Below are 57,154 nucleotides of genomic sequence, written 5' to 3'. Positions count from 1 at the left end.
GAGATCGGCACGCCCAAGGACGGCAAGCTATCTCTGCGCGTAAAAGGTGGCTTGCTGTTCACGTCCGGCTCATCCACGTTCAACTACGCCATGCTGCCGATGCTTGATGCCCTATTGGAAACCCTGGCGCAGAACCCTCATTACAAGCTTGAGATTCAGGGTCACACCGACGACATTCCGATCAGCACCCCTCAGTTCCCGTCCAACTGGGAGCTGTCTGCCGTTCGGGCAACTACGGTGCTACGCTATATGGTAGATGCCGGGATCAATCCCAAGCGCCTGACGGCAACCGGTTATGGCTCGTCGCTGCCCCTGGTACCCAATACATCGGCCGAGAACCGTGCCATCAACCGCCGCATCGAATTTGTGCTGGAAAAGCGGGCATTAGAATAATGAAACCCAAGATCCACATTCCGGATATCGCCGACAGCGGACGGCGTGCCTACCGCCTACAGATTGACACTGATGCTCCCTTGCGGGCCCAGGTCAATGGCGAGCCGGTCAACATTGCTAACCTGTCCGCAACAGGCATCGCCTTCACCACCGAATCCCTGCTGACCCTGCAGTACTACCCGGCCCGACTCAAATTCAGAACCGGCAAGCAAATTCACCGCGTAGACTGCACCCTGAGGCTGATCCGCAAAAGCGGAACCCTTTGGTGTGGCGACTTTTCCGGCCTATTGCCACGCGACCAACGCCTGCTGTCGGAGTTCATCACCTGGTACCAGGCTGAACAGATCCGCAACCGGAATAAAAAAATGTAATAAAGACTTGACCTTATAATCTTCGAACCGTAATATACGCGTCATCAAGTTGATGCGGGGTGGAGCAGTCTGGTAGCTCGTCGGGCTCATAACCCGAAGGTCGTTGGTTCAAATCCAGCCCCCGCTACCAAATTCAGAGAAAGCCGGTAACCGAAAGGTGCCGGCTTTTTCGTTTGTGCAATACATGGAAAAACGGGAAGAACGAGCGGGCTCGTCGGGCTCAACTCTTCATAACCCCGGGCGAAGGCCGCTGGTTCAAATCCAGCCCCCGCTACCAAATTCAGAGAAAGCCGGTAACCGAAAGGTGCCGGCTTTTTCGTTTGTGTCTCATTTGGAAAAGCGGGGAATACGGAAAAGCGAGAAACAGGCGAGCAGGCTCGTCGGGCTCAGTTCTTCATAACCCCGGGCGAAGGTCGTTGGCTCAAACCAAGCCCTTGTTACCAGATATTAAAAAGCAGATCAGGCACTTACCTATCTGCTTTTTGCATTACAAACCGCCCCGGGTTCACCGAAGACGCCATATCCTGATCAGTTCGATGAGCGGATGAACCCCTCATCCTCTTCATCTGTACTCAGGGTTGGCCAGGCCTCGTGGCGCGCCGCATCCGGCATGCCCTTTTTGCCTGCATGCGGGTACCGAGCGTGCCCTTGCCAAAGCGGGCCAATCGGCATCACTTGTACATTTTTCATGGGAGTCGCCCCTTTTCCGGCTGATCATCAGCCGTTGTCATGAAAAAACGCCTTGTAGAGCCCGCCCGTCTCAACTCGATGAGACGGGCATGGGCTCAGGTGCGCTGATTACTCGGAAGACGCGATCAGGCTTGCGTTGCCGCCTGCAGCCGTGGTGTCCACACACAGGTGGCGTTCGATCACGAAACGCTCCGGCAGTGTGTACTCGGTGATCAGCGGCAGCAGCGCGCCATCACGGGCCGCCAGTGCCAGACGGTAGCGGCGCAGCAGCTCCTGAGAAGCTGCGCTGGCGACCGCTTCAAAACCAGCCACGTCCGTCAGTGCTGCTGCATCCAGCAGACCATCAATACCGACAACCGGCAGGCCGGCTTCGGTCGCACGCGCCACGTCCACCTTGATGCCTGGTGCCACGACGACAACCTTGTTGCCCTGTGACAGAGCGACCCTGGCCTGTGCCAGTGCGGACGCCTTGTCCGGCCCCAGGCAGAGCACCAGCCCACGCGGGCAGTTGGACAGACGGTTCAGCTCACCGGTCGGCCCCGGCATGAACTCGGGCTCAATATCCAGCGGTGCCGGCGTATCCGCGAAGAACGGCTGCAGGGCACTCAGGCGTGCCAGCGGTGCCTGAGTCTCCACCGATTGCAGCTGCTGGATCGCAGCCTTCAGCGCCTCGGCACCGACGACAGCAGCTGCGTCATCGGCCTGACCCTGAGCGGCATCCGCTTTCATGAAGCGACGCACGTAGTGCGGGCCACCGGCCTTGGGACCGGTACCGGACAGACCTTCGCCACCAAACGGCTGGGAGCCGACGATGGCACCGATCTGGTTACGGTTGACGTAGGTGTTGCCCACCTTGATCCGCTTGACGATACGCTCAACACGGCTGTCTACACGGGTGTGCAGACCGAAGGTGAGGCCGAAGCCCTTGGCGTTGATATCGTCCACCACCTTGTCGAGATCGCTGGCTTCGAAGGTTGCCACGTGCAGTACCGGACCGAAGATCTCCTCTTCCAGCTCTTCGATACCGTTCAGGCGGATCACCGTCGGTGCGACGAACAGGCCCTTGGCCGGTACGCCCAGCTTTTTCAGCACGCGCCCCATCTGCTCGAACTTGTCGCAATGCGCCTCGATACCGGCCTTGGCCGCCTGATCGATCACCGGGCCCACATCGGTGGACAGCAGCCAGGGGTTGCCCACGCGCAGCTCATCCATGGCACCGAACAGCATCTCCAGCAGGTGGTCGGCAATATCCTTCTGTACATAGAGCATGCGCAGCGCGGAACAACGCTGACCGGCACTCTGGAACGAAGACGCCAGTACATCACGGACTACCTGCTCCGGCAGCGCCGTGGAGTCGACAATCATCGCGTTCAGACCACCGGTCTCGGCCACCAGCGGCGCGTCCGGCGCCATGGTGTCGGCCATTACGTGGTTGATGCGCTGAGCGGTCGCGGTGGAGCCGGTGAAGCAGACGCCGGCGATACGCGGATCGGAGGTCAGCGCCGTCCCCACGGTGGCACCACTGCCCGGCAGCAACTGGATCGCCTCTTTCGGGATGCCCGCTTCATGCATCAGCTCGACAGCACGGGTGGCGATCAGCGCGGTCTGACCGGCCGGCTTGGCCAGTACGGCGTTACCGGCGGCCAGACCGGCCAGTACCTGACCGGTGAAAATCGCCAGCGGGAAGTTCCACGGCGAGATACAGGAGATCACGCCGCGGGCCTCGCCTGCTTCAGCGTTACGAATACCTTCGTTGGCATAGAAGCGGGCAAAGTCCACCGCTTCACGAATCTCGGCAATACCGTCCAGCAGCGTCTTGCCCGCTTCGCGGGTGGCCAGCGCAAACAGTTCGTGGGTGTGCTCCTCAAAGAGATCCCCTACGCGTGCGATGCGTGCGGCACGCTCCTCGACGGACAGCGCAGACCAGAGCGCAAAGCCCTGCTGAGACGCGGCAATCGCCGCTTCGATATCCTCGGCTGACGCCTGAGTCAGGTGACCGACCAGGTCATCCGGATCGGCCGGGTTGCGCACTTCCTGCACGTCCGCACCCACGACTTCAGCGGCCAGTACCGGACCACCGGTCCAGGTCTGGTTACGGAAGGCACCACGTGCCTGCTCCATGAACTCGACATTGACCGGATCGGTGATATCCCAGCCCTTGGAGTTGAGGCGGTTCGCACCAAAGATGTTCTCCGGACGCACAATCGCCTGGCTGGAGACCTCTTTACCCAGTACTTCCACCAGGCTGATCGGGTCACGGGCGATCTCTTCCGGTGTGATGCGGGTATCGACGATCTGGTTCACGAAGGAGCTGTTGGCGCCGTTTTCCAGCAGACGACGTACCAGATAGGCCAGCAGGTCCTGATGCGCTCCGACCGGCGCGTAGATACGGCAGCGGCTGTTGCCTTCGCTCATCACCGCCTCATGCAGGGACTCGCCCATGCCGTGCAGACGCTGAAACTCGAAGCAGTCGCGGCCCTGCGCCAACTCCTTGATGGCGGAGACGGAATGGGCATTATGGGTGGCGAACTGCGGGTAGATACGGTCGGTCATGGCCAGCAGCTTTTTCGCACAGGCCATATAGGACACGTCACTGCAGGCCTTGCGAGTGAACACCGGGAAATCATCCAGGCCCATCACCTGGGCACGCTTGATCTCGGCATCCCAGTAGGCGCCCTTGACCAGACGCACCATGATGCGGCGATCCAGTTTGGTTGCCAGCGCGTAGAGCCAGTCCAGCACCTGAGAGGCACGCTTGCCGAATGCCTGCACCACGATGCCGAAACCGTCCCAGCCGGCCAGTTCAGGATCAGACAGTACCGCTTCGATCACGTCCAGCGACAGGTCAAGACGATCCGCCTCTTCCGCATCGATGTTGAAGCCCATGTTGGCGGCCTTGGCCTGCTTGGCCAGGTCCAGTGCGCGGGGCACCAGTTCGCCCATCACGCGCTCGCGCTGACCGAATTCGTAACGCGCGTGCAGCGCCGACAGCTTGACCGAGATACCGGGGTTCTGACGGATATCCGCGTGCACGCAATGCTCTTTCAGCTCGCTGATGGCACGGGCGTAGTCCTGATGATAACGCTGCGCATCGGCATCGGTACGAGCCGCTTCACCCAGCATGTCGTAGGAATAGGTGTAGCCCTTGGACTCGTACTTGCCAGCACGCTTGAGCGCCTCCTGAATAGTACGGCCCAGGACGAACTGACGGCCCATCTCCTTCATCGCCTGATGGGCAACGGTACGCACCATCGGATCGCCCAGACGCTTGACCAGGCCACGCAGGGTTTCCATCAGGCTCTTCTGGTCGGACGGGCTGATCAGCTTGCCGGCGACCATCAGGCCCCAGGTAGTGGTGTTGATCAGTGATGACTTGGCCTTGCCGCGGTGCTCGGACCATTGGCCGGAGGCGATCTTGTCTTCGATCAGCTCATGGATGGTGACGTTGTCCGGCACACGCAGCAGCGCTTCGGCCAGACACATCAGCGCAACGCCTTCCTTGGTGGTCAGGCCGTACTGCGCCAGAAACTTTTCCATCATGGTCGGCTTGGAGTTACTGCGCACATTGCGCACCAGCTCGGCCGCCCGCTCGGAAATTTTGGTACGGACCGATGGCGCCAAATCAGCACCCGCAATCAACTCATTGATCACTGTAAATTCATCAGCCAAATAGTGAGCACGCACCGCCTCACGGCAAGTGTTCAGTGTCAGGTGTGCGGGTTGCTGGGCCATATCGATCTCCTGTGCTTAAAACTTTTTCGCCATTCTACACAGCCAGCAAAAACCACTTTTCCTATAATCAGCAATAAAACATTAATCTTGTTTTTTAATTTGAACTAAAAAACCAAAAATCGACCATGAGAAATAGACAAAAAAGTCATTTCAACCATAAAAAAACCCCGGCACCAGGCCGGGGACAAGGTCGGCACGGCAGGTCCTGCCGCAACCAGGCAAAAGAAATGGCGCCAGCCCTTTCAGGCGAGCAGGAATGTCGGCGTTAATCCAGGATGTCAGCTGGCCAGTTCACGCAATACCCCCTGAGCAACCAGCAGAACGGCACAATCGATGACAGTACTGCCCTGCATATCGGACAGAGTGCGCTGCCAGCGAGCCACCCTCCCGGCCTGCTGATCACGCCAGTGCTGAATGCGTATCTCGGGTTTCAGGCAGGTCACTTCGCGATCCAATTCGAACACCGCCGACGTCAGCACACGCAGTTGATGGTCCAGCTCATTGCGGAAGCCGATGACCGCCATCTGTTGCCAGTGACTGTCTGCGCGGAATGCCCGCATCTGCCGATCCAGCCAGGTCAGACTCAGGCCTTCACCCAGGCTGAAATAGACCTCGGCCACCGCCACCAGCGACTGCTCAAGCTGCACGCTGAGATCGATGATATCCATCAGCCAGTACCGGCTTTCAGCCGAAGCACAGTACAACGCCAGCGGCTCGGGAACGCCCTGGTCAACAAAGCCGCTATAGCGCGCATGCCAGCGCTCCTCGGGAATAACGCTTCCCAGCGCTTCCGGCGAAGCCATCACCTGCTCCAGCGCTGCACGGTATCGCTGGCTGATCGCCATCGGGTCCAGCTCCTGACGACAATGCTGCAGCAACCAGTGGCTGCCACGGGTCAGCTGCTCGGTCAGTTCGCCCATCAGTTCGATCTGAACCGCCGTTGTCACTTGGCCGTCCAAAGCTTCAATCGCCGTCCAGCGGCGGTCTACATCAAACACCTGACAGGCAATGAGATAGGCCGCGGCTATATCGGCCGGTTCTGCGCCGGTCAGGTTGCTCATCCGGTCCATCCAGGTGATGCCCATCCGGTTGACCAGATCATTGGCGATCTGGGTGGAACTGATCTCTGCCCGCAGTCGGTGCTGATCGATCGCTTCCGGGAAGGCCTCTCTCAGGGATGGCGGGAAGGCGTCATGCAGGGCACGGGAGTAGCGCACATCCTGCGCAATCCAGGCGTGAACCAGCGCCTGCTTCAGTTCGATCTTGGCATAGGAGATCAGCACCGACAGCTCAGGGCGGGTCAGCCCGATCCCGTTGCCACGGCGCTGCTGCAGCTCATCGTCGCCAGGCAGGCATTCCAGCGCCCGGTCCAGCTTGCCTGCGTCCTCCAGACGCTTGATGAAACGCAGCTGGTCATCCAGTGAACCTGCAGCCGCCGCCGTGGCAACGCTCAAGGCAAACGCCTGACGATAGTTGTTTCTGAGCACCAGCTCGGCCACTTCCGGCGTCATCTCGCGCAGCATTCGGTTACGCTCGGCCAGGCTCATCTTGCCCTGCTGGACGCGTTCGTTAAGCAGAATCTTGATGTTTACCTCATGGTCCGAGCAGTCGACGCCGCCCGCGTTGTCGATGAAATCGGTATTCACGGCGCCGCCCGCACGGGCAAATTCGATGCGGCCACGCTGGGTCGCTCCCAGATTGCCGCCCTCGCCCAGTACCTTACAGCGCAGCAGCTCAGCATTGATCCTGAGGCTATCGTTCGACTTGTCGCCGACCGTCTCATGCGACTCATCTCGCGCCTTGATATAGGTGCCGATACCACCGTTCCAGAGCAGATCCACCGGTGCGGTCAGCAGCGCCTGGATCAGCTCGTTCGGGGTCAGCCGTACGGCATCGACCTGCAGCAGAGCACGCATTTCGTCGGACAGCGGAATCCACTTGGCCGCACGAGAGAAAACACCGCCACCCTTGCTGATCAGGCGGGTATCGTAGTCGGCCCAGGAGGAACGCGGCAGTGCGAACAGGCGCTGGCGTTCCTGGAAAGACAGTGCCTCATCCGGCGCGGGATCGACAAAGATATGCTGGTGGTTGAAGGCACCGACCAGGCGAATACGGTCGGACAGCAGCATGCCGTTGCCGAACACATCGCCGCCCATATCACCGATACCCACCACCGTGAATGTCTGTGTTTGAGTATCGAGTCCACGCTCACGAAAGTGCCGTTTGACCGATTCCCAGGCGCCCCGGGCGGTGATACCCATTTTCTTGTGGTCATAGCCGTCACTGCCACCGGAGGCAAAGGCATCACCCAGCCAGAAGCCGTACTCCGCCGAAATCCGGTTGGCAATGTCGGAGAAGGTCGCCGTGCCCTTGTCAGCTGCAACGACCAGGTAGGGGTCATCCTCGTCATGGCGCACCACAGCGACCGGCGCTACCACCTGTCCGTCCACAAGATTGTCCGCCAGATCCAGCAGGCCACGAATGAAGGTCTGGTAGCAGGCGATCCCCTCCGCCTGCAGCGCTTCGCGGCCACCTTCCTGTGGCGGCTGCTTGACAATGAAGCAGCCCTTGGCGCCAGCGGGAACAATCACCGAGTTTTTCACCTGCTGCGCCTTGACCAGGCCCAGCACTTCGGTGCGGTAGTCTTCGATACGGTCAGACCAGCGCAAGCCGCCGCGGGCAATGCGCCCGGCGCGCAGGTGTACCCCTTCAATCCGGGGCGAATAAACGAATATCTCGAAGCGGGGACGAGGCTGAGGAATATCGGGAATGACCGAAGGTTCAAGCTTGAAAGAGAAATAGCCCTTGGGTTCTCCCTGCTCATCACGCTGATAGTAGTTGGTCCTCAACGTGGCTTTCATCAGCACCAGGAAGCGGCGCAGAATACGATCGTCATCCAGCGTCTCGACCTGATCCAGCGCTTCCAGAAGCTCCCGTTCAAGACGCTCCAGCACAGCCTGACGGCGCTCGTGGGCAGGTATTTCCGGCTCGAACCGGGCACGGAAGTATGACAGCAGCAGTTGCGCAATATTCAAATGACGGGCGAGCGTATCGGCGATGAAGTGCTGACTGATACCAAAACGAAGTTGCTTCATGTAACGGGCATAGGCTCGCAGCAGGGCCACTTCGCGCCAGTCCATGCCGGCACGTACGATCAGCTGGTTAAAGAGGTCATTCTCGACCCGGCCCAGCCAGATCGGCTCAATCGCCCGCTGCAACATGTGTTTGCCCGTCTCCAGCGTTTCGCCACTGGCTGGACAGCTGACCCGAAAATCACTGATGCCAAAGGTGCTGCCATCAGGGCATTCCAGGGTATAGGGATGTTCGCTCAGAACGCGCATGCCCAGATTTTCCAGCATGGGGATCACATCGGACAGCACCAGGGGCTCCCCCGGGCAGACCAGTTTGAAACGCAGCTCATCCGCCGGCAGTTCATCGGCCTGGTAAAAACCAAGACTGACCCCGGCCCCATCGGCCAGACTCAGCACCTGTTGAATATCGGCCAGCGCCTGACGGGGTGAAAAGCGGGCGCGGTAGGCAATTGGAAAAGCACCCCTGAACTGACAGGCAAGGCTGCCGCCTTCCTCGCTGCCAAGACTTCCGGTCAGCCGGGTCTGGAGTTCGTCATCCCAGGAGCGAGAAACTTCGAGGACACGTGCTTCGATCGCCACCAGATCCTGGAGCGAAGGCGCAGCATCGGAATCGGTGGAAAAAACAATAGCAGACTCGGCTTCAGCCTCATCGAGCTGATCTCGGATGAGGTTAACAAGCTGCTCCAGGACTGTTGTTTTTGTTGATGAGCAGATATAGGCCATGGCTCCCCCGGGGTGCTGTACTTCGGTGTGTGGGTATATTCAACACACCCGGCCGAGACGGCACCCAGGCCCATGCCATCACCTCGATACCCAGTCCCGCCCCGAGCCGGAATGCTGGCATTAGTATATTGAGAGTCACGAAGACATTTTCCCTATATACTCGACAAGCAGAGGGATATGACCTTTATTTAAATGGCATAAAAGATAATTTGAGACACAAGAGACGAGATTATGGTCGATTTGGATAGACTGGATCATGCCATCATTGCCGAGCTGCAGCAGAACGCCCGTATCACGGTGACCGAGCTGGCATCGCGGGTAGGCCTATCCAAAACCCCCTGCCAGATTCGCATGAAGCGTCTGGAGGAGCAGGGTTACCTGATGGGTTATACCGCCCTGGTCGATCATACAAAACTGGGGCTGAACCATATCGCATTCGCCCAGGTAACCCTCAACGACACCAGCAGCGCGGCGCTGGCCGCGTTCAATACGGCTGTGCGCAAGATTTCAGCCGTCGAGCAGTGCCATATGATCGCAGGCAATTTCGACTATCTGCTCAAGGTCCGCACCCGCAACATGGAAGAGTACCGCTCGGTGCTGGGCGAGCAGATATCGGCTTTGCCCCATGTACTGCAGACCAGTACTTTCGTGGTGATGGAAAACGTGCGCGACGCAGGCATTTAAAGAAGGGCACCCGCGCTCATGCCATCGACCCAGGCTCATGGATATAAAGAAAGGGTAACAACTTTTGCCAGCGCTCCGCTTTCTGCTCCAGTGACAAAGCCGCATGGGCCGGGCTGGTCGATGGCATCAGCAGTCGTTGCACAGCGTGCTGCGACTTGAAATGGCGCTTGTAGAGCCGTTCGGCCGTGCCCCCATTAAAGACGATCAGCTGAAGATCCGGCAGCTGCCGCACCAGCCAGTCGATATCATTGGGCTCCACCGAGTGCTGGCGAATATTGGCATCGAGACTGCCGGGGCGCTCACACAGGTGGGCGACATCCCAGAGCGCCACGCCAGCGGACTTCAGACATTCGAGCCGTTGATCGTATTCAAGGCAGGGATCAAAGCCAAACAGACGCCCCATGATGGGCCAGAAGGCATTACGCGGGTGCGCGTAGTACCGTTGCGCCTGCAACGACGCCACGCCCGGGCTCGACCCCAGTACCAGCACACGACATTCCGGCTGCCATACCGGCTCGAAACTCTGCGCCAGATTCATCTTCACCTCTTTTGATTCAGCCTGCGCTTCCTGATGGGGCTCCACGCCCCGTGATGGTGCACAGCTCTACAGCCCGCCAGCCCAAAAAACACCATAACACACTGTAATTAAAGTGGTTTATAAATCATGGCACAGCTCTGGCTATATGCACAGCAACAAACTGCACTTGCTGTTTGCTGAGCATAAAATAGAAAGGGGATGATGATGAAAAAAATCACTAAAAGTCTGATCGCTGCCGGCCTGCTGACCGCGTCTGCTGCTGCCAGCGCCGAACTGTCGGTCAATGTCGGCGCCATGAGCGACTACTGGTTCCGCGGCATTGACCAGACCGCCAATAATGCCAGCCTGATGGCCGGGGCCGATTACGACTTCGGCAACGGCTTCTACGTGGGTACCTGGGGTGCTCAGCTGGATGATGCCGAGATCGAATATGACCTCTATGGCGGGTACGCCGGCGAGTATGAAGACTTCACCTACGGTATTGGCTATACCGGCTACTTCTATACCACCAATGACGCCTCCGACTACCACGAGCTTATCCTGAGCGGGGGTTACAAGTTCCTCAGTGCCGATTTCGTACTGGGTCGTGAAAACGTTGACGGCGCCGGTGAAGATGCCGACTACACCTTTTTTAGCCTGACCGGCGAGTATGAAGGCGCCTACCTGACCTACGGCGTATTCGGCGAAGACTACGACGGTGACTATGTTGAAGCCGGCTATGGCACCACCCTTCAGGGCCTGGACATGAGCCTGGCCTTCATCAAGCAGCTTGATGAAGAGATCGACGGCGACGGTGAAAAAGACTCCGAGTTCGTGTTCACCATCAGCAAGACGTTCGATATCTGAAGCGTTCATCGGCCCCTCCCTTAATGGATACGGGGAGGGCTCCGGTTCTCTCAACATACGTCTTTATCTTGGGGCCCTTCGGGGCCTCTTTTTTTTGCACCCTCACGGCGGTGCCCCATCTGTCGCAAAGGTTCACTCCCTCTACCCTGCTGAGCTATCATCGCCCCATTTCTAACGCAGGGAACTCCATGGCGACATATGCGATCGGCGACATTCAGGGCTGTTATGACGAGCTGATGCGACTGCTGGAACAGATCGACTTCGGCAGCGATGACCGGCTCTGGCTGACCGGTGATCTGGTCAACCGCGGCCCCCGTTCGCTGGAGACCCTGCGTTACGTCCGGCAGCTGGGTGACCGCGCCGTCACGGTGCTCGGCAACCACGACCTGCACCTGCTCGCCCTGCACCATGGCAACAGCCGCAAGCTGGACCCGACGCTGGCGCCCATTATGGCAGCCTCCGATCGGGACGAACTGTTGCACTGGCTGCAGTCGCGACCGCTGCTGCATGACGACAAAACGCTGGGCTACGTCATGACCCACGCCGGCATTCCGCATGTCTGGACGCTGAAACAGGCCCGCCAGTATGCGCTGGAGCTGGAGCAGGCCCTGCAGCACGCCGATGCCCCCGAGTTCTTCCAGCAGATGTACGGCAACCAGCCGGACTGCTGGCATGACGAGCTGACCGGCATCGACCGCCTCAGAGCAATCACCAACTATTTCACCCGCATGCGCTTCATCAAGGCCGACGGCACCCTGGAGTTCAAGGCCAACGGTGGCCTGGATACGGCGCCCAAGGGCTTTCTGCCCTGGTTCGAGCAGCCGCGCAGCAAGCCGCTGAAACGCCACCAGCTGTTTGGCCACTGGGCCGCGCTCGGCTTCAACCAACTGCCGGGCATCACCGCACTGGACAGCGGCTGCGTTTGGGGAAATGCCCTGACAGCCGTTAGACTGGAGGACGGCCGCTGGTTCAGCCAGCCCTGCCCCGGCAACCGCACACCTGGAGAATGAGTTTTGACCGATTACCGCTGTATCAACACCGAACAGGCCTGTGAGCTGATCGACCAGGGCGCCCAGATCGTCGATATCCGTGACGAGGGCAGCTACGCCGAACTGCACATCAGCAACGCCTACAACCTGAACAACCACAACCTGCCCGAGTACATCGGCCAGGCCGATTTCGACAAGCCACTGATCGTTTGCTGCTACCACGGCATCAGTAGCCAGTCTGCGGCCGCCTACCTGGCCCACCAGGGGTTCGATGAGGTCTATAGCCTGGATGGCGGCTTCGAAGCCTGGCGCACCCAGTGCCCGGACCGCTGCGAACGCTGATGGAGATCTATCTGGTCGGCGGTGCGGTCCGTGATCGCCTGCTGGGGCTTGAGGTCAAGGACCACGACTGGGTCGTGGTCGGCGCAACGCCTGACGAGATGCTGGCGCGCGGCTTCAGGCCGGTGGGTCAGGATTTCCCGGTTTTCCTGCACCCGGACAGCGGCGAGGAATACGCCCTCGCCCGCACCGAGCGCAAGAGCGGCAAGGGCTATACCGGCTTCACCTTCCATGCCAGCCCCGAGGTCACACTCGAGGATGATCTGGTCCGCCGCGACCTGACCATCAACGCCATCGCCCAGAGCGAGGACGGTGAGCTGCACGACCCCTGGGGCGGCCGCCGGGATCTGGAGCAGCGCCTGCTGCGCCATGTGTCACCGGCCTTTGTCGAAGACCCCCTGCGCGTACTGCGCGTAGCCCGCTTCTACGCCCGCTTCGCCCACCTGGGATTCGAGGTCGCCGACGAAACCCTGACGCTGATGCGCGAACTGAGCGCAGGCGACGAACTGGACCACCTGACCCCGGAGCGGGTCTGGCAGGAGTGCCAACGCGCGCTGGCAACGCAGTCACCGGCCCGGTTCTTCCGCCTGCTGCAACAGGTTGCTGCCCTGCCCAAACTGATCCCCGACAGCCAAGCTCTCGACTGCGACCGACTGCAGCAGCTGATCGATCAGTTGCCCGGCGACGCTCCCCATGCGGCCGAGCGGGTGTTCGCGCTGTTGATCTGGGCCCTGACCGAGCAACAGGATGACACCAGCGCACAAACCGCGATCAGCGAACTCTGTGAGCAGCTGCGCATCCCCAACCGCTTCCGCGATCTGGCGCTGAAAGCCCGTCTGCATGCCGTTGCACTGAGCCGCTTCGACCAGCTGGATGCCGAGCAACGTCTGGCACTGCTCAAGGGGCTCGACCTGCTGCGCCGCCCGGAGCAGCTGGCGGACCTGATCGCGATCGCGCAGGCGATCAATCCGGCGCAAGCCGCCGGGCGCCTGGCCGGTCTGACCCAGCTGCTTGACGCCTTCAAGGCGATCGACAGCCGCGCCCTGATGGCCGAAGGCTTCAAGGGCAAGGCGCTGGGCGAAGCACTGGCCAGGCGACAGCAACAGCTCTGTGCCGACTACCAGGAGCCCGATGCATGAGCCAGGCACCGCGAGCCCTGATCACCGGCGCCGCCCGCCGTATCGGTGCCTGCATCGCCCGCCAGCTGCATGCGGCGGGCTATGAGCTGCTGCTGCACTACCGCCACTCGGCCACTGAAGCGGAGCAACTGCGTGACGAGCTGAACAGCCTCCGGCCGAACAGCTGCCGCTGCCTGCAGGCGGATCTGGAGCAGATGGAGCAGGTGACAAGACTTGCGGACGAGGTAAAGGCTTCAGGCGGGCTGAAGCTGCTGGTCAACAATGCGTCCAGCTTCTACCCGACGCCGATCGACTCCGTCAGCCAGCAGGACTGGGATACACTGATCAACAGCAACCTGCGTGCGCCCTTCTTTCTGACCCAGGCGCTCTACCCGCTGCTGCAGGACTCGGAAGGCAATGTGATCAATCTGATCGATGTGCATGCAGAACGGGGACTGACCGGCTACCCGGTCTATTCGATCGCCAAGGCGGGACTGAAGATGATGACGCTGTCGCTGGCACGGGAACTCGCCCCCAAGGTGCGCGTCAACGGCATCGCCCCGGGACCGATCCTGTGGCCGGAAGCTGAGGCCGCCTTGAGCGAAGACGCACGTCAGGCTGTGGTGGATAAAACACTGCTGGCGCGCACCGGTCGACCGGAAGATATCGCCGACGCGGTGCTGTATCTCGCCCAGGCGGGGTATGTCACCGGCCAGGTTTTGGCCGTGGATGGCGGACGCTCGCTCTACAGCTAGCCTCTGTGGCTCTCTGTTACTACTTTCTATTACTGGAGCCGGCCCGCGAAATACGCTGCCCCTGCCAGTCGAAATCGATCGGCCAGAGCTTCTGCTGGCGATCGTACTGCTGCCAGAGCTGAGCGTAGGATTCTCCCAGCACCGGATGGCAAACATCCGGGGCGACCTCTGCCAACGGCTGCAGTACAAAGGCGTTATGCAGGATCTCCTCTCGCGGTAGCTGAACCCCGGCCACCGGCTGCTTGAGCCCACCATAGGTCAGGATATCGATATCCAGCGTACGGCCACTGAAACGGGGGCCACTGCGGTCACGGCCGTTGTCGTCCTCGATGCCTTTCAGGCACGCCGACAGCGGCGCCACATCCAGGTCGGTATCGATACCGACCACCAGGTTGTAGAAGTTATCCCCATCGAACCCCACGGCCTCGCTTTCATAGACCGACGAGATCAGCAGCTCACCGAAACGCTCTGACAGCGCATCAAGCGCGGCGCCGATATGGCGCTCACGCTCGCTGTTGCTGCCCAGGCTCAGATAAACACGGACCATCAGTCACGGGTCCCGCGCTCGATGATCACGCCCACGTCACGGGCACCGCGCACGGCACCGGGCTTGCTCAGCCGCAGGCGCAGCCAGGGCACATTGAACTCCGTCTGCACGATCTGGGCGATCTCTTCCGCCATGGTTTCCACCAACAGAAATTCGCTCTCACCGATGAACGCGATCAATCGCTTGGCCACCGTCTTGTAGTTCAGGGTGTTGTCGATATCTTCGGTGGCTGCCGCGGCACGAATGTCGGTACCCATCTCCAGATCCAGGCTGACAGTCTGGCGCACCTCTCGCTCCCAATCGTAGATGCCGATCACGGTTTCGACCTGCAGCTCACGTATATAAACGATATCCATCCTGTCTCCTGTCTATGTGCTTGCGATCGGGCTGTTTGAGCCTCGCTGCGCGCTTGTATATGCTTGTTGAAGGTGCCTGTCAATTTATCATGCCATCGGCGAACAGCGCATCGTCACGGCTGGCATGTGTAACGGACCTTTTATAACGGACTCTATGTAACGGACGCCTGCATGCCCGATTACCTGTTGCTGTTGTGTGCCTACCTGATGGGATCCATTCCCAGCGCCGTGCTGATCTGCCGCGCCATGGGACTGGAAGACCCGCGCAACCAGGGCTCCGGCAATCCCGGCGCAACCAATGTGCTGCGCATGGGAGGCCCCCAGGCTGCCGGACTGACCCTGCTGGCCGATCTGGGCAAGGGGGCTGCCGCCGTGTTGCTGGCAATCAACATCGGCGCTTCTGCACTGCTGCAGGGCTGGGTCATGCTGGCCGCCGTCTGCGGCCACCTGTTTCCCTTTTTCAGTAGCCTCAGAGGCGGTAAGGGCGTCGCCACCACGCTGGGCTGCTCGCTGTTGTTATCCTGGCCGCTGGCACTGTGCCAACTGCTGTTCTGGGGGCTGGTGTTCCTGTTCGGCCGGATGTCGTCACTGGCGTCCATCGCCACCGCGTCGGTCACGCCGCTGTTCTGCTACCTGCTCACACCGACACTGCTCTGGCCCTTCATCATCACGTCGCTGCTGCTGATCCTCAGACACAGCAGCAACATTCGCAAGCTGATCGCGGGCCGCGAGCACCACTTCTGAACAACGGTTAAATCGCGTCCAGCGTATCCAGCGGCCAGCGTGGCCGTGCCAGAATGGTCAGGTCGGCACTCTGACCGGCCACCAGGCGCTGACAACCGGCATAGGCGATCATGGCACCATTGTCGGTACAGAATTCGGGGCGTGCATAGAACAGACCCGCACGTTCCTTCTTGACCACCTCGGCCAGACGCTCACGCAAACGCTGGTTGGCGCTGACGCCACCGGCGATCACCAGCTGCTTCATGCCGGTCTGCTGCAGCGCACGACGGCACTTGATCGCCAGAGTATCGACTACCGCATCCTCAAAGGCGCAGGCGATATCGGCCATGGTCTGGGGGTCGATGTTGCCGTCGGCATCACGGGCATCATTGGCGGTGTTCAGAGTGAAGGTTTTCAGCCCCGAAAAACTGAAGTCGAGCCCGGGCCGGTCGGTCATCGGGCGCGGAAAACGATAACGCCCCCGGTTACCCTGCTGTGCCAGCTTGGCGATCAGCGGACCTCCCGGATAATCCAGTCCCAGCATCTTGGCAGCCTTGTCGAACGCCTCACCGGCCGCATCATCCAGGGATTCACCCAGCAACTCATACTGACCGATGCCTTTAACGCTCACCAGCTGGGTATGACCGCCGGACACCAGCAGAGCCACGAAGGGGAAAGCTGGAGGGTTTTCCTCCAGCATCGGCGCCAGCAGGTGGCCTTCCATATGGTGGACGCCGACCGCCGGCACGCCGAGCCCCAGCGCCAGTGCCCGCCCGGTGGATGCACCGACCATCAGCGCACCGATCAGGCCAGGGCCTGCGGTATAGGCGACGGCATCCACATCCGACAGCTGCAGACCGGCCTTGGCCATCACTTCGCGGATCAGCGGCAGCAGTTTGCGCACATGGTCGCGGGACGCCAGCTCAGGCACCACACCACCATACTCGGCGTGCATCTTGACCTGGCTATACAGTGCATCGGACAGCAAGCCCTGCTCACTGTCGTACAGCGCCACACCGGTTTCGTCACAGGATGTTTCTATGCCCAGCACTCGCATATCGGCCCCTCGGTACAATCGTTCCCAAATACGCATTCCCAAATGCGCGTTTCAACAGCCGTCATTATCCTTCAGTTAGCCGTAAAATTCACGGGATTCTGTCTTTACACACCGTTGCCGCCTGACTAAAATATGCGGCCTTCTTTCTGTATCTGCGCCTTGCGCCTATGCTGAAAGAGGACAATCCAAATCAACCAAACCGGGAGAATATTAATGCCTCAGGTTAAAGTTAAAGATAACGAGCCGTTCGACGTAGCTCTGCGTCGTTTCAAGCGTTCTTGCGAAAAAGCTGGCATCCTGGCTGAAGTTCGTCGTCGCGAATGCTACGAAAAGCCGACTGCCGTACGTAAGCGTAAAGCCGCTGCTGCCGTTAAGCGTCACGCCAAGAAGATCCAGCGCGAAAACGCTCGCCGCGTACGCCTGTACTGATCTGATTACTCTGTAACCTGACCCACAGCACACTCGAAGGAGCATCCCATGTCTGATCTGAAAGCCACTATTACAGAGCAGATGAAAGATGCCATGCGCGCCAAAGACAAAATTCGTCTTGGCACTATTCGCCTGATGTTGGCGGAGCTGAAGCGCATCGAGGTGGATGAGCGCATCGAACTCGATGATAACCGCGTCCTTACCGTGCTGGACAAGATGGTCAAACAGAGACGAGACTCCATTACCCAGTACGAGGCGGCTGAGCGACCCGAACTGGCAGAGAAGGAGCAGCAGGAGCTGGAGGTGATTAAAACTTTCCTGCCGCAGCCACTCAGCGATGCTGAGATTACTCAGATTATTGATGACGCCATCGCCGAATCCGGCGCCAGCTCCATGCAGGACATGGGCAAAGTGATGGCAATCGTCAAACCCCAGGTTCAGGGTCGTGCCGATATGGGCAAGATATCCGGCCTGGTGAAGCAGAAATTCTAAGGGTCCGCATACGCTGACCTGTCCGCGGAGCGAACATGGCAGGTCGAATACCCCAGCACTTCATTGATGACCTTCTGGCCCGCATCAACATCGTTGATGTCATAGACGGCCGCGTCAAACTCAAACGCGCCGGCAAGAACTATTCTGGCCTCTGCCCGTTCCACAAGGAAAAGAGCCCGTCCTTTTCGGTCAGCCCCGACAAGCAGTTCTATTACTGTTTCGGCTGTGGCGCTGGCGGCAATGCGCTCGGTTTCCTGATGGAATATGACCGCCTCAACTTCCCCGAAGCCGTTGAAGAGCTGGCCAAGCTCGCCGGCATGGAAGTCCCACGCGAAGAAGGCCGCCAGGTCGACCACCAGCGCGAACAGCAGCTCAAGCGCCAGTTCGAAGCCCTCGAACAGGCCAACAACTTTTTCCAGCAACAGCTGCGCCACTCCCCCGAACGCAAGCGAGCCGTCGACTACCTGAAACAGCGTGGCCTGAGCGGCCAGATCGCGGCTGCCTTCGGCATCGGCTATGCCCCGCCCGGCTGGGACAATCTGCTGCGCCACTTCGACAGTGTCGATAACGCCACCGCATTGCTTGAGCAGTCCGGCATGGTGATCCACAACGAAGACAAGCAGAGCCATTACGACCGCTTCCGCGATCGCATCATGTTTCCGATTCGCGATGTGCGCGGCCGGGTACTCGGTTTCGGCGGACGCGTGCTGGGCGACGACAAACCCAAATACCTCAACTCGCCGGAAACCCCGACGTTCCACAAGGGCCGCGAACTCTACGGGCTTTATGAAGCGCGCAAGCACAGCAATCATCTCGACCGCCTGCTGATCGTCGAAGGCTATATGGACGTGGTCAGTCTGGCACAGCACGGCATTCACTGGTCGGTCGCCACTCTGGGTACCGCCACCACGGCACAACACCTGGAGCGCCTGTTCAAGCTGGTACCCGAAGTGATCTTCTGTTTCGATGGCGACCAGGCCGGCCGCACCGCGGCTTTGCGCGCCCTGAACACTACTCTGCCGGTGATCAAGGACGGCCAGCAGGCCCGCTTCCTGTTCCTGCCCGACGGCGAAGACCCGGACACCCTGGTCCGCCAGGAAGGCGAAGCCGCCTTCAGCGAACGCGTTACCCAGGCTCTGTCGCTGAGCGAATTCTTCTTCAAATCCCTCAGCGACGATGCTGACCTGACCAGCATGGATGGTCGCGCCCGCTTCAGTAACACCGCCCTGCCACTGATCAACTCAATGCACCCCAGCCTGCTCAAGCAGATGATGCTGGACCGGATCTGCGAGATCACAGGCCTCAGTCTGGAGCAGCTCAGCAGCGTCATCGACCTGCACCAGGCCACCCATGAAGCACCGGCAAACCCCGCCAGAAGCAGCCAGCCTTCCGATCGAGTCAGCTATGATCAAGGGGATGACCCATACGACAATGCCGGCTACGAGGACTATGCCAGTGTTCAGGGGCCGCGGGACTACCCAACCTCGCCTGCCGCCCCCCAGCGGTCCAAGACTGGCAAGATCGGCAAGAGCGGCTCGCGCGATCTGGTCAACCAGGCGATCTCGATTCTGCTGCACCACCCCGAACTGGCCCGCAGCGCCCCGGCAGCCGACAGCTTCCGCCCCCTGCTCGAGCCCAACATCGACGTCCTGATCAACCTGCTGGATTACCTGCAGAAAGATCCCGCCAGCTCGCTGGGCACCCTGCTGGTGGACTGGCAGGACCTGGAAGAACGCCGCTCCGACCTGATGCTGCTCAACGAAATCTCCCATCTGGACCCCATTCTCGGCGATGTGGACGTAACGACTCTGCTCAATGATACGCTCAAACGCCTGCTGGCCCGCCGCCAGGAAGCCCAGCTGGACCAGCTGTTGAAAAAATCGCGCCAGGCCCCATTAACAGAACAAGAGAAGCGCGACCTGCAGCAACTACTGCTTGAGCGACAACACTGAAATGACGGCCGTTTGCAGGCAATCGCCTGATTTCTGATCTATTCTCTTAACGACGTGGTCAATATTGGCGGCGTAGCAATCAGCTGCCTGTAGCCGCAAACGGCCCGATCAGGTATAATATCGCGTTCATTTTTCCGCCATCTGTCACATCAGCATTCATTCGTTGCAGGGGTTCTATGTCAGACACATCCCAACAGCAGTCTCGTCTTAAGGAACTGATCGCCCGGGGTAAAGAACAGGGCTATCTTACCTATGCCGAGGTTAACGATCATCTGCCGGAAGACATCGCCGACCCGGATCAGGTCGAAGATATCATCCGCATGATCAACGACATGGGTATTCGTGTTGCTGAAGAAGCACCGGATGCCGAAGATCTCCTGCTGAGCGGCGGTGATTCCGCCGAAGAAGCCGACGACGAAGCCGTAGCCGCTCTGGCTGCCGTGGAGTCCGATGCCGGCCGCACCACCGACCCGGTGCGCATGTACATGCGCGAAATGGGTACCGTTGAACTGCTGACCCGTGAGGGCGAGATCGACATCGCCAAGCGGATCGAAGAAGGCATCCGCGAAGTGATGATGGCCCTGTCCCGCTTCCCGGGCAGTGTCGAAATCATTCTCGATGCCTACAACCAGGTACTGCAGGAAGAAGGCCGCCTGAGCGACATCTTCAGCGGCTACATCGACCCCGACTCTGACGTCCCCGAAAACGAAACTGAAGCACCGGTCGACATGGATGATGACGACCAGGACGACAGCGATGACGACGACGATGATGATGACGATGACAACAAGGACAGCGACTCCAGCGATGACAAGGAGCGCGGCCCCGATCCCGAGGAAGCACGTCAGCGCTTCGGCCTGATCCAGGAGTGCCTGGACAACCTGTACGCGACCGTACAGCGTGGCGGCTCTGTCGACGAGATCGAATTCGCTGCCATGGCCCTGGCCAACGCTTTCGCGCCGATCAAGCTGTCACCGCGCTACTACGACCTGCTGGTCGACCGTGTACGCACCTGCATCGACAGCATCCGCAAACAGGAGCGCACCATCATGCGCATCTGTACCCAGCGTGCCAAGATGCCACGCCCGGTCTTCATCAAGAGCTTCCCGGGCAACGAAGTCAGCCAGGAATGGCTCGACTCACTGGCCAACAGCGGCAAGCCCTTTGCTGCCGCCATCAGCCGCCAGATGCCCGATCTTCAGCGCGCCCAGCGCCGCCTGCTGCAGATCGAAGAGAACTCCGGCCTGACCCTGGCCGAAATCAAGGAGGTTAACCGTAACCTCTCCATCGGTGAGGCTCGCGCCCGCCGTGCCAAAAAGGAAATGGTTGAGGCCAACCTGCGTCTGGTAATCTCCATCGCCAAGAAGTACACCAACCGTGGTCTGCAGTTCCTCGACCTGATTCAGGAAGGCAACATCGGCCTGATGAAGGCTGTGGACAAGTTCGAGTACCGTCGTGGCTACAAGTTCTCCACGTACGCTACCTGGTGGATCCGTCAGGCGATCACCCGCTCCATCGCTGACCAGGCACGCACCATCCGTATTCCGGTGCACATGATCGAAACGATCAACAAGCTCAACCGTATCTCCCGCCAGATGCTGCAGGAGATGGGCCGCGAAGCGACCCCGGAAGAGCTGGCCGAGCGCATGGAGATGCCGGAAGACAAGATCCGCAAGGTGCTGAAGATCGCCAAGGAACCGATCTCCATGGAAACACCGATCGGCGACGACGAAGACTCCAGCCTGGGCGACTTCATCGAGGACACCACCCTGTCCTCACCGGTGGATACTGCGACCGGCGAAGGCCTGCGTGAAGCGACCCGCGAGATCCTCTCCGGCCTGACTGCACGTGAAGCCAAAGTCCTGCGCATGCGCTTCGGTATCGACATGAACACCGACCACACCCTCGAGGAAGTGGGCAAGCAGTTCGACGTAACCCGTGAGCGTATCCGTCAGATCGAAGCCAAGGCGCTGCGCAAGCTGCGTCACCCGAGCCGCTCCGATCACCTGCGCACCTTCATCGACGAATAATCGTTTATTTTCATCATATTGCGCCAATGACAGGACATGCTATCATTGGCGCACCTTCCCCGGGCCTATAGCTCAGTTGGTCAGAGCAGTGGACTCATAATCCATTGGTCGCAGGTTCAAGTCCTGCTGGGCCCACCATTTACATCAAGGGGTTACAAACTTTCGGATCATGGAGTAGTACCGAAAGTGTCCATGAAGTGTCCATATAAATCTGGGCCGGACAAAAACAAGGAGGTACCATGCGACTCGATCCCGATGAACGCATCATCCCTGAACCTGTCACCTTCAGGTCTCCCCCTCCGGCTACCTCTGACGTTCCCTTGTGGGCACAAGTCGCCCTTGGTATTGTGTTAGGCGGCATCGTTTTGTTCCTCTGCTGGTTCGGCTATCAGAAGTACCAGGAATATCGTCTCGCCAAAGCCATTGAAGCGGCTGCTCAGGGATTTCAGCAGAGCATGCAGCGTATCAGCGAACAGTCTCGCCAAGCCTCCATAGAAGCCCGTCAGCGCCTTGAAGCCGAGAACCGCGCCCGTCAGCAACGTTTGGAAGAAAGACGCCTCAGATTGGAAGAGGAGCGCATTGCAAGGGAAGCACAACTTGAGGCTGGTCGAGATCGTGCCGAGTACATGAAAAAGCTTTCCGACCCTAAGTGCCAATTCTGGATGGATAACTTACGCTCAACTGGCAGTGACAAAGCAAAAGTCATGGTTGAGTATTACTGCCCCGATTAACTACTCAAGGAATTTAAATATCTAGTTCAGATAAATTTCCTCATGTTGAAAAAACAGCTTTTAATTGTCCTCACTGCGAAGCCTTTTCTACTCAACATTGGTATACCTCCTATGGCCGGATAATGTAGGGCCGTACAAGAACCCCAATATTAATAGATGATTTTTCTCTTAATAGAATTTTAATGGACGGATCAAGTAAAAACCCTGAAAATGAAAAAATCAGCCAAAATAGGGAAAAATAGATTCCAAAATGCCATTTGTTTTCAGTGAAACTGATGGCATTACTACAAGATCAAGATTTGATAACATTCACTTCTCTGTATGCCAAAACTGTGAAAACATAGCAATTTGGATTCATGACAAGATCATATATCCAGATTCCGAAATCGTCATAACTAGAAACCCTGATATGCCTCCACATATAATGAAGATTTATGACGAGGCTTTATCGATAGTTTCAAAATCTCCAAAGGGATCAGCAGCTTTGCTAAGACTTTTCATACAACATTTATGCAAGGAGCTTGGTGAACCTGGGAAAGACATCAATAGCGATATTGCTTCCCTTGTTAAAAAATGACTTAATCCTATGGTCCAAAAACCCCTTGATATAGTTCGAGTTATAGGTAATGACTCAGTTCATCCTGGGAAAATTTATTTAGATGATAATAAAGAGGCAGCTTTAAGCTTATTCACGCTAGTTAATCTAATTTGCGAGCAAATGATTACACTTCCAAAACATATTGATGATCTCTATAGCAGCTTACCCGCAGGTAAGCTTGAAGGTATAGAAAAACGTGACAAAAACCAGGAATAGCCTATTAAAGGATTCTTTTTTAAACCTCGTCTAGGTGTTCTGGTTCCAAATGTGCATACCGCATCGCCATCTGAATGGATGCGTGCCCCAGCACCTTTTGAAGCGTCAGCAAGTTCCCGCCATTCATCATGAAGTGACTGGCGAATGTATGCCGGAGGACGTGGGTTCTCTGCCCCTTCGGCAACTCTATACCCGACTCCTCCAGGGCGTTGGTAAATGACTGGTAACAGTCACCAAACAGCCGCCCTTTCTCTTTCGTTTTGATCTCTTGGCAAAGTCACTCTGCGATCGGGACGCTTCGACTCTTCCCGCTTTTGGTATGGTGGTACGTGATCTGATTATTTCGGACCTGAGAAGCGGTCGAACTTTCTGCCTCTGACCATCGTGCTCCAGTCGCCAGGCAGACCTTTGCCACCTTGATGGTGTCGGGGTTTCGTCTCGCAGCCAAATGATCCAGCAGCGATTGAATCCTCCCCTCCTGATACACACTTTTTTGACCTCCCTGCACGGCCCTGGCTGTACAAGAATCAACCAGCCATTTTTTTACCAAAACACCTCAAAAAGCCCTGTTTTCAGAACACCCGTTTTAGCCTAAAAGGCTTGAGTGTATCCATAAACATACACACATTAAAAGAATGGTTTTTTATGATGTCACGCTATTGTCATCAATGTTCGGATGGTCTAAAACCGTAACCGAACTGCATTATTTACGTGCTTGAATATGCATCCATTCCTACCCTCGTCCGTGGGCCTGAGCTGTCCGGACTAACTGAACAGGGAAGACGCATGAAGATTGGGACAATCGGTTTCCCGGAAGATCAGCTGAAGAAGCTGGAAAAGATTCTGACCCTATCCAAGAGCAAGACGCTGTCGCTGACCGCCTTTGATGCCGATAACCTGGCAGATCTGGTACTGGTGTTTGGTGACGCACTGTCTGACCATGCTGAACTGGCCGAATTGCCCGAGTCCTACCGGGAAGAACGACTGGTCCTGGTCAACAAGAAAAAGCCTGAAAGCGATCAGCAGGCCCATATCAAGCTGCCGTTTATTTCCTCGCGCGTACTGCGCACGCTGGAAGCCTTTGAACCACTGCCGCAGGCCGAAACCGTCGTGGTTGAAAAGGCAGTCGTGACAGAGGTCGTCGAAACGGCTGAAACAATTGTCGAGCCGGTTGCGGTATGTGAAGAAGACGTCAGCGCGGCCGTAGCCCAGGCCGCTGCTCCTGTCGCCGAAGCCCCGACCGTGACAGTGGTCGAAGCGGAGCCGGAACAGCTGCTGGAAGCCGTAACCACTGAAGCGGAAGCCGAGAAGGACAACCCGTTCAGCAAATACGACGCCCAGATCGAAGCAGTGCGCCGTCAGCAAGCCGAGCTGGCCGAGCAGCACAGCGACGACAGCTATTCCGTGCTGGTCGTTGATGACAGCCATCCGATGCAGCAGATGCTGGCAAAGGAGCTGCAGCACATGGATCAGCCGGTGGAGATCGACTTCGCCGACGACGGTGAAACCGCGCTGGAAAAAGCCGGCAAGCACCATTACGACTTCATCTTCCTCGACATCATGATGCCGGGTATCGACGGATTTGAGACCTGCACCCGCCTGCGCCAGATGCCGGGTTGGAAAAAAACGCCGATTATCATGCTTTCGTCGAAAACCTCTCCTCTGGACGAAGTGAAGGGGATAATGGCAGGATCATCCACTTACCTGACCAAGCCGATCGATCACGTGGAGTTCCAAAAGGTCATCAAGCGTGTTTCCCGCTGGGTCAGCGAGTTCAAGAAATAAAGACTGGATCAATTAGAGCGAATACTGGAAATACACACATGGCAGTCAACAAGATTCTGATCGTAGAGGATGATCCGGTACAGCAGCAGCGACTGCGTGAGATCCTTCAGTCGACCGGTGCGGAGATCATCGTCGGCGCAAATGGCCAGCAAGGGATCAACCTGGCCGAACAGGAAAAACCCGACCTGATTTTCATGGATATCGTGATGCCGGAGGTAGACGGTTTCTCTGCCTGCCGTCAGATTACCAGCGGCGCCGATACCAAAGGCATTCCGGTGGTGATCGTATCCAGCAAGCACGAGGATGCGGACCGCGTATGGGCCCAGCTGCAGGGCGCAAGCGCCATCGTGGGCAAGCCGTATACGGACCAGGAGATCCTGGACCAGGTCAAGGCCTTCAGTTGAGGAGAGCAGTGCTTTGATGGATGACCTTATCCAGCCCGACAGCTCTGACCTTCCCCTCCCCGCCAATCAGGAAGACGCCCCCAGCTTTGATGAGATCCGGCACGGGTTCGAGCTCGATGGTCAGCATTTTTTGCTGACCGCCGGCACCTTCTCCGAACTGGCATCCAGAAGCGCGATCTGTCCCTTGCCGGACAGTCCGCCCTGGTTTGCCGGTTTCATCAACCATCGAGGGCACACGGTACCGGTCTACGACCTGCCCTACATGGCGCAGCAAGAGCGTACCGATTTGCGGGAGCCCTACTGGATTCTGTTGCTGGATCAGCAACCTCATACGGCCGGCTTCCTGCTGAACCGGATCCCCACGGTTGTCACCGACCCGGAGCGGATCGGTGAGCATGACGTGGCGGAGCCTTCAGCCCCCAAGCCGCTTCAGCCTTTCCTGAGTCAGCAGTATCACGCCCAGGAAACGACCTGGTACGAGCTTGATCACCAGGCGCTGCTGCAGAAACTGAAGAAAACCTTCTATCAACCGGCCGCGATGTTCGAATAACACCCTTGGTCGTCCATTTTGCTGAAAGGAACTACACATGCCTCTTTTCTGGGAACTGCAGAACATACGGATGGGGATCAAGTTCGCCATTTCCGGTGTACTTCTGATCGCAGGCATCATCGCCATCGCTGTCGCCTACTATCAGACCATCGTCATCGATGAACAGTCGCAGTCGGTGAGCCGACAGACCCGCCAGCTGGCTGAAGACACTTCACGTCTCGACTTTCTGCTGGTGGATGTGCAGCAGGCCCTGACAGAAGCCCGCCTGTCACCCAATGACAAGAACCTGACCGAGTTCGCAGTTGCCGCCGAGAACTTCAACAACGGCCTGAAGTCGCTGATGCAGCGTCTGCGCAGCGATGAGGATCGCCACAACATCCAGCAACGTCTGGAAGCGCTGGGTCTGGCGGACAAGATGGCCCGACTGAGCGAGATTCGTGCGCAGGGCTCCGCGCCCACGCTGCAGGCCGCGCTGATGCAGCAGACCTTCAGCACGCTGCTTGCAGATCTGCGTGAGGTCAACGCCAGCCTGCAGCTGCTGATCAATGTCTATGCCGACTATGACAGTAAGGCCCGTTCCGAGGCGATGGCCCAGATGATCAAGCTGTTCTTCGCCTCTCTGGTGGTCCTTGGCCTTGCCCTGGCCATCGCCCTGGCGATCACCAAATACGGCGTACTTGACCCGGTTCAGCGCATTCAGAACACCGTGGATGCGGTGCGTGCCGGTGACACCGAAGCCCGTACCCGCCTGGAGACCAAGGATGAGCTGGGGCAGATGGCAACGGTACTGGATACCCTGCTGGACGAAAAAGAGGAAGCCCTGGCCAAACAGGCTGCGGAGAACAAGAAGCTCAACGCCTCGATCATCGAACTGATCCAGAGCGTCTTCAAGATCAGTCAGCGAGACCTGACCGTACGCGTACCGGTGGCGGAAGATATCACCGGTGCGGTAGCCGACTCCATCAACCAGCTGACCAACTCGATCGAGAACGTACTGCGTGAAGTCAGCACGGTCACCAGCGAGGTCAACACGACCTCCGTACAGGTTAAGACCCAGTCTGAAGCGGTACTGCTGCAGGCGACCAAGGAGCAGGAAGAGATTAACGAGACCCTGGAAGGTCTGGACTCCGCAATCCAGGCGATGCAGCTGATCGCCAAGCTTGCCGCTGTGACCAACAGTGCGTCCCAGAAAGCGATCAGCACCTCCGAAAACGCCAAGGAATCGGTATCCGCCACCATCGACAGCATCAACAAGATCCGTCAGACGATCCACGAGGCGGAAAAACGTATCAAACGTCTGGGTGAACGTTCCCAGGAGATCGGCGGTATCATCAACCTGATCAACAACATTTCTGAGCGTACCCACATTCTGTCACTCAACGCCAGTATGCACGCGGCATCCGCCGGTGAAGCCGGTCGTGGCTTGATGGTGGTAGTAGACGAGGTACAGCGTCTGGCGGAAAACTCCCGTGAGGCGACCTCCGAGATCGAAAGCCTGGTTAACAACATCCAGCTGGAAACCGCTGATACCGTTCACGTTATCAACACCGTAATCGAAGACGTGGTTGCCGGTACCCGCCTGGCGGAACAGGCCGGTGAACGTATGGAAGAGACCCGAGTGACTACCCAGTCTCTGGTTGAGTCCGTCGTCCGTATCGCCCAGAACGCCACCGGACAGGCCAAGCTGGCCCAGAACCTGCGCCAGCGCGCCGGCAGTATCAATGAGTTCACCCAGGCCACCAACGCCGAGATGCTGCAGCAGAAGCAGCTGTCTGAACGCCTGGTAGGCGCCGCCGATGAGCTCCAGCGCTCCATCAGTGTATTCAAACTGCAGCATTCGGAGTAAAGCGTGACGACCGACATGGCGCAATGGTCAGCGGCGGGTCCCCAGCTTTCCGCTATCGAGGTGCTGCTGGGGAATAGCACCGGGGTGCAACCGGCACAGCTGACGGAGCAGCTGCCACCGCTGGCAGACGCCTGTTTCGAGGCGGGCTGGTCAGGCAGTGCCGACCTTCTGGCCCTGCTGACCGAACTGCTTGAAGCCGAAGAACCCGAAGCCGCACTGACACCGGAACAGCAACAGCAACTGCTGGCGCTCTTCTCGCTGATGCCTTCAGTCGCACAGGCGCAGCCCTCTGACGAACAGCTGTCATCAGCGCTGTCGATGCTGAGCGGTGATGACTGGCAGAATCCGCTCGACCCGGATGACCTGGAAGCGCTGCCGGAGCTGTTGCAGGAAGACTGGCAGCAGCGCCAGCAACCAGACAGTGTTGAAACGGCCCCAGAGAACACAGCCGATACCCCGGATACAGCAGTCGCTTCCGCTGACGAAGACTTCCTGTTCAGCCTGGACGACCTGATCATCGACGACCCGGAAACAGAACCCTCTGCAGTCGAGTCCACGGTTACCATCGACTCTCCGCAGGCTCTGGCCGAGCAATTGCAGACACAGGCGACTTGCCTGGCCGAACTGGATAACCCGCTGCCGGCGGACCTGGTCGCCCTGGCGACCGAACTGATCGACAGCTGCGACGACGCACAGCTGCCCATTATTGTCCGCGCAAGAACCCTTCTGCTGGCCCTCATCGAACAGCCAAACCGTGCCAACGCAGCAGCCGTTATAGAGCTACTGGGCGCGGAAGACTGGCCCGAACCCCTGGATGCCGACGATATCGAAGGCCAACGCGAACTGCTGGATGAGGTCTTTGGTGAAGCCGAAGCCGAAGCCGAAGCCGAAGCCGAAGCCGAAGCCGAAGCCGAGCAGGATCTGACTGCCGATATTGCCGATCAAGGCCTGCAAGCGGAACTCGAATTTGACTCAGCACAAAACGACAACGACTCATCAATGAGTGCCGAGGGTACAGCCGACGATGACTCGCAGGAAGCGACCGCAAGTGTCGACTCGCCCGAAGACCTGGCCGAACAGCTGGCTGAGCTGGCCGAACCCCTGGCCGAAGCCGACAATCTGCTGCCCGCCGACCTGGTCGCTCTGGCCACCGAGTTGATCGGCAGCTGTGAATCCCTGAACCTGCCGATCATCGCTCAGGCCAAGCCACTGATTCTGGCCCTGATCGAACGTCCAGAGCGCGCGACGGTCGAGGCCGTCATCGACCTGCTGGGGTCCGAGGACTGGCCCGAACCACTGGACGCCGAGGATATTGCCGACCAGCGAGCTCTGCTCGACGAAGTCTATGCCGAACCCGAAGAGGAGCAAGCGGACTCGGTACAGGCAGAGATAGCGCCTGAGCCAGAGCAGGAACAGGTATCGGCGCCACTCGACTGTGACGATGGCGAGACAATCAGCTCGCCACTGGACAGCGCCGATTCGCCGGACGCACTGGTAGACCTGCTGACCGAGTTGAGCGAGCCACTGGCCGAGGCCGATAACCCCCTGCTGGCCGACTTGATTGCCCTGGCCACGGAACTGATCGGCAGCTGCGAAACCCTGGACTTGCCGGTCATCGACCAGGCCAAGCCCTTGCTGTTGGCCCTGATCGACAACCCGGAACGCAGCCATGCCGAAGCGATCGTCGACCTGCTGGGTGCCGAGGGCTGGCCCGAACCGCTGGAGGCCGAGGATATCGACGACCAGCGCGCCCTGCTCGATGAGTACTATGCAGCCAACGCAGACCTGTCCGAAGCGGCCGAAGCCGCACCAGTCGCTGAGCCTGAAGCACTGGCCGTTGAATCGACTCCGGATGCGAGCGGCACCGCCTCCATCCTGGATACGGCCGACTCGCCGGACGCACTGGCAGAGCTGCTCGGTGATCTGAGCGAGCCGCTGGCAGAAACGGACACCCCGCTGTTGGCCGACCTGGTCGCTCTGGGTGTCGAACTGATCAGCAACTGCGACAACCTGGATCATCCGCTGATCAAGGCGATCAAGCCGGTGCTGCACGACCTGATCGAGACCCGATCCCGCACCAGTGCCGAGGCAACCCTCGACCTGCTGGCCGCCCCGGACTGGCCGGAACCGCTGGAGGCCGAGGATATCGATGCCCAGCGCGAACTGCTGGCCGAGTTCCTTGCCGCTGAAGCCGACACGGATCAGGAGACCTTCCTGATTGACGAGCCCGCAGACGCCACGACAGAAGACGCAACCGAAGCACTGCCGCCATTCTGTGACATCGACATGGCACTGCTGGAGCAGCCCGGCCCGTCGGTCGACCCCGGTATTCTGACCATGCTGGTCGGCTCGCTGCAGGCACTGCAGGAGCAGTGGAATAACGTTGATGTCAGCCTTGCGGATCACCTGCTGGAAGCCAGCCAGGATGCTCTGATGCCCTTGGCTCGTGCCTGCACCACCGTACATATGCACGGCCTGAACCTGCTGTTGACCGGCCTTGAGCGCAACCTGGCCTGGTTCCGCAAGCACCCGGAGCAGTTCCAGGCTGCCCAGTGCACACACTTTGCAGCCTGTCTGCAGGCAGTACACCAGCACCTGGAAGCGCTGGCCGAAAAGAGTATCCGCGAAGACCTGATAGACCTGATCAGTGATGACCTGCTGCCGATCCACGCCGATCCGCAGCAGGGTGCGGTCATCTCGGCGCTGTTGGCCTTGGCCAGCATCCAGTCACCGGACGAGATCGAGTGTGAAACCGCCACGCCGGAAGATGTCATCCTGGCGATCGGCGACGATATCGATCCCCAGTTGATGGAGATGCTCTACGACGAGCTGCCAGTGCTGGTGGAGGAATTTCAGACCCACCTGCAGGCGGTACTGGTCGACCACGAGGCCGATTCTCTGCTCAGCGCTCAGCGCGCCGCCCATACCATCAAGGGCCTGGCCAACATGGCCGGTATCAAGGGCCTGGCCAATCTGACCCATCACCTTGAAGATATTCTCGAGGTGCTGACCGATGCCAAGACTTTCCCCGGCAGCAAGCTGACCCACGACCTGACCGAAGCATCGGACTGCCTGGCACAAATGTGCGAAAGCATCACCGAGAGCACCGATGCACCGGATAATGCTCAACAGCAGCTGCAGCAGATGATGACCTGGTTCTACCGTCTGCAGACCGAGGGCGTAGACTGTGCGGCCGAAGCCCTGACTGAAGCCGACCGGGCAGCGCACGCAGCCCAGCCGGCACCCACGGCACCCAAGCCGGCGGCCAAGCCCGCATCAGCGGCAGGTCATGAGGGGGAGAAGGAGCACGCCCACCTGCGCGTACCGGTGAGCATCCTCGATAACCTGTTCCGTATCGCCGGTGAATCCAGCACCCTGAATGCCCAGCTTGACGACTCCCTGACCCAGCTGCGCCGCCTCAGTCGTTCCAACCGTGAACGTCAGCGTGCGCTGCAGAAGGTACTGTTCGACCTGGAGCAGCAGCTGCAGGACCACTTCACGCTCAACAATCATCTGCATGAAGGCGACAGCAACTTCGACCCGCTGGAGATGGACCGTTACAACACCATGCACACCACCCTGTCGCAGCTGCAGGAAGCAGTTGCCGACGTACGTGAGGTAGACCTGGAAGCGGACCATCAGCTACGCCAGCTGGCCGAGCTGCATGTCCGCCAGAGCAACCTGCAGAAAGAGTCCCTCGATAACGTTCTGCATACCCGATTGGTGGCGGTGAAAACGATCAGCTCGCGCATGCAGCGCATCATGCGTCAGGCCTGCAGCGCCGCCGGCAAGGAAGCGCGTCTGCTGATCGAAGGCGAAGACGTGATGATGGACAGCCAGATCCTCAACCAGCTGGCCGACCCGCTGATGCACATCATCCGCAACGCCGTCGACCATGGTCTGGAAACACCGCACCTGCGCTTTGAAGCCGGCAAGGATGAAACCGGCACCCTGACCATCCGCTTCAACCAGCGCAACGGCAAGGTCCATGTCAGCTGTGAAGATGACGGTGCCGGCATCAATCTGCAGCGGGTACGTGACATCGCCGTGCGCAAGGAGTTGATCAGCCCCGATGCCGAGCTGAGCGATCGTGACATCCAGCGTCTGATTCTGGTTCCCGGGTTTTCCACCCGTGACGAGATCAGCCAGCTTTCCGGTCGCGGCATCGGCATGGATGTGGTCTACCAGCAGGTGACCCGCATGCAGGGGTCATTGAACATCGACTCGACCCAGGGTCAGGGCAGCTGCTTCGAACTGTCCATGCCGGCGTCTTCACTGCTGGTTCATACGCTGCTGGTGCGCTCCGACAGCCGCCGCGTCTTCGCCCTGTCCAGCCATACGGTTGAACAGAGCATGCTGTCACTGGATGGTGAGCTGAAGCAGACCGACAACGGCCTGACCTTCACCACCGAGGAAGGCGAGTATCCGGCCTACACGCTGGAAAGCCTGATCGGCGAACCTTCCAAGGATTACCACAACACTCGGATCCACCCGGTGCTGATGGTCAACCTGGACCATGGCCGCAAGGCGGCGGTACTGGTGCGTGAAGTACTGGCGCACCGGGAACTGGTATTCAAGTCGCTGGGCGAGCACCTGCCCGATATTGCCGGGGTTCCCGGTGTCACCATCCTCGCCAACGGCGAAGTGGCGCCGATCATCGACCTCCAGGCTCGCATTCTCGACCGTGACTCCATCCTGGGGCCGGCTCACGACACGTCGGAAGCAGCTTTTGAACTGCGCCTGCCGCACGTGCTGGTGGTGGATGACTCGCTCAGTGCGCGCAAGACCCTGGCAACCCTGCTCAGTGACAGTGGCTATCAGGTGTCCACTGCCATTGACGGCCTGGACGCCCTCGACAAGGTCCGTTCGGACCCACCCGAGCTGATCCTGACCGACCTGGAGATGCCGCGCATGACCGGCATGGAGCTGGCGGCGATCGTCCGTAACAGTGACAAGTACAACCGGATTCCGGTAGTCATGATCACCTCGCGATCAACGCACAAGCACCGCGGTGAAGCCGAGGCTGCCGGTGTGTCCGCCTATCTGACCAAACCCTGGACCGAAGCCACGGTGCTGGATACCGTCCAGAAACTGCTGTTCTGATCCCTCCTGCCCCCAGACCTCCGTGCCCACCTTACCCGGCACGGAGGTCGCATCCTGACCGACTTGTCAACGGTAGACGCCCGCAGTGCCAAACGGTATAAAAGGGCAATCCCTTGAGATAATATTAATAGAATCTAATACATGTTTATCGAGACTGACCGGAGCCCGACACGCTGATGAGCTTATTCTGGATCCCGCTATTGCCATTGATCGGCACCCTGGTTCCCCTGCTCAGTGAGCGTTTCGGACGCAGCGCCTGTGCCCTGTTCACCGGGATACTGCCCGCGCTCGCACTGGCCATGGCACTCAGCCTGTCGCCGCAGATCCTGCAGGGAGAGACCCTGCAGCAGAGCTTCAGCTGGATACCCGCGATGGGACTGGACCTGTCCTTCCGTCTGGATGGTCTGGCGCTGCTGTTCTGTATGCTGATTCTCGGCATCGGCCTGCTGGTCATTCTCTATGCCCGCTACTATCTGTCCGAACAGGACTCCATGTCACGGTTCTATGCCTACCTGATCCTGTTCATGACGGCGATGGTCGGCATCGTCACCGCCAACAACCTGATCCAGCTATGGCTGTTCTGGGAGCTGACCAGTATCAGCTCCTTCCTGCTGATCAGCTTCTGGAATCACAAGAGCGAGGCCCGCAAGGGCGCCCGCATGGCCCTGACCGTTACCGGGGCCGGCGGTCTGGCGCTGCTGGCTGGCCTGCTGTTGATCGCCCATATTGTCGGCAGTTACGACCTCAGCGTGGTGCTGGCCAGCGGCGATACCCTGCGTGAGCATGCGGCCTACCCGATCGCGCTGGTGCTGGTGCTGCTCGGCGCTTTCACCAAGTCGGCGCAGTTCCCGTTCCATTTCTGGCTGCCCCACGCCATGGCCGCCCCGACGCCGGTCAGTGCCTACCTGCACTCGGCCACCATGGTCAAGGCCGGAATCTTCCTGTTGGCCCGCTTCTACCCGGTACTGTCCGGCACCGAACTCTGGTTCCTGATCGTCAGCCTGACCGGCCTGGCCACGCTGCTGCTGGGGGCTTATATCGCCCTGTTCAAGCATGACCTCAAGGGGTTGCTGGCCTATTCCACCGTCAGTCACCTGGGCCTGATCACCCTGCTGCTGGGCATGGATACCCAGTTGGCCGCGGTGGCGGCGATCTTCCATATTATCAACCACGCCACCTTCAAGGCCTCGCTGTTCATGGCCGCCGGCATCATCGACCATGAATCCGGCTCCCGCGACATGCGCAAGCTGAACGGCCTGTGGAAATACATGCCCTATACGGCCACGCTGGCGATGGTCGCCGCGGCCTCCATGGCGGGCGTGCCCTTGCTCAACGGCTTCCTGTCCAAGGAGATGTTTTTCGCCGAGACGCTGCACCAGGTCGCCCTGGGTTCGCTGTCCTGGATGATCCCGGTACTGGCGACGCTGGGCGGCGTCTTCTCGGTAGCCTACTCGACCCGTTTCATCCACGACGTCTTCTTCAACGGCGAACCGATCGACCTGCCGAAGACCCCGCATGAGCCGCCCCGCTACATGCGCATCCCGGTGGAAATTCTGGTCGCGCTCTGCCTGCTGGTCGGGGTGTTCCCGGGCTACATCGTCGGCGACCTGCTGTCGTCAGCCTCCTCGGCGGTCCTGGCCGGCAACCTGCCGGAGTACAGTCTGTCGATCTGGCACGGCTTCAACCTGCCGCTGGTGATGAGCATCATCGCCATGCTCGGTGGCCTGGTGATCTACTACAACCGCCGCCACCTGTACCAGTTCCAGGCTCAGTTCCCGGAGCACGATGCCAAGCTGGCGTTTGAGCGCATGATTCAGTCGCTGGTGGCCGGTGCTACGCGTATCCATGCCTTCTTCGAGAATGGTTCCCTGCAGCGCTATATGCTGCTGTTGCTGCTGTTTGCACTGGTGCTGACCGCCGGGCCGCTGATGGACCTGGATACCACCGCCGGTCTGCGCCCGCATCTGCCGATCGATACGGTCGAGATTACCGCCGCGGTACTGCTTTGCCTCAGCGCACTGGCCACAATGATCTGGCATCGCAAGCGCATGATCGCCCTGCTGACACTGTCGGTGGTCGGCCTGATCGTGTCCATCGCCTTCGCCCGCTTCTCCGCCCCGGATCTGGCGCTGACCCAGCTGTCGGTTGAAGTGGTCACCGTGATTCTGCTGATGCTGGCGCTGTTCTTCCTGCCGCAGAAAACGCCGAAGGAATCCTCCCCTCGCCGTGTAGTCCGCGACTTGGGCATTGCCGCGCTCCTCGGCGGCATCATCGGCACCATCAACTACGCGATGATGACCCGACCACTGACCAGCATCTCTGACTTCTTCCTCGCCAACAGCAAGACCGGTGGCGGCGGCACCAACGTGGTCAACGTGATCCTGGTGGATTTCCGCGGCTTCGATACGCTGGGTGAGATCACCGTACTCGGCATCGCCGCACTGGGGATCTTCAAGCTGATCGCCCGCATGCGCCTGTTCATGCCGGCCGGTGACGAAAACGGCCGTCCCTGGACCCGTGACCGTCACCCGGTGATGCTGGCCGTGATCTCGCAGAGCCTGCTGCCGCTGGCCCTGCTGGTATCCGTCTATATCTTCCTGCGCGGCCATAACCTGCCTGGCGGCGGTTTCATCGCCGGCCTGGTCACCTCGGTCGCTCTGGTCCAGCAGTATGTCGCCCATGGTGTCGACTGGATCAAGGCACGCCTGAAGCTCGACTACCAGTGGCTGATCGCCAGCGGTGTGCTGATCGCCGCCCTGACCGGCCTGGGCAGCTGGCTGTTCGACCGTCCGTTCCTGACCTCCTGGTTCGACCACTTCCACCTGCCGTGGATTGGCGAATTCGAGCTCGCCAGCGCCATGCTGTTCGACCTGGGGGTTTACCTGACAGTGGTCGGCGCCACCCTGCTGATTCTTGCCAACCTGGGCAAGCTGACCACCAGCCATCGTCCTACTCAGCCGGAGTCTGAATAATGGAAGCTGTTTACGCCGCCTGTGTTGGCCTGCTCACGTTCTCGGGCGTGTTCCTCTGTCTGCGGGGACGCACCTTCCCGGTGGTTATGGGACTGACCCTGCTCTCCTATGCCGTTAACCTGTTCCTGTTTTCCAGCGGCCGCCTGAAACTGGAAGGTGCCGCCATTCTGGGCACCTCGTTCAGCTATACCGATCCGCTGCCGCAGGCACTGGTGCTGACCGCCATCGTGATCGGCTTCGCCATGACCGCCTTCATCGTCATTCTGGCCATGCGTGCCCGTGCCGACCTGGGCAACGACCATGTCGATGGTCGCCTGCCGCCGCAGCCTGAAATGAAGCCGCGCCGCAAGAAGGAGCACGCATGAGCGAACACCTCACCATCCTGCCGATTCTGCTCCCGCTGATCGGCGGCCTGCTGCTGCTGTTGCCACCGCTGGCCACTACCCTGGAACGGCAACGCTACGGAGCCCTGCTGGTGGCCGTGCTGACCCTGATCAGCGCCGGTCTGCTGTTGCAGCAGAGCCAGACCGAAGGCATCCAGCTCTACGTCCTCGGTGACTGGCAGCCACCCTATGGTATCGTGCTGGTCGCCGATCGCCTGTCGACGCTGCTGGTGATGCTGACGTCGCTGCTGGGTCTGGCGTCACTGCTGTATGCCTGCGCCGGTGACGACCGCACCGGGGCCTATTTCTATCCGCTGGTCCTGTTGCAGGTGATGGGTATCAACGGTGCCTTCCTGACCGGCGACATCTTCAACCTGTTTGTATTCTTCGAAGTGCTGCTGATCGCGTCCTATGCCCTGTTGATTCATGGCGGCGGCAAGCAGAAGACCCAGGCCGGTTTCCACTATGTGGCACTGAACCTGGTCGGCTCCAGCCTGTTCCTGTTCGCACTGGGCATTCTCTACGGCACTTTGGGCACGCTCAACATCGCCGACATGTCCACCAAGGTGGCAGCCCTGTCCGATGGCGAGCAGGCCCTGGCCAAGGCCGGCGGCCTGCTGCTGCTGGTAGTATTCGGTCTCAAGGCCGCGATGCTGCCGCTGCACTTCTGGCTCACCCGCACCTACGCCTCCGCCAGTGCCCCGGTGGCCGCCCTGTTCGCGATCATGACCAAGGTCGGCATCTACAGTATCTATCGCGTCCATACGGTGATTTTCGGCGCCAATGCCGGTGATCTGGCCTTCATGGCTCAACCCTGGATCTGGCCGCTGGCACTGCTGACCCTGCTGGCCGGCAGTATCGGCGCCCTGGCCAGCCCCAACCTGCGCGAGCTGACGGCCAACCTGGTGATCGTTTCTGTCGGCACCCTGCTGGTATCGGTCGCACTGATGAACCAGGCCGCGACCTCTGCCGGACTCTACTATCTGGTCCACAGCACCCTGGTCTGCGCCGCCCTGTTCATGATCGCCGACCTGATCAGCCACCAGCGCGGCAAGGCCGGCGACCGCTTCGTCATGTCGCGCAAGGTACGCCAGCCGGTGCTGTTGGGAGGAATGTTCTTCATCGCCGCCATGGCGGTTGCCGGCATCCCGCCGTTTTCAGGCTTCGTCGGCAAGGTGCTACTGCTGCAGGCAGCCCAGACAGGTACCGAGATGTTCTGGGCCTGGCCGGGCATATTGCTCAGCAGCCTGATCACCATCATCGCCCTGTCCCGCGGTGGGACCACCCTGTTCTGGCGCCGCAGCAGTGACAAGTCACAGGCCGAGCCCGCTTCCCGCTGGCATCTGGCCGCCGTGACCCTGCTGCTGCTGGGCGCACCGCTGATGGTGGTGCTGGGCGGCCCGATCACCGAGTATACGGCCGCAGCTGCGGAACAGCTGCACCAGGTACCCGAGTCACTGCATTTACTGCTGCCGGGAGGTGAGTCATGAAACGTTTTCGCTGGCTGCCGATGCCGGTCCACAGCGTGCTGCTGTTTGTGGTCTGGCTACTGCTGAACAACACGGTTGCCCCCGGCCACCTGGTGCTCGGCGCCTTCCTGGCGCTGACCATCCCGCTGCTCTGCGCGCCGCTGCAAACACCCCAGCCAATCGTGCACCGCCCCTTGTTGGCATTGCGCTACATGCTGCTTGTGCTCTGGGATATCGTAATCGCCAATATCGAAGTCGCCATTCTGGTGCTGGGCCCCATGCGCAAACTGCAGCCGGCCTTCGTGGCAGTACCGCTGGATATCAAGTCCGACCTGCCCCAGACGGTACTGGCCAGCACCGTTTCGCTGACGCCGGGTACCGTCAGTGCAGAGCTGTCCGAGGACGGCCTTTGGCTCTATGTGCATGCCCTTCACCTGACCGACGAGCAGGCCCTGATCGAGACCATCAAGTCCCGCTATGAGGCCCCGCTGAAGGAGATCTTCGCATGCTGAACACCGCCATTCTGATCGTCAGCGGCATGCTGTGTGTAGCGCTGATTCTCAACCTCTGGCGCCTGCTGCGTGGACCGGACCTGTCCGACCGTATCCTGGCGCTGGATACCATGTACATCAACAGCATCGCCCTGATTCTGCTCTACGGCATGCATATGGGGACCAATCTCTATTTCGAGTCGGCCCTGCTGATCGCGATGCTCGGCTTCGTCAGCACCGTAGCCCTGTGCAAATACCTGCTGCGCGGCGACATCATTGAATAGGAACTGAGATGAACTTCTGGGTTGAATTGCTGATAACCATTCTGCTGCTGATCGGCGGCGTTTTCGTGCTGGTCGGTTCCATCGGCCTGAGCCGCCTGCCCGATTTCTACACGCGCCTGCATGCACCCACCAAGGCGACTACTGTCGGCATGGGTGGCATCCTGATCGCCTCCATGGTGATGATGTCGGTCAACCAGGGCCACCTGAGCCTGCATGAACTGCTGATCACCCTGTTCCTGCTGATCACGGCACCGATCACAGCGCACATGCTGGCCAAAACCGCCCTGCACCATGAGAACCGGGCGCTGCGGCGTACCCGTTCGCAGCACCTGATGAGCAGTGCCCGCGAACAACAGCCACCCGTGCCTGCCGACCATGACTGAGCGCCTTGCCACGGCTCGCCTGCAGTGGCAGGAGTCGATCCCGGAATCAGAACAGTTCGGTGATATCTACTTCAACCGGGCCGGCGGCGTAGCGGAAACCGAGCATGTCTTTATCCAGGCCAACAACCTGGTTGAGCGCTTCGCGGCCCACCAGCAGGGCAGCTTCGTCATCGCAGAGACCGGTTTCGGTACCGGGCTCAACTTCCTCTGTGCCCGAGAGCTCTGGCTGCAGCAGGCGTCCGAACAGGGCCAGCTGCACTTCATATCCTGTGAAAAGTACCCGCTGACCCGCGACGACCTGGCCCGCGCCCTGTCGGCCTTCCCAGAATTTGCCGACGGTGCCGCCCAGCTGATTGACAGCTACCCCGAGCCGGTGCCCGGATTTTTCACGCTCAGACTCGATCAGGGCCGGGTGTTGCTGACCCTGTTGCTGGGTGATGCGCTGGATACCCTGCCGCAGCTGGATGCTCGCGTGGATGCCTGGTTTCTGGACGGCTTTGCCCCCGCCAAGAACCCCGAACTGTGGAATGACCGGCTCTTTGCCCAGATCGCGCGCCTCAGTGGTCCCGGCACCAGTTGCGCCACCTTTACCGCCGCCGGCATTGTTCGCCGCGGCCTGCAGGCGGTCGGCTTCGACATCCGCAAGGTGCCGGGTTTCGGTCGCAAGCGTGAGATGATCAGCGGCAGCTTCCAGGGTGAACCGGTACGCCCCGCTGGCCAGCCGATCTGGTTCCAGCGCCCCGAGCACGGTACCATTGATCAGCCGGTGATCGTGATTGGTGCCGGGCTGGCCGGTGCCAGCACCGCCCGTGCGCTGGCGGATCAGGGCATCCCGGTGCGAGTACTCGAACGCCACGCGGAACCGGCCTGCGAAGGATCCGGCAACCCCCAGGGCGCACTCTATGCCAAGCTGCCGGCCAAACCTACGCCACACAGCCGCTTCCACCTGGCGGGCCTGAGCTATACCGCGGGCCTGATCCGCCCATTGCAGCATGAGCAACCCGAAATCGGTCAGCTGTGCGGTGTACTCCAGCTGGCCACCACGGCCAAGGAGCAGACACGCCAGCAGCAACTGGTCGATACCGGTGCCTACCCCGAGTCACTGGTGCGTGCTGTCTCGGCCTCAGCAGCCTCTGAATTGGCCGGACAGGACTGCGCCCACCCGGCGCTGTTCTTCCCCGATGCCGGCTGGGTATCGCCTCCCGCTTTCTGCCGTCTGCTGCTGGACCACCCACTGATCCAGTGCCACTACAACACTCCCGTGGCCGCCCTGCACCAGACCGACTCTGGCTGGCAGCTGATCGGGACAGCATTCACCGCGAACCAGGTGGTGGTGTGCTGTGCCAATGAGGCGCTGAGATTCGAGCAGCTGGCACAACTGCCGCTCAAGCCGATCCGCGGCCAGACCTCTCAGGTCGACCAGCCTCCCGGCAGGCCCCTGAACACGGTGGTCTGTGGTGAGGGCTATATCTCGCCGCCACTGAATGGGCGCTACTGCTTCGGTGCCTCGTTCAAGCTCAGGGACACCGAGCTCGACGTGCGCGACGAAGAGCACCAGCACAACCAGGATATTCTGCAGCGCGCGCTGCCGACACTGGCCGAGTCGCTGGCCGGGCAGCCCCGACAGGGGCGTGTCGCCCTGCGCTGCAGCAGTGCCGATTACCTGCCGCTGGTCGGCCCCGTGCCGAATCTGCCGGCCTTCATCGAGACCTATGCCAAACTGCGCGACGATGCCCGCTGGCCGTTCGACGCTCTTCCCCCCCTGCTGCCCGGCCTGTTCGTCAATACCGGTCATGGATCTAAAGGCCTGATCAGCTGTCCAATCAGTGCCCAGTTGACAGCCGCGCTGATCAGCGGCGCCCCTCTGCCCCTGGAAGCCGAGCTGGTACAGATCCTGCACCCGGCGCGATTCACTATCAAGAATCTGATTCGTCAGACGCTATAATCAGAAGGTACCGGCTGTATCCGGTGCAATAGCGGAGGTAGCAGGTTATGGCGCTTGTGGTATATGACCAGGGGTATCGAATCCAGACGCCGGTGGATTCCCTGTTCCGTCAACGAGGCGTCGAAGCACTCACTGCCAGCCAGGCCAATGCGGCCATACCCGGCAGTGAGGATCCTGTGCGCAAGCAACAGGACCTGGAAAAACGGATTGAACTGTCTCGCGAGCGCTTCCAGCCCCCTCCCCAGAGCAGCACTGACTACAAGACCTATCAGAAAAGCGGGGCCACCCCGAGCAGCTCTCCGCAACGCCCGATGCTCAAGGCGGCCCAGATCATGTCCAGCCCGGTGCTGACCATCCCGCTGGAAACCAGTTTTCGCCAGGCCTGGGAGTTGATGCAGACACATGAAGTTTCTCACCTGGTGGTGGTCGATGCCGAGCAGCGAGCACTGGGTCTGCTATCACGGGAAGATGTGATTCGCCGCGGCACCGATTCGCCGGTCAGTGTCAGCCAGGCCTATCACAAACAGATGGTTGTGGCCTCCCCCGATACCGCTGTCACCAGCCTGGCGGCCAGCTTCGTGCGCTATGCCATCACCGCGGTGCCGGTGATCAGCAGCGATGACAAACTGGAAGGAATTGTCTGCCGCACAGACCTGATCCGCATGCTGATCAATGAAGAGGGGTTGGACAGCTGGGCATGAGCCTCTGAGAGGCCGGGGACCGGAGAGCGTCAGACAGGCGTGTCACTGCGGCGGCAGTTTGCGTCCTGAAGCCCGTGTCGCCGTATCCGTCAATGGATCGTTATCAGCCCCCGAGCGCCCGCGGAAGAAACGGGCCACCGCCGCGAACACCTTCTTGATCGCCCGCCAGAGCCTGGGCAACAGCCAGATCAGTAGCAGAATGAACAGGATCAGGCCGCCCAGGAACCAGAGTGGATGGTTCAGCGCCGTCCAGAGACCACCGACTACCAGCAGGTCCTCGCTGAACGAGGCGGTCCAGTTGGTCACCGGTTCCGGTGAGGTATTGATCAGCACCCGGGCGCCGGACTTGAGCGCATGACTGCCCGCCGCCAGCGAGGCACCGGTCAGTGCCGCCGCCAGCCCCACCGCCGGACTCATATCCCCGACAGCACCAGCCGCCAGTGCGGCACCGGCCGGTATACGGATGAAGGTGTGCAGCGCATCCCAGCCGGTATCAACCCCCGGTGTCTTGTCGGCAAAGAACTCGACACAGTACATGAAGCCCGCTGCAATCAGCACCAGAGGGTCGGCAACAATCTCCAGTCCCGGCGGCAGTGTCAGATGCCCCATATTGGACAGCACCCCCAACATCAGTACCGTGGCATAAAGATTGATGCCACTGGCCCACGCCACGCCCATGGAGAGCGCGATCATCGACGTGATCTGATCCAGTTGTTCCATGGGGCCTACCTCACTACTCCCAATCGCGCACCTGATCGGCCGGTACGATATTGCACTGGCCACTGCATTCGCTGAAGATCAATACCGCTTCACCACGGGCCAGTGCGGCCCGCACCTGCGCCACTTTCTGCGCTTGGCTGAACTCCTGTTCACCATAGTCGGTGCCGTCACGACTGACAAACTCGCCAATCAGGTTGTCCAGCGTCTCGGCTTCCAGCTCCTGCCAGGGAATGATCATGCCGACTCCAGTTCGGCCAGACGCACCAGAAACGCCGCTTCATCCAGGACCGGTACGCCGAGCTGCTCGGCCTTGGCCAGCTTGGAACCGGCTCCGGGGCCCGCGACGACGGTATGGGTTTTGCTCGACACACTGCCACTAACCTTGGCGCCCAGCGCCAGCAAACGTTCCTTGGCCTGATCACGAGTCATCTGCTCCAGCGTACCGGTCAGCACCCAGGTTTGCCCCTGCAACGGCTGCTGGGAAGCCGCAGCCGGCGCCTCAGGTTCACAGCTCCAGTGCAGGCCAAACGCCAGCAGCTGCGCCTCAAGCGCACGCGCTGTCGCCACCCATTCGGGCTGCCGCAAGCAGCTCATGACGCCGTCACGGGCCTTCTTGCTCAACTTGGGCACCTCAACCAGCACCGATTCATCCGCTGCCAGCAGCGGTTCCAGCGTGCTGAAGTATTTCGCCAGCGCCTGAGCACCGGTTTTGGCGACACCCGGGATATCCAGACGCTGGATCAGCATGTCGAGACTGATGCTGCCCTGCAACTCAGGGGCGATATCCGCTTCGCCCTTGAACTCGATGCCCTGTGCCAACAGATCGTCAATAACCTGACGGTTATGTTCATCCTGCATGAAATTGTGAATCTCATGCGCCACTTCAAGACCGATATCCGGCAGCCAGGTCAACAGCAGCGGTTGGGCCTCACGCAGGCGCTGCAGACTGCCGAGCTTGGCCGCCAGCGAGCGCGCCGTACCATCGCCCACTTCGGGAATACCGAGGGCATAGATGAAGCGGGCCAGCTCCACCTGACGGCTGGCCGCGATGGCGTTATACAGGTTTTCCGACGACAGCTGGGCAAATCCCTCCAGGGTCAGAAAATCGGTGACCTGCAGGCGGTAGAGGTCAGCCGGAGACTTGACCAGCTCACGCTCGACCAGCAGCTCAATGCTCTTTTCGCCCAGGCCATCGATATCCATCGCCTTGCGCGACACGAAGTGAATCAACGCCTGGGTCAACTGCGCGCGGCAGAACAGGCGTCCTACACAGCGGTAGATGGCGCCCTCACTGACCTGCTCGCGCCCCTTGCCGCGCTTGACCAGCCTCGTCCGCTCCACATCGGAACCACAGACCGGGCAGTGCTCGGGAATCTGCACCTCGGTTTCGTCTCCGCTGCGCCGGTCCTCAATCACCTGTACGATCTGCGGAATCACGTCTCCGGCGCGACGCACGATGACATGGTCACCGGCCTTGACACCCAGGCGGGCAATTTCGTCCATATTGTGCAAGGTCGCATTGCTGACGGTGACGCCGCCGACAAACACCGGCTCCAGTCGAGCCACCGGGGTAATGGCACCGGTACGGCCCACCTGAAACTCCACCGCCTTGAGCTGCGTGATCTCCTCCTGGGCCGGAAACTTGTGGGCAATTGCCCAGCGCGGTGCACGGGATACATAGCCCAGCCGCTCCTGCAGATCGAGCCGGTCCACCTTGAATACGATGCCATCAATGTCATAGGCCAGCTGATCACGCTTCTGTCCCAGGGCATTGAAGTACTCGCGACAGCCCTCAAGTCCTTGTACCACGCGCATTTCGGCGTTGATTTTCAGCCCCCAGGCATTCAACTGCTGCAGGCGCGCCGCATGTGTCTGCGGCAGTTCGCCCCCTTCGACCACGCCGGTGCTGTAACAGCAGAACTCCAGCGGGCGCTTGGCCGTGATACCCGGATCCAGCTGACGCAGGCTGCCGGCGGCCGCGTTACGCGGATTGACGAAGGTTTTTTCATCAGCCGCCCGGGCCTGCTCGTTGAGCCGTTCGAAACCGGCACGGGGCATGTAGATCTCGCCGCGTACTTCCAGCCGTTCAGGCCAGCCCTCCCCCATCAGCCGCAGCGGCACCGATTTCAGGGTGCGTACGTTAAGGGTGATATCCTCGCCGGTATAGCCGTCTCCGCGAGTTGCGGCTCGCACCAGACGCCCCTGCTCGTACATCAGGCTGACTGCCAGGCCATCCAGCTTCGGCTCACAGGCAAAGTCCAGCACCTCGCCAGTCGCCAGCCCAAGGCGCTCCTGCACACGGCGAACAAAGGCCGCCATATCCTCTTCCCCGAAGGCGTTGTCCAACGACAGCATTGGCTGTTCATGGGTCACCTCGGCAAAACCGGTATCCGGCTTCTTGCCCACCCTTTGGGTCGGTGACTCGGCACTGACCAGCTCGGGATACTCGGTTTCCAGTTGCTGCAGCTCTTGAAACAGGCGATCGTATTCGCTGTCCGGCACACTGGGCTGGTCAAGCACGTAGTAGCGGTAATTGTGCTGTTCGATTTCGGTGCGCAGCTGTTCGGCACGAGAGGATACGGATTCAGGCAGACTCATTGGGTTCGGGCTTGGTCGGGTTGAAACAGGGATAGGGTTGAAACAACAGCGGGCCTCAATTGGCCCGCCGTTGACGCTGATGCATTTCGAAGTCGCGGATCCGTTCGCGGTAATGCTCCTTGGTTTGCGGGCGCATCACCGAGCGATCCTCATCGAGCAGGTCACCGTTAAGATGCTTGGCCAGTGTCTCGGCCGTTGCCAGCATGCATTCGTAGGCCGTCATCGCATCCGTCGGCTCGTCCAGCGACATGAAGAAGGTTACCGCTGGCGTTTCCAGCGCCTCCAGATTGTCCGGATCGAAGGTGCCCGGTGCCACGGCATTGGCCATGCTGAACTGGATCGGCGCATCAGGATTGTTATCCTCAGGGCGGTGGTAAATCGCCATATCACCCCACTCCATGCCACAGGCGGTCACAATCTTGTTCAGTGCAGGCCCCGGCAGGTGCTGGCCGTTGCGCCCCACCACCGTGATGATCAGGACGTGCTCGGGATCGGGCATGCTCTTGAGACCACGCGAGCTGGGCGTTGCCGCCGCAGGCGCGGCAGACTCTTCAAGCTCGGCAGGCTCCTCATCAGGGGGTGCCAGCGGGGGCAAGGTCACCCGCTCATCCACATCCTGAACGTCTAGCGGTACCACCTTGGAGCTCTCGGTGCTCCCGGGCTGAGGCTCTACTTCTAGCAGAGGCTCTGCTTCCGGTTGAGGCTCTGCTTTCGGCTGAGGCTCCGTTCTCAATTCAGGCGCGGGGGCGGACTCAGCCGGCACCGCCGATGCGTCAATAGATTGACGGTAAGCGGCCAGCGTATCGGCTGGCAGCTCTGGATTGTCGCGTGGATTGACTTCGTCAAACAAAACCGGGATCGGCTGCTCCAGATCCAGTTCCTTCAATTCAGGTGCTTTCAATTCAGGGGACACGGGGTCCTTGGGCAGGCTCAGTTCCGGCAGTTCTTCCTGCACCGGCGCCTTGGCAGGTGCTTCAGCCTCTGGTTCTTTGCCTGCGGCTGACGGAGACCTTGCCCGGCCAGTGCCGGCAGAGGATGGAATATCATCGAACAGCGGATCCATCTCCGTCAGTGCCTGTGCAGGCGCGGAGTCCGCCGAAAAGCGGTCTTCAGCAAAGCCTGGCTCGACACGAGACGCCTCCCCCTGGGGCTGACCTTCATGGTCGCGCACACGGGCGCCACCGTTGGGCAGTTCCGGGTTATGTGGGGCGTCGTCCTCGGCCAGCTCGGACAGGGTGCGGTCGATCTCAAGCCGCAATCGACTCCGGTTGGCGCTGACACGGCGCCAGCCATCTACCAGAATCAGAATCACAATCAGTACACCGCCGATGATGAGCCACTCGCGTAGACTGATATCCATGTTGTCGCCTTACCCTGTTGTTGTATCGCCGAAGATTACTGTACCACCTGGTCAATGACCAGTGTAACAGGCTCGGCATTGCCTGTAGTAGCAATTGGACTCAACAGGCCCTGAAGATCACCGGGCTGGGGCATGGGTTGCCCCGACAGGCTAACTCGTGCACTGACCTCGACCACCTGCTGGGAGGAAAGACGGGCCTGCGGCGTCATCGCCATGGAGTCGTTGAGTTCTATCTCCAGCGGCAGGTCCTTGACCTGGCGTTTCACGGCCGCCAGCGGCATGCGACCACCCACCGGACGGGCAAAAATGAACAGGGTCTGTTCAGGGTCCACCCGATCGGCCAGCTCCGGCGCCAGTGAAACCTGCAGCACGATGCGAGCTTCAGCCAGTTCCGGCAGATCAGGGACCGGCTGACCGGCGGCAACCAGCTCATCACGTGCCCGCATGATGCCACTGCGCAAGGATTCGGCAGCCGCGCCATCGGCGTTGATCAACGCCTTGCGCCAGTGCTCGATCGCCCCGGTGTAGTTTTGCTGCTCATAGGCGTCGATGCCCAAGAGTCCCAGTGCGGCAATCTCGTAGGGCTCAAGTGCCAGGGTCGCATCGATCTGGCTACGGATGCTGTCGGTCATCCGGCCTTCGTTGGCAAAGTACATCGCCTGCGCCAGCTGCCCCATGACACTGGGATACTGGGGGGCATCCTCGGGCAGGTACTTGAGCACCTGCTCGAACGCCTGCACGCCGGCGGCATAGTTGCCACTGTTCATTTCCGTGTTGGCCAGCAGGTACCAGCCCTCCGGGTTTTCGGGGTCATTGGCCAGCTGCTGTTCCAGCGCGGCTACAGCCTGCTCCAGGCTCGGCTGCCCCTCACCCGGTGCCGGCATGTTCAGCGCCACGGCAAGGTCATTGGCCCGCCCCAGATGGTTATACAGCCCCAGTGCTGCCGCGGGAATCATCAGCGCCAGCAGGGTAACCGTCACCAGCTGTGACTGACCGATACGGGTACGGCCAACGGTCGGTGCCGGCTGATCTTCGGCATCGATCAGCAGGTTGCGTTCCAGCTCCAGTTTCAGGGTGGCAAACTCCTCGTCCGCCAGGGTACCCTGCTCACGCTCGTTTTCCAGTTCCGCCAGACGCTCGCGAAAAATATCGATGTTCTGCTGCTGTCGCTCGGCCGCTTCCGAGCGCACCAGGCGCTGATAGCGCAACAGCGGCCAGAACATGATGGCGATGGCGATCAGGGTCAGCAGCCCGATCCCTATCCACAGATTGGTCATTTATCGGAATCCTGTTGCAGTAACTTGTTGAGGCGCTCGGCCTCCTCGACACTGAGACCTTCGCTGGCCTGATACTGGCTGCCTGCGGCCGCAGGCTTGCCATCCGCCGCGCGGGCATTCTGACGACGATTGCGACTGATCAGGACCACGACCAGAATGCCGATACCCAGCAGTACGAAGGGACCGTACCAAAGCAGCCAAGTGGTCTCGTTGACCCGCGGGCGATAGAGCACGAAGTCGCCATAACGGGTGACCATGAAGTCGATGATGCTATCGTCCGGCTCCCCTTCCTCCAGCATGCGGTGCACCTCTCGGCGCAGATCCGCGGCCAGCGGGGCATCGGAATCGGCGATGTTCTGGTTCTGGCATTTGGGGCAGCGCAGCTCATTGGTCAGCTGCTGGAAACGCTCTTCCTTCTGCTCGTCGGAGAATTCGTAGGCGTCAATCGCCGCCTGCGCCGACAGTGGCGCCAGCAGCATCAGCCACAGCAGCAGTGTTCTCATTGGCCACTCTCCTGCTTAACCTGTGCCATCACCTGTTGCAGGGTTTTCCACACCTTGGCATCGACGGCCCCCACGTGGCGGTAGCGCACGATGCCGTCGGTATCCAGCACATAGGTTTCAGGAGCGCCATAGACGCCCATATCCAGCCCCAGAGTACCTTTTTCGTCCAGAATCACCTTCTTGTAGGGGTTGAGGTAGCGACGCAGCCACTCCCGAGCCTTGCCTGGCTCATCCTTGTAGTTGATGCCATAGATGGTCACCCCCTCATCCTGGGCCAGACGGTTAAGGAAACCATGCTCTTCCTTGCAGGTCGGGCACCAGGTCGCCCAAACGTTGAGCAAGGCCACTTCGCCCTTGAGGTCGGCGTTGTTCAGCATCACCGCCGGATCGGTCAAAGACGGCAGTTCGAACGCCGGTACTGGCCGTTTCTTGTCCGCCAGCTCCGACGGCAGCTCGGTAGGATCGATCGACAGCCCGCGCCAGAGGAAAATACCCAGCACGATGAAGATCACCAGCGGAATGAATGCAAACAGCTTACGGTTATTCATCTCTACCTCTTACTCTCAGGCGGCAGCCGGGCGCTGACGCTTGCGGTACCGCGGATCCGAAGCGGCCAGCAGGCCACCCGCCGTCATCAGCAGACCGCCCAGCCAGAGCCAGCGAACATAGGGTTTGTACTGGACACGTACCGCCCAGGCACCGTTCTCCAGCGGCTCTCCCAATGCCACGTAAAGGTCACGGGTGAAGCCCGGATCGATGGCGGCCTCGGTCATGACGTTGCCGCGCGCCGTGTACAGGCGTTTCTCGGGACGCATCTGGGTGTAGGGCTGGTCCTGGTACAACACCTTGATCTGGCCCTGATCCGAGGTGTAGTTGGGGCCTTCGACATGCTTGTTGCCTTCGTAGATGAAGGTGTAATCACGGAAGGTCACCGTATCGCCCGGCTGCATGCGCATATCGCGCTGCTCGCTGTAGATCGACACCAGGGCTACACCGACTACCAGTACGGCCACCCCCAGGTGCGCCAGCACCATGCCGTAGTAACTGCGACTCTGCTTCAGCAGGCCGGCCAGTTTCTCACTGCGATGACGCAGGCGGTTGTACAGATCACGCAGGCCGGACAGCACCACCCACCAGGCCAGCACGATGCCCAGGGTGACCCAGTGCTTGAGTTCACCGGCATACAGCCAGGTCGCGCCAATACCCAGCACCACGGCAATCACGCCCGGCAACCACAGCTGCTGAACCAGCATCGCCAGCGAAGTCTGTTTCCAGCGGCTGACCACACCAGCCCCCATGAATACCAGCATGATCGACATCAGCGGCACAAACAGGGCATTGAAGTAAGGCGGTCCCACCGACAGCTTGCCCATGCCGAGGGCATCCACGATCAGCGGATAGATGGTCCCCAGCAACACCATGGCGCAGGACACCACCAGCAGCACGTTATTGACCAGCAGCAGGCTCTCACGTGACAGCAGGCCGAAGCTGGACTCGCTGCGCATCTGGCCGGCACGAATGGCATAGAGCAGCAAAGATCCGCCGATCACCACCGCCAGCATGATCAGGATAAACAGGCCACGTTCAGGGTCGGAGGCAAAGGCATGTACCGACGTCAGCACACCGGAACGTACCAGGAAGGTACCCAGCAGGCTGAGCGAGAAGGCGAAGATCGCCAGCAGCACGGTCCAGCTCTTGAACACGCCACGCTTCTCGGTCACGGCCAGACTGTGCACCAGTGCCGTCCCCACCAACCAGGGCATCAGAGACGCGTTCTCGACCGGGTCCCAGAACCACCAGCCACCCCAGCCCAGCTCGTAATAGGCCCACCAGCTGCCCAGCGCAATACCCAGGGTCAGGAACGCCCAGGCTACCGACGTCCAGGGACGGGACCAGCGTGCCCAGGCCGCATCCAGACGGCCGCTGAGCAGGGCTGCAATGGCAAAGGCAAAGGCGACGGCAAAGCCGACATAGCCCATATACAGCATCGGCGGGTGTACGATCAGGCCAAAGTCCTGCAGCAGCGGGTTGAGGTCGGCGCCTTCCTGCGGGAAACCGGGCAGATAGCGCTCGAAGGGGCTGGAGGTAAACAGAATGAACAGGTAGAAACCGATGGCGACCCAGCCCATCACGGCCAGCACGCGGGCGATGATGTCCTGCGGCAGATTGCGGCTCTTGATCGCCACCGCCAGTGTCCAGCCAGACAGAATCAGCGCCCACAACAGCAGAGAGCCTTCATGACCACCCCAGACCGCACTCAGGCGGAAGTACCAGGGCAGAGCAGTATTGGAGTTGCTGGCCACGTAGACCACGGAAAAATCGTTATCGAGAAACGACCAGCTCAGGCAGAGAAAACTGAACAGGGTGAACAGAAACATGCCCTTACTGAGCGGACGCGCAAAGGCCATCCACAGGGTATTGCCGCGACTGGCCCCAACCAGAGGAACCGTCGCCAGCAGAACGGCCAGACAGAACGCCAGTATGAGGGCGTATTCACCCAACTCCGGGATGATCATTTATTGAACTCCTGACCCTCGGGCATCGGCATCTTGCCCGCCTTTTCCAGTGCTTCCGCCACTTCCGGCGGCATATAGTTCTCATCGTGCTTGGCCAGTACTTCGACCGCTTCCAGCACACCCCGCTCGTTCAGCGCGCCCTGAGCAACGATGCCCTGACCTTCACGGAACAGGTCGGGCAGGATACCGGTGTACTCGACGGTAACCGTCTTGTCGTAGTCGGTGATATCAAATTGAACAAACAGAGAGTCGGAGTCACGCTTGACGCTGCCGTCCACCACCATGCCTCCGGCACGGATACGAGTATTCTGCGGTGCTTCACCTGCCGCAATCTGGGTCGGTGAGTAGAACAGGTTGATGTTCTGATTGAGCGCAAACAGCGTCAGCCCGACCGCCACGCTGACACCGATCACAATGAACAGAACCACCAGCAAGCGTTGTTTACGTTTCGGTGTCATCGTACTCCCTCCTCGCGGCGCAAACGGCGCTTCTGCTCTTTCAGCAGCTGGTTACCCGCCAGTTTCGGCAGGATCAGGTTGGCCGCCAGGATGGCCACTCCCAGGCCATAGCTGAGCCAGACATAGAGGCCATGGCCACCCATGGAGAGAAATTCGGAGAAACTGTTGAAACTCACCTCGACCTCACTGCTTGTTCAGAAGCTCGCGCACCCAGCCGGTGCGACGTTCACGCCAGATAATTTCATTTCGCAGCCGCTGCATCAGGCTGACGGCAAAGAAGCAATAGAAGCCAATCACCATCACCAGCAGCGGCAACCACATCTCGACCGGCATCGCCGGCTTTTCGGTCAGTTTGAACGTGGCCGGCTGGTGCAGGGTGTTCCACCACTCCACCGAATACTTGATGATCGGGATATTAACCAGACCAACCAGCGCCAGCACCGCCGATGCCTGAGCAGCAGTGGACTCGTTTTCAATCGCGGAGTTCAATGCCATGACGCCGAGATAGAGGAAAAACAGGATCAGCATCGAGGTCAGACGCGCATCCCAGACCCACCAGGAGCCCCAGGTCGGCTTGCCCCAGATGGCACCGGTAGCCAACGCCAGCACGGCCATGGACGCGCCGATTGGCGCCGCCGACTTGAGCACCATGTCAGCCACTTTCATTTTCCAGATCAGGCCGATGGCACCGGCAACGGCCATCAGCATGTAGGCTGACTGGGCCAGGATCGCCGCAGGCACATGCAGGTAGATGATGCGGAAGCTGTTGCCCTGCTGGTAGTCTGCCGGAGCAAAGGCCAGTGCCCATACCGTTCCGCCAATCAACAGCACGGCAGCTGCCACTGCAAACCAGGGCAGCAGCTTACCGGTGAACTGATAGCACCAGCGTGGCGAAGCAAGTTGATAAAACCAGCGCGGCATCCATTTTTTCTCGGCCATAACGTCTCTTCCAGTTAACTACTGATCGATATCCTCAGTGCCGCACTGATCGCCAGTGGCGCCAGCGCCAGCGCCAATGCCAGCAGGGCTCCGAGCAGCGCCAGATAGCCCCCCAGCGGCAACCCGGTCACCGCGGCCTGAACCGCACTGGAGCCGAAAATCAGCACCGGAATATACAGCGGCAGTACCAGCAGGGAGATCAACACCCCGCCCTTCTTCAATCCGACCGTCAACGCCGCGCCTATGGCACCGACCAGACTCAGTGTCGGTGTCCCCAGCAACAGGCTCAGCATCAGTCCGGGCATGCCCTCTGCGGGCAGAAACAGCATCACGCCCAGCAAGGGCGCCATCAATGTCAGTGCCAGGCCGGTCATCATCCAGTGGGCGATCACCTTGGCCAACACTACGATGAACAGTGGCTGTGGGCTGAGCAGCAACTGCTCCAGCGAACCATCCTCGTAATCGGAACGGAACAGCACGTCCATCGACAGCAGTGTCGCCAGCAAGGCAGCCACCCAAACGACCCCCGGTGCCAGCTGGGCCAGAAAACCGGGTTCAGGACTCACGCCCAGAGGGAAAAGCGTTGCCACCATCAGGAAGAAGATCAACGGGTTGACCAGATCACTCTTGCGCCGAAACGACAGCAGAAACTCACGCCGGCAGGTCGCCATAAAGAGTTTGGTCACGCCCGGTGACGAATTCTGTCGGGAATTAGTGTACATCTTCATGCTGAAGTTCCCGCCAACTGGTCCAGATTGATTTTACGCACCGGACCATGGATACCCAGTTCATGATGCGTCGTCAGGATGACACTGCCGCCCCGTTGCGCATGCTGCAGCAACAGCTGCTCCTTGGCCGCAACGCCGCGCTTATCGATCGCGGTGAAAGGCTCGTCCAGAATCCACAACGGCGCCTGGCTCAGGTAGAGGCGCGCCAGGCTGACGCGCCGGTTCTGCCCCGCCGACAGGGAGTGGCAGGGCACATCTTCGAAACCACGCAGCCCCACCTGCTCCAGCGCCTCGGGAATCGCCGCGGCATCGATGGCGGGACTGAGCGCTGCATACCAGCGCAGGTTTTCTTCCGGGGTCAGTACAGCCTTGACGCCGGCCTGGTGACCGAAATAGAGCATGTCGCGGCAGAACTGCTCACGCACCTCGGTAACGGGCTCTCCCCGCCACAGGATCTCGCCTTCATAATTGCGCGACAGGCCACTGAGAATACGCAGCAGGGTGGTTTTGCCACTGCCGTTCTGGCCCTCGATCTGTACGATCTCGCCGGCAGCCAGCGCAAAGCTCAACTGACTGAACAGCACCCGGTCATCCCGTTCGCAAAACAGTTTCTGTACTGATAACAGCGGTTCAGACACGCGTAAGCCCTTCAAAAAACATGCGGCTGGTCGATAATGAATTGAGGCGCCATTATATACAGATTGGCCGACCACCGTCAGGCTCAACTTTCCGCCACCATGGAGCGAACGGGTGCTACCCAAAACGACGATTCCGAACAGCAGTACGCCCAGCGGCAGCAGCACCAAAGCCGCCGCCATCGACCAGCTGTTACCGGCAGGTGGGCGTGACCTTGCCGCGGTGGTCAAACAGGTCGCCACTGGAGGGACCGACAGCCAGGTGTTCCGGATACAGGTTGAGGCCAACAACCGCCTGCTGGAGCTGATTACCCGAGCACCGCTGAATACCGGTGACCGGATCACGCTGAGCCGTAGCCCCGCTGGCGAACTGCAACTGTCCCTGTCGACACCTGCACCCGCCGCCACCGCTTCAGTACCGGCGCGGCCCGCTTTATTACTGCAGGCCATCGCCACCCAAGCGGTTCAGCTGCAGCAGAGCCTGCCGCTGAACATGCCACAAGCAGCACGCGTCATCAGCTCAATACCGGCACAAGCCAGCTCACCCTCATCTCCTCCCGCGGGCACACCTGCCCCCGCTGCACGGGGCAACAGTACTACCGCCGGCTCACCCGCCACAACGACAGCGGTGTCCGCGTCGTCAGCGCAAACAGCGCCAGCAGCACCTGCTCCCCAGACCGGCACGATAACAGGGACCACGACCGAAACCTCTGCCTCTCCAGCCAAGGCACAGAGCACTCCAGCAGCGGCGACCCAATCGACCCAATCGACCCAAGGCCGTGAACAGCCGCAGTCAGTCCCGGACAACAGACCCTCGTCATCACTCCCTGAACAACGTCCGGCGAGTGGCGGCCAGTCGCCACAGCCCACGTCACAACAATCATCACAACAAGCGTCACCGCCGCCAACAACCGGCGGTGCGCGTGCTCAGGTGTACAGTGCTCAATTGCAACAGGTCAGCCAGTTGGGCGAGACCCTGAAAGCCGGTAGCGCAAGCAACACACAGCCTTCCACACCGGCCGGAACAGGAGAGGCGACACAGGCTCCGGCGACGGGGGCACAGGCAGCAGCCCCTTCCCGTACGGCTTCGCCCCCCACACCTCCCGCCGGCGCAGCAACGCCTGCGCCGCCCCCCTCAGGTTCAAGCTCAGCGGTAGCGCCGGACGCCAAGGCCCCGGCAGCCCAGGCCGGATCCACGGCCAGTTCCGCCAATTCCCCCAGTGCTGCTCGCGAGCCGGCCAATACGCCTCCGCCCCCTGCGCGCGTCAGCCTGACCGGCAATGCCCTGTTGCAGACACTGGGGCAGCAGCAGCCACGGCAACCGGCCCAACACTTGGTGCAGCTCAGCGTCGAAAATCAGCAACTGCAGCTGATCAGTCCTCGCCCGCTGCAGGCCGGCCAGCAGGTGACCCTGACGCGGGTTAGCGACCAGCAGGTTCAGCTGCAGGCCTCCGTCGCCGCCGAGCTTCCCGGCCGTAGTCCGGCCGCCCAAAACGCCATGCAGCAAGCGCTGCGTGAAGCCCTGCCGCAACAGATTCCGTTCGGTGATGCGCTGAACCAGCTGGTCCAACTGAGTCAGACACCCGCCGCCCGCGGTCAGGGTGCCATCGGCCAGCTGGTACAGTCGATGCTCAGCCTGTTCAGCGTCACACCCGGCAGCCCCGATGCCGATCAGGCGATTCAGCGCAACCTGCAGCAGGGCGGCCTGCTGACCGAGTCCCAACTGGCCCGGAGTGGCGGCAGCGACAAACCCCCGGCCGACCTCAAGCAGCAACTGGGCCAGCTATTGAAGGCCGCTGAACAGTTGCCGCCTGAGCCACGCCAGCAGATGCAACGCCTGGTGGACGCGCTGCAGGCACGGACCACCAGTCAACAGGTCAGCAGCCTGCAAGCCTGGCAGCAACTACCCGACGGAGGTCAGGAACGAGTTTTTCAACTGGACCTGCCGATTCGTCAGGCTGATCGCCATGACACCGCCGAGCTGACCATCAGCGAACAGCGTCGTCCGGACCCCGAGGGAGACTGGCAGTCCAGCTGGAGCGTGGCGCTCAATTTCGACCTGCAGCAACAGGGCAGCGTCGATGTCCGTCTCAGTCTGCAGGAAGGCTGGCGTCTGCAACTCCAGTTCTGGGCCGAAGCGGCCGCCACCTTGCGCCGGATCGAGCAACAGCTGCCCCCCTTCACACAGGAACTGCATCAGAAGGGGTTTATTGTCGACCATATTCAGGCACGCCAGGGCAGGCCGCATCAACCGAAACTGAACGATATCCAGCGCCGCCTGGTGGATGTGCATACATGAGCCGTAAGGAAGAACAGGAGCGCAGCGCCGTTGCGCTGAAATATGACCCTGACGCCCCCGGCGCACCTCGTGTTGTCGCCAAGGGGCGAGGACTGATCGCAGAACAGATTCTGGCCCTGGCAGAGGAACATGACATCCATATCCACCAGAGTCCGGAGCTGATTGAGGTGCTGATTCGACTGGAACTGGGTGAAGAAATTCCGGAAGCGCTCTACCGGGCCATTGCCGAGGTGATCGCCTTCGCCTACGGCCTCAGGGAAGAGATCGGGCCGGTGAGCGGTCAGTGACGCTGGTGCTGCTCCGGCAGCAGCTCGTTGGTGTGCAGTTCCCGGTGCAGCAGGGCCATGAGTTCGGCCTCCGGGCGGCCGATACCACAGTTGCGCACCAGGTCGTCTACCGATGCACCCATCTCCATCAGCTTGGCCGCCTGATTGTAGGCCAGAGCGCCCGGATCACGGTTTTCCAGCTCCTGCTGCTTCTCGACGGTAATATTGAGCTTGCGCTCGATCGCCATCAAACGCTTGCCCATGCCGATGGAGCCGTTGGTCATTGATCGGATCTCGTTGCGCAGTACATTGATCAATGCCTGATACTGTCGCTCCTGGCGCTTGAGCCGCACCAGCACATAGAGGCAGATCCCGACCGCCACACAGGCGATCAGGGTCAGCAACAGTATGAAAAACAATGAATACTCAGCCACACCTGCATCCAGATCCGTTTAAATCAGCCAGGGAAAACCTGCAGTGTAACTGATCAGGCGCCGGGCTTCATCGACTTCATGCACAAGCGGCCTCGAAGTCGAGCAGCAGGTGCTCGATATCAAGAATGGCACAACGTTCCGGCATATAGGTGCCCAGCAGCCAGGTACGGTGGTGCGGATCTCGGTGCCAGTTGATCTCGGCGGTCGGGATACGGACCGACTGCACCAGCTCGTCACAGGCCAGCGCCCAGCGCCGTCCTTTCAATATGACGATTTCCAGATAGCGCGAGTACTCGGGTTTGTAGCGCTCGGGAATCAGCCAGCGTGCGGTATCCACGATACGGGTCCAGGCCGGCTCCTGACCAAAGCGCCCGATGACCCATTCAGGGCCGTTCAGGTTCAGTGAAAGGTCAACCAGGTGCAGAGAGCCCTCGACATAATCGAAGGGTATCGCCAGCTTTAGGCCGTGCATATCCACGAGTATGCAGTTGACCTCGGCCCCCAGTTTGGCGGCAGCCGGGGGCGGCTCAACAGCCGCAGGGGCCTGCGCCGGTGCTGCAGGTGCAGGTGCAGGCTCAGGCTCAGGCTCAGGCTCAGGCTCAGGCTCAGGCTCAGGCTCAGGCTCAGGCTCAGGCTCAGGCTCAGGCTCAGGCTCAGGCTCAGGCTCAGGCTCAGGCTCAGGCTCAGGCTCAGGCTCAGGCTCA

55 protein-coding genes and 2 tRNA genes (1 of these 57 running past the window's edge) are annotated in these 57,154 nt (G+C 60.1%); 33 read left to right on the top strand and 24 right to left on the bottom strand.

The annotated features are described in order from the left end of the window. The 3 genes from ABD013_RS07475 to ABD013_RS07465 form a co-directional block, all read left to right on the top strand. Positions 1–393: the final stretch of a flagellar motor protein MotB gene (locus ABD013_RS07475; protein ID WP_343804471.1), read on the top strand. It extends 408 nt beyond the left edge of the window; 393 of the gene's 801 nt are visible here — the last part of the coding sequence; the start codon falls outside the window, past its left edge; its stop codon occupies positions 391–393. Beyond that, positions 393–764: a PilZ domain-containing protein gene (locus ABD013_RS07470; protein ID WP_343804469.1), complete on the top strand. Its 372-nt coding sequence runs from the start codon at positions 393–395 to the stop codon at positions 762–764. Before ABD013_RS07475 ends, ABD013_RS07470 begins: the two co-directional genes overlap by 1 nt. A gap of 53 nt (positions 765–817) precedes the next feature. Continuing rightward, positions 818–894 (top strand) — tRNA-Met (locus ABD013_RS07465). 398 nt (positions 895–1,292) lie between these two features. Here the strand turns inward: ABD013_RS07465 and ABD013_RS07460 are convergent. The 3 genes from ABD013_RS07460 to ABD013_RS07450 form a co-directional block, all read right to left on the bottom strand. Further along, positions 1,293–1,454, bottom strand: coding sequence for a hypothetical protein (locus tag ABD013_RS07460; RefSeq protein ID WP_343804467.1), 162 nt, complete (start codon positions 1,452–1,454; stop codon positions 1,293–1,295). Between the two features lie 108 nt (positions 1,455–1,562). Further along, complete coding sequence (putA, locus tag ABD013_RS07455; protein ID WP_343804465.1) at positions 1,563–5,186, bottom strand: bifunctional proline dehydrogenase/L-glutamate gamma-semialdehyde dehydrogenase PutA; 3,624 nt, start codon at positions 5,184–5,186, stop codon at positions 1,563–1,565. A gap of 278 nt (positions 5,187–5,464) precedes the next feature. Further along, positions 5,465–9,001, bottom strand: coding sequence for an NAD-glutamate dehydrogenase (locus ABD013_RS07450; protein WP_343804463.1), 3,537 nt, complete (start codon positions 8,999–9,001; stop codon positions 5,465–5,467). A gap of 231 nt (positions 9,002–9,232) precedes the next feature. Here ABD013_RS07450 and ABD013_RS07445 point away from each other — a divergent pair, with 231 nt between their 5' ends. Beyond that, positions 9,233–9,685: an Lrp/AsnC family transcriptional regulator gene (locus ABD013_RS07445; RefSeq protein WP_343804461.1), complete on the top strand. Its 453-nt coding sequence runs from the start codon at positions 9,233–9,235 to the stop codon at positions 9,683–9,685. Positions 9,686–9,701: 16 nt separating this feature from the next. On the opposite strand, the gene ABD013_RS07440 is transcribed toward ABD013_RS07445, so the two are convergent. Further along, positions 9,702–10,223, bottom strand: coding sequence for a DNA-deoxyinosine glycosylase (locus ABD013_RS07440; RefSeq protein ID WP_343804459.1), 522 nt, complete (start codon positions 10,221–10,223; stop codon positions 9,702–9,704). A 204-nt stretch (positions 10,224–10,427) separates the two neighbouring features. On the opposite strand from ABD013_RS07440, the gene ABD013_RS07435 reads away from it, so the two are divergent. The 5 genes from ABD013_RS07435 to ABD013_RS07415 all read left to right on the top strand — a co-directional run bounded on the left by ABD013_RS07435 (position 10,428) and on the right by ABD013_RS07415 (position 14,270). Beyond that, positions 10,428–11,069: a TorF family putative porin gene (locus ABD013_RS07435; protein WP_343804457.1), complete on the top strand. Its 642-nt coding sequence runs from the start codon at positions 10,428–10,430 to the stop codon at positions 11,067–11,069. Between the two features lie 188 nt (positions 11,070–11,257). Next, positions 11,258–12,079, top strand: a complete 822-nt coding sequence (locus tag ABD013_RS07430) for a symmetrical bis(5'-nucleosyl)-tetraphosphatase (RefSeq protein ID WP_343804455.1) — start codon at positions 11,258–11,260, stop codon at positions 12,077–12,079. Between the two features lie 3 nt (positions 12,080–12,082). Beyond that, positions 12,083–12,400, top strand: coding sequence for a thiosulfate sulfurtransferase GlpE (glpE, locus tag ABD013_RS07425; protein WP_343804453.1), 318 nt, complete (start codon positions 12,083–12,085; stop codon positions 12,398–12,400). Then, positions 12,400–13,536: a tRNA nucleotidyltransferase/poly(A) polymerase-related protein gene (locus ABD013_RS07420; RefSeq protein WP_343804451.1), complete on the top strand. Its 1,137-nt coding sequence runs from the start codon at positions 12,400–12,402 to the stop codon at positions 13,534–13,536. Before glpE ends, ABD013_RS07420 begins: the two co-directional genes overlap by 1 nt. Continuing rightward, positions 13,533–14,270, top strand: coding sequence for a pteridine reductase (locus tag ABD013_RS07415; RefSeq protein WP_343804449.1), 738 nt, complete (start codon positions 13,533–13,535; stop codon positions 14,268–14,270). The genes ABD013_RS07420 and ABD013_RS07415 overlap by 4 nt, the downstream gene beginning before the upstream one ends. A gap of 19 nt (positions 14,271–14,289) precedes the next feature. On the opposite strand, the gene folK is transcribed toward ABD013_RS07415, so the two are convergent. Both folK and folB read right to left on the bottom strand, forming a co-directional pair. Next, on the bottom strand, positions 14,290–14,817 hold the full coding sequence (folK, locus tag ABD013_RS07410; protein ID WP_343804447.1) for a 2-amino-4-hydroxy-6-hydroxymethyldihydropteridine diphosphokinase: 528 nt from the start codon (positions 14,815–14,817) through the stop codon (positions 14,290–14,292). Next, positions 14,817–15,173, bottom strand: coding sequence for a dihydroneopterin aldolase (folB, locus tag ABD013_RS07405; protein ID WP_343804445.1), 357 nt, complete (start codon positions 15,171–15,173; stop codon positions 14,817–14,819). The genes folK and folB overlap by 1 nt, the downstream gene beginning before the upstream one ends. A gap of 171 nt (positions 15,174–15,344) precedes the next feature. Between folB and plsY the strand changes: the two genes are divergently transcribed. After that, positions 15,345–15,917: a glycerol-3-phosphate 1-O-acyltransferase PlsY gene (plsY, locus tag ABD013_RS07400; RefSeq protein ID WP_343804444.1), complete on the top strand. Its 573-nt coding sequence runs from the start codon at positions 15,345–15,347 to the stop codon at positions 15,915–15,917. A 7-nt stretch (positions 15,918–15,924) separates the two neighbouring features. Here plsY and tsaD read toward each other — a convergent pair whose 3' ends face one another. Beyond that, a complete protein-coding gene (gene tsaD, locus ABD013_RS07395; RefSeq protein ID WP_343804443.1) occupies positions 15,925–16,953 on the bottom strand; it encodes a tRNA (adenosine(37)-N6)-threonylcarbamoyltransferase complex transferase subunit TsaD in 1,029 nt (342 codons plus the stop codon). 213 nt (positions 16,954–17,166) lie between these two features. Here tsaD and rpsU point away from each other — a divergent pair, with 213 nt between their 5' ends. From rpsU to ABD013_RS07355, 8 genes are all read left to right on the top strand, one after another. Continuing rightward, positions 17,167–17,382, top strand: coding sequence for a 30S ribosomal protein S21 (rpsU, locus tag ABD013_RS07390; protein WP_343804441.1), 216 nt, complete (start codon positions 17,167–17,169; stop codon positions 17,380–17,382). 48 nt (positions 17,383–17,430) lie between these two features. Then, positions 17,431–17,874: a GatB/YqeY domain-containing protein gene (locus ABD013_RS07385; RefSeq protein WP_343804439.1), complete on the top strand. Its 444-nt coding sequence runs from the start codon at positions 17,431–17,433 to the stop codon at positions 17,872–17,874. 35 nt (positions 17,875–17,909) lie between these two features. Then, entirely contained in the window at positions 17,910–19,826 is a 1,917-nt protein-coding gene (gene dnaG, locus ABD013_RS07380; protein WP_343804437.1) for a DNA primase, read from the top strand. A gap of 176 nt (positions 19,827–20,002) precedes the next feature. Beyond that, on the top strand, positions 20,003–21,856 hold the full coding sequence (gene rpoD / locus ABD013_RS07375) for an RNA polymerase sigma factor RpoD (protein ID WP_343804435.1): 1,854 nt from the start codon (positions 20,003–20,005) through the stop codon (positions 21,854–21,856). 61 nt (positions 21,857–21,917) lie between these two features. Beyond that, positions 21,918–21,994 (top strand) — tRNA-Ile (locus tag ABD013_RS07370). 101 nt (positions 21,995–22,095) lie between these two features. After that, positions 22,096–22,587 (top strand): tetratricopeptide repeat protein, encoded by a 492-nt coding sequence (locus tag ABD013_RS07365; RefSeq protein ID WP_343804433.1) that lies wholly within the window; start codon positions 22,096–22,098, stop codon positions 22,585–22,587. Positions 22,588–22,837: 250 nt separating this feature from the next. After that, the gene (locus ABD013_RS07360; protein ID WP_343804431.1) at positions 22,838–23,164 is read left to right on the top strand and encodes a DUF4145 domain-containing protein; all 327 of its coding nucleotides are present in this window, start codon (positions 22,838–22,840) and stop codon (positions 23,162–23,164) included. 9 nt (positions 23,165–23,173) lie between these two features. Beyond that, positions 23,174–23,401: a hypothetical protein gene (locus ABD013_RS07355; protein ID WP_343804429.1), complete on the top strand. Its 228-nt coding sequence runs from the start codon at positions 23,174–23,176 to the stop codon at positions 23,399–23,401. Positions 23,402–23,420: 19 nt separating this feature from the next. On the opposite strand, the gene ABD013_RS18490 is transcribed toward ABD013_RS07355, so the two are convergent. Continuing rightward, on the bottom strand, positions 23,421–23,642 hold the full coding sequence (locus tag ABD013_RS18490) for a tyrosine-type recombinase/integrase (RefSeq protein ID WP_425543404.1): 222 nt from the start codon (positions 23,640–23,642) through the stop codon (positions 23,421–23,423). Positions 23,643–24,187: 545 nt separating this feature from the next. Between ABD013_RS18490 and ABD013_RS07350 the strand changes: the two genes are divergently transcribed. The 13 genes from ABD013_RS07350 to ABD013_RS07290 all read left to right on the top strand — a co-directional run bounded on the left by ABD013_RS07350 (position 24,188) and on the right by ABD013_RS07290 (position 41,717). Beyond that, on the top strand, positions 24,188–25,186 hold the full coding sequence (locus ABD013_RS07350) for a response regulator (RefSeq protein WP_343804427.1): 999 nt from the start codon (positions 24,188–24,190) through the stop codon (positions 25,184–25,186). A 38-nt stretch (positions 25,187–25,224) separates the two neighbouring features. Then, positions 25,225–25,590: a response regulator gene (locus tag ABD013_RS07345; protein ID WP_343804425.1), complete on the top strand. Its 366-nt coding sequence runs from the start codon at positions 25,225–25,227 to the stop codon at positions 25,588–25,590. A gap of 16 nt (positions 25,591–25,606) precedes the next feature. Then, positions 25,607–26,140 carry a chemotaxis protein CheW gene (locus ABD013_RS07340; protein ID WP_343804423.1) on the top strand — a complete coding sequence of 178 codons (534 nt, stop codon included), beginning with the start codon at positions 25,607–25,609 and terminating at the stop codon, positions 26,138–26,140. Positions 26,141–26,177: 37 nt separating this feature from the next. After that, positions 26,178–27,986, top strand: a complete 1,809-nt coding sequence (locus ABD013_RS07335) for a methyl-accepting chemotaxis protein (RefSeq protein ID WP_343804421.1) — start codon at positions 26,178–26,180, stop codon at positions 27,984–27,986. 3 nt (positions 27,987–27,989) lie between these two features. Next, positions 27,990–33,089: a hybrid sensor histidine kinase/response regulator gene (locus ABD013_RS07330; protein WP_343804419.1), complete on the top strand. Its 5,100-nt coding sequence runs from the start codon at positions 27,990–27,992 to the stop codon at positions 33,087–33,089. Positions 33,090–33,265: 176 nt separating this feature from the next. Then, positions 33,266–36,061 (top strand): monovalent cation/H+ antiporter subunit A, encoded by a 2,796-nt coding sequence (locus ABD013_RS07325; RefSeq protein ID WP_343804417.1) that lies wholly within the window; start codon positions 33,266–33,268, stop codon positions 36,059–36,061. Further along, a complete protein-coding gene (locus tag ABD013_RS07320) occupies positions 36,061–36,426 on the top strand; it encodes a Na+/H+ antiporter subunit C (RefSeq protein WP_343804415.1) in 366 nt (121 codons plus the stop codon). Before ABD013_RS07325 ends, ABD013_RS07320 begins: the two co-directional genes overlap by 1 nt. Beyond that, on the top strand, positions 36,423–37,934 hold the full coding sequence (locus tag ABD013_RS07315) for a monovalent cation/H+ antiporter subunit D (RefSeq protein WP_343804413.1): 1,512 nt from the start codon (positions 36,423–36,425) through the stop codon (positions 37,932–37,934). The genes ABD013_RS07320 and ABD013_RS07315 overlap by 4 nt, the downstream gene beginning before the upstream one ends. Further along, a complete protein-coding gene (locus ABD013_RS07310) occupies positions 37,931–38,425 on the top strand; it encodes a Na+/H+ antiporter subunit E (protein ID WP_343804411.1) in 495 nt (164 codons plus the stop codon). Before ABD013_RS07315 ends, ABD013_RS07310 begins: the two co-directional genes overlap by 4 nt. Then, the gene (locus ABD013_RS07305; protein ID WP_343804409.1) at positions 38,419–38,688 is read left to right on the top strand and encodes a K+/H+ antiporter subunit F; all 270 of its coding nucleotides are present in this window, start codon (positions 38,419–38,421) and stop codon (positions 38,686–38,688) included. The genes ABD013_RS07310 and ABD013_RS07305 overlap by 7 nt, the downstream gene beginning before the upstream one ends. An 8-nt stretch (positions 38,689–38,696) precedes the next feature. Further along, positions 38,697–39,071, top strand: coding sequence for a Na+/H+ antiporter subunit G (locus tag ABD013_RS07300; protein WP_343804407.1), 375 nt, complete (start codon positions 38,697–38,699; stop codon positions 39,069–39,071). After that, a complete protein-coding gene (gene mnmC, locus ABD013_RS07295) occupies positions 39,064–41,016 on the top strand; it encodes a bifunctional tRNA (5-methylaminomethyl-2-thiouridine)(34)-methyltransferase MnmC2/FAD-dependent 5-carboxymethylaminomethyl-2-thiouridine(34) oxidoreductase MnmC1 (RefSeq protein WP_343804405.1) in 1,953 nt (650 codons plus the stop codon). Before ABD013_RS07300 ends, mnmC begins: the two co-directional genes overlap by 8 nt. Positions 41,017–41,063: 47 nt before the next feature. Continuing rightward, the gene (locus tag ABD013_RS07290) at positions 41,064–41,717 is read left to right on the top strand and encodes a CBS domain-containing protein (protein ID WP_343804404.1); all 654 of its coding nucleotides are present in this window, start codon (positions 41,064–41,066) and stop codon (positions 41,715–41,717) included. Between the two features lie 42 nt (positions 41,718–41,759). On the opposite strand, the gene ABD013_RS07285 is transcribed toward ABD013_RS07290, so the two are convergent. The 13 genes from ABD013_RS07285 to ccmA are packed head-to-tail and all read right to left on the bottom strand — an operon-like array spanning position 41,760 to position 53,454. Next, on the bottom strand, positions 41,760–42,437 hold the full coding sequence (locus ABD013_RS07285; protein WP_343804402.1) for a DUF4126 domain-containing protein: 678 nt from the start codon (positions 42,435–42,437) through the stop codon (positions 41,760–41,762). 13 nt (positions 42,438–42,450) lie between these two features. Next, the gene (locus tag ABD013_RS07280) at positions 42,451–42,675 is read right to left on the bottom strand and encodes a YheU family protein (RefSeq protein ID WP_343804400.1); all 225 of its coding nucleotides are present in this window, start codon (positions 42,673–42,675) and stop codon (positions 42,451–42,453) included. Further along, entirely contained in the window at positions 42,672–45,035 is a 2,364-nt protein-coding gene (ligA, locus tag ABD013_RS07275) for an NAD-dependent DNA ligase LigA (protein ID WP_343804398.1), read from the bottom strand. Before ligA ends, ABD013_RS07280 begins: the two co-directional genes overlap by 4 nt. Before the next feature lie 55 nt (positions 45,036–45,090). After that, complete coding sequence (gene zipA, locus ABD013_RS07270; protein ID WP_343804396.1) at positions 45,091–46,395, bottom strand: cell division protein ZipA; 1,305 nt, start codon at positions 46,393–46,395, stop codon at positions 45,091–45,093. A gap of 35 nt (positions 46,396–46,430) precedes the next feature. Continuing rightward, positions 46,431–47,672, bottom strand: coding sequence for a c-type cytochrome biogenesis protein CcmI (ccmI, locus tag ABD013_RS07265; protein WP_343804394.1), 1,242 nt, complete (start codon positions 47,670–47,672; stop codon positions 46,431–46,433). Continuing rightward, a complete protein-coding gene (locus tag ABD013_RS07260; RefSeq protein ID WP_343804392.1) occupies positions 47,669–48,175 on the bottom strand; it encodes a cytochrome c-type biogenesis protein in 507 nt (168 codons plus the stop codon). The genes ccmI and ABD013_RS07260 overlap by 4 nt, the downstream gene beginning before the upstream one ends. Then, positions 48,172–48,723: a DsbE family thiol:disulfide interchange protein gene (locus ABD013_RS07255; RefSeq protein ID WP_343804390.1), complete on the bottom strand. Its 552-nt coding sequence runs from the start codon at positions 48,721–48,723 to the stop codon at positions 48,172–48,174. Before ABD013_RS07255 ends, ABD013_RS07260 begins: the two co-directional genes overlap by 4 nt. A 15-nt stretch (positions 48,724–48,738) precedes the next feature. Continuing rightward, the gene (locus tag ABD013_RS07250; RefSeq protein WP_425543403.1) at positions 48,739–50,688 is read right to left on the bottom strand and encodes a heme lyase CcmF/NrfE family subunit; all 1,950 of its coding nucleotides are present in this window, start codon (positions 50,686–50,688) and stop codon (positions 48,739–48,741) included. Continuing rightward, entirely contained in the window at positions 50,688–51,149 is a 462-nt protein-coding gene (ccmE, locus tag ABD013_RS07245) for a cytochrome c maturation protein CcmE (protein WP_343804386.1), read from the bottom strand. The genes ABD013_RS07250 and ccmE overlap by 1 nt, the downstream gene beginning before the upstream one ends. Next, positions 51,146–51,325, bottom strand: coding sequence for a heme exporter protein CcmD (gene ccmD / locus ABD013_RS07240; RefSeq protein ID WP_343804384.1), 180 nt, complete (start codon positions 51,323–51,325; stop codon positions 51,146–51,148). Before ccmD ends, ccmE begins: the two co-directional genes overlap by 4 nt. A gap of 7 nt (positions 51,326–51,332) precedes the next feature. After that, positions 51,333–52,088, bottom strand: coding sequence for a heme ABC transporter permease (locus ABD013_RS07235; RefSeq protein ID WP_343804382.1), 756 nt, complete (start codon positions 52,086–52,088; stop codon positions 51,333–51,335). 14 nt (positions 52,089–52,102) lie between these two features. Then, a complete protein-coding gene (gene ccmB, locus ABD013_RS07230; protein WP_343805766.1) occupies positions 52,103–52,759 on the bottom strand; it encodes a heme exporter protein CcmB in 657 nt (218 codons plus the stop codon). Between the two features lie 53 nt (positions 52,760–52,812). Then, positions 52,813–53,454: a cytochrome c biogenesis heme-transporting ATPase CcmA gene (gene ccmA, locus ABD013_RS07225; protein ID WP_343804381.1), complete on the bottom strand. Its 642-nt coding sequence runs from the start codon at positions 53,452–53,454 to the stop codon at positions 52,813–52,815. Between the two features lie 112 nt (positions 53,455–53,566). Here ccmA and fliK point away from each other — a divergent pair, with 112 nt between their 5' ends. Further along, positions 53,567–55,750 (top strand): flagellar hook-length control protein FliK, encoded by a 2,184-nt coding sequence (fliK, locus tag ABD013_RS07220; RefSeq protein WP_343804380.1) that lies wholly within the window; start codon positions 53,567–53,569, stop codon positions 55,748–55,750. Then, complete coding sequence (locus ABD013_RS07215; protein WP_343804378.1) at positions 55,747–56,037, top strand: EscU/YscU/HrcU family type III secretion system export apparatus switch protein; 291 nt, start codon at positions 55,747–55,749, stop codon at positions 56,035–56,037. Before fliK ends, ABD013_RS07215 begins: the two co-directional genes overlap by 4 nt. Here the strand turns inward: ABD013_RS07215 and ABD013_RS07210 are convergent. From ABD013_RS07210 to ABD013_RS07200, 3 genes are all read right to left on the bottom strand, one after another. Beyond that, positions 56,031–56,450: a DUF2802 domain-containing protein gene (locus ABD013_RS07210; protein WP_343804376.1), complete on the bottom strand. Its 420-nt coding sequence runs from the start codon at positions 56,448–56,450 to the stop codon at positions 56,031–56,033. The genes ABD013_RS07215 and ABD013_RS07210 overlap by 7 nt on opposite strands. A gap of 76 nt (positions 56,451–56,526) precedes the next feature. Further along, complete coding sequence (locus ABD013_RS07205) at positions 56,527–56,922, bottom strand: chemotaxis protein CheW (protein ID WP_343804372.1); 396 nt, start codon at positions 56,920–56,922, stop codon at positions 56,527–56,529. Next, positions 56,910–57,154 (bottom strand): hypothetical protein (locus tag ABD013_RS07200; RefSeq protein WP_343804370.1); only part of this gene is annotated, 245 nt, incomplete at its 5' end. The genes ABD013_RS07200 and ABD013_RS07205, both read right to left, overlap by 13 nt.

The sequence above is a fragment of the Marinobacterium maritimum genome, assembly GCF_039523155.1.
Taxonomy (GTDB): Bacteria; Pseudomonadota; Gammaproteobacteria; order Pseudomonadales; family Balneatricaceae; genus Marinobacterium; species Marinobacterium maritimum.
Note: the sequence above shows the minus strand (reverse complement) of the source record. Positions and strands in the feature narration are given on the sequence as shown.

Bases quoted from the DNA above. Each gene is read 5' to 3' on its own strand.
- ligA (WP_343804398.1), bottom strand. From the start codon at position 45,035: ATGAGTCTGCCTGAATCCGTATCCTCTCGTGCCGAACAGCTGCGCACC.
- ABD013_RS07365 (WP_343804433.1), top strand. From the start codon at position 22,096: ATGCGACTCGATCCCGATGAACGCATCATCCCTGAACCTGTCACCTTC.
- ABD013_RS07415 (WP_343804449.1), top strand. From the start codon at position 13,533: ATGAGCCAGGCACCGCGAGCCCTGATCACCGGCGCCGCCCGCCGTATC.
- ccmI (WP_343804394.1), bottom strand. From the start codon at position 47,672: ATGACCAATCTGTGGATAGGGATCGGGCTGCTGACCCTGATCGCCATC.
- ABD013_RS07360 (WP_343804431.1), top strand. From the start codon at position 22,838: ATGCCATTTGTTTTCAGTGAAACTGATGGCATTACTACAAGATCAAGA.
- ABD013_RS07420 (WP_343804451.1), top strand. From the start codon at position 12,400: ATGGAGATCTATCTGGTCGGCGGTGCGGTCCGTGATCGCCTGCTGGGG.
- rpoD (WP_343804435.1), top strand. From the start codon at position 20,003: ATGTCAGACACATCCCAACAGCAGTCTCGTCTTAAGGAACTGATCGCC.
- ABD013_RS07255 (WP_343804390.1), bottom strand. From the start codon at position 48,723: ATGAATAACCGTAAGCTGTTTGCATTCATTCCGCTGGTGATCTTCATC.
- ABD013_RS07430 (WP_343804455.1), top strand. From the start codon at position 11,258: ATGGCGACATATGCGATCGGCGACATTCAGGGCTGTTATGACGAGCTG.
- ABD013_RS07450 (WP_343804463.1), bottom strand. From the start codon at position 9,001: ATGGCCTATATCTGCTCATCAACAAAAACAACAGTCCTGGAGCAGCTT.
- ABD013_RS07350 (WP_343804427.1), top strand. From the start codon at position 24,188: ATGAAGATTGGGACAATCGGTTTCCCGGAAGATCAGCTGAAGAAGCTG.
- mnmC (WP_343804405.1), top strand. From the start codon at position 39,064: ATGACTGAGCGCCTTGCCACGGCTCGCCTGCAGTGGCAGGAGTCGATC.
- ABD013_RS07435 (WP_343804457.1), top strand. From the start codon at position 10,428: ATGAAAAAAATCACTAAAAGTCTGATCGCTGCCGGCCTGCTGACCGCG.
- ABD013_RS07300 (WP_343804407.1), top strand. From the start codon at position 38,697: ATGAACTTCTGGGTTGAATTGCTGATAACCATTCTGCTGCTGATCGGC.
- ABD013_RS07470 (WP_343804469.1), top strand. From the start codon at position 393: ATGAAACCCAAGATCCACATTCCGGATATCGCCGACAGCGGACGGCGT.
- folB (WP_343804445.1), bottom strand. From the start codon at position 15,173: ATGGATATCGTTTATATACGTGAGCTGCAGGTCGAAACCGTGATCGGC.
- ccmB (WP_343805766.1), bottom strand. From the start codon at position 52,759: ATGGCGACCTGCCGGCGTGAGTTTCTGCTGTCGTTTCGGCGCAAGAGT.
- ABD013_RS07260 (WP_343804392.1), bottom strand. From the start codon at position 48,175: ATGAGAACACTGCTGCTGTGGCTGATGCTGCTGGCGCCACTGTCGGCG.
- ABD013_RS07310 (WP_343804411.1), top strand. From the start codon at position 37,931: ATGAAACGTTTTCGCTGGCTGCCGATGCCGGTCCACAGCGTGCTGCTG.
- ccmE (WP_343804386.1), bottom strand. From the start codon at position 51,149: ATGACACCGAAACGTAAACAACGCTTGCTGGTGGTTCTGTTCATTGTG.
- ABD013_RS07280 (WP_343804400.1), bottom strand. From the start codon at position 42,675: ATGATCATTCCCTGGCAGGAGCTGGAAGCCGAGACGCTGGACAACCTG.
- ABD013_RS07340 (WP_343804423.1), top strand. From the start codon at position 25,607: ATGGATGACCTTATCCAGCCCGACAGCTCTGACCTTCCCCTCCCCGCC.
- ABD013_RS07305 (WP_343804409.1), top strand. From the start codon at position 38,419: ATGCTGAACACCGCCATTCTGATCGTCAGCGGCATGCTGTGTGTAGCG.
- ABD013_RS07325 (WP_343804417.1), top strand. From the start codon at position 33,266: ATGAGCTTATTCTGGATCCCGCTATTGCCATTGATCGGCACCCTGGTT.
- ABD013_RS07235 (WP_343804382.1), bottom strand. From the start codon at position 52,088: ATGGCCGAGAAAAAATGGATGCCGCGCTGGTTTTATCAACTTGCTTCG.
- ABD013_RS07205 (WP_343804372.1), bottom strand. From the start codon at position 56,922: ATGCACGGCCTAAAGCTGGCGATACCCTTCGATTATGTCGAGGGCTCT.
- ABD013_RS07355 (WP_343804429.1), top strand. From the start codon at position 23,174: ATGGTCCAAAAACCCCTTGATATAGTTCGAGTTATAGGTAATGACTCA.
- ABD013_RS07320 (WP_343804415.1), top strand. From the start codon at position 36,061: ATGGAAGCTGTTTACGCCGCCTGTGTTGGCCTGCTCACGTTCTCGGGC.
- ABD013_RS07345 (WP_343804425.1), top strand. From the start codon at position 25,225: ATGGCAGTCAACAAGATTCTGATCGTAGAGGATGATCCGGTACAGCAG.
- ABD013_RS07440 (WP_343804459.1), bottom strand. From the start codon at position 10,223: ATGAATCTGGCGCAGAGTTTCGAGCCGGTATGGCAGCCGGAATGTCGT.
- ABD013_RS07215 (WP_343804378.1), top strand. From the start codon at position 55,747: ATGAGCCGTAAGGAAGAACAGGAGCGCAGCGCCGTTGCGCTGAAATAT.
- plsY (WP_343804444.1), top strand. From the start codon at position 15,345: ATGCCCGATTACCTGTTGCTGTTGTGTGCCTACCTGATGGGATCCATT.
- tsaD (WP_343804443.1), bottom strand. From the start codon at position 16,953: ATGCGAGTGCTGGGCATAGAAACATCCTGTGACGAAACCGGTGTGGCG.
- dnaG (WP_343804437.1), top strand. From the start codon at position 17,910: ATGGCAGGTCGAATACCCCAGCACTTCATTGATGACCTTCTGGCCCGC.
- ABD013_RS07460 (WP_343804467.1), bottom strand. From the start codon at position 1,454: ATGAAAAATGTACAAGTGATGCCGATTGGCCCGCTTTGGCAAGGGCAC.
- ABD013_RS07285 (WP_343804402.1), bottom strand. From the start codon at position 42,437: ATGGAACAACTGGATCAGATCACGTCGATGATCGCGCTCTCCATGGGC.
- zipA (WP_343804396.1), bottom strand. From the start codon at position 46,395: ATGGATATCAGTCTACGCGAGTGGCTCATCATCGGCGGTGTACTGATT.
- ABD013_RS07335 (WP_343804421.1), top strand. From the start codon at position 26,178: ATGCCTCTTTTCTGGGAACTGCAGAACATACGGATGGGGATCAAGTTC.
- ABD013_RS07445 (WP_343804461.1), top strand. From the start codon at position 9,233: ATGGTCGATTTGGATAGACTGGATCATGCCATCATTGCCGAGCTGCAG.
- ABD013_RS07385 (WP_343804439.1), top strand. From the start codon at position 17,431: ATGTCTGATCTGAAAGCCACTATTACAGAGCAGATGAAAGATGCCATG.
- folK (WP_343804447.1), bottom strand. From the start codon at position 14,817: ATGGTCCGTGTTTATCTGAGCCTGGGCAGCAACAGCGAGCGTGAGCGC.
- putA (WP_343804465.1), bottom strand. From the start codon at position 5,186: ATGGCCCAGCAACCCGCACACCTGACACTGAACACTTGCCGTGAGGCG.
- ABD013_RS07290 (WP_343804404.1), top strand. From the start codon at position 41,064: ATGGCGCTTGTGGTATATGACCAGGGGTATCGAATCCAGACGCCGGTG.
- rpsU (WP_343804441.1), top strand. From the start codon at position 17,167: ATGCCTCAGGTTAAAGTTAAAGATAACGAGCCGTTCGACGTAGCTCTG.
- ABD013_RS07315 (WP_343804413.1), top strand. From the start codon at position 36,423: ATGAGCGAACACCTCACCATCCTGCCGATTCTGCTCCCGCTGATCGGC.